The organism is Thermopolyspora flexuosa (assembly GCF_006716785.1).
GTDB classification, from domain to species: Bacteria; Actinomycetota; Actinomycetes; order Streptosporangiales; family Streptosporangiaceae; genus Thermopolyspora; species Thermopolyspora flexuosa.
Window position 1 is genome coordinate 341,533 of the sequence record NZ_VFPQ01000001.1, and the last position, 57,494, is coordinate 399,026.

Consider the following 57,494-nt stretch of genomic DNA (forward strand, 5'->3'; position numbering starts at 1 on the left):
CCGAATCGTCGCGGAAAGCATTCTTCGCGCATACGAAGCGGGGAATTCGCGAAACTGGCGAATTATCGCCTGGGACGCCTGGACGGTCGAGCAGCTACTCGGCTGCGCTCCGTACCCCGAGCACGACCATCCCGCCGCCCAACTCGCCTGGATCCAGGCGATACGCGAGCACGTGCCGCCTCACGCCGAGGTCACCTCGACACGCAGATCCTGACCCCACTCGCGTCATCCACAGGAGTCCCCCATGCAGTCGCACGAGCTCCCCCTCCCCGACCCGTACGGCCCCCTGACCCCACACCCGTCGATACCGGCCACTCCCCGAGCGGGCCACCCCCATCGCGGATGCGCCTCCCCAAGCGGCCCCACCTCCCAAGACCGCTTCCGAAGCTGCATCGCTCTCCCCGCCATGCCCACATCGGTGGCGACCGCCCGCATGCATACCCGCCACCTGCTCCGCCGCTGGCACCTGGCCACCATCGCCGACGACGCCGGCCTCGTGGTCACCGAACTCCTGACCAACGCAATAAAGGCAGCCGGCCCCATCCCACCCCAGCCCCGCTACCGCGACCTCTACGACCACCTCGCGGTCGTCTGCCTCTGCCTTCACAACCTGACCGACGAACTCCTCATCGAGGTCTGGGACCCGAAGAACAACCCCCCAATCCCCCGCGACGCCACCCCCACCGACGAAGGCGGCCGCGGTCTCCTCTTGGTCGACGCCCTAACCCTCGCCTGGGGCACCCACTGGCCCCACCAAGGCGGCAAAATCGTCTGGGCCACCCTCACCCTCAACTAGCCCTGAGAGCTCCCCCCTGAGGCATCGTCCTTGACCGCCCTGAGATTGCTCCTCACCGTCTCAGTGATCGGATGGCCATCCCCCAGCACCCGCTCTGCATCGGCGAGGGTGCGTTCGTAGAGGGGGATGGCGCGGTTGAGGTCCCCGGCCGCTCCGTAGGCGTAGGCGAGGTTGTTACGTGAGGCCAGGGTGTCGGGGTGGTCGGGGCCGAGGATGCGCTCGCGGTCGGCCAGGGTGCGTTCGTACAGGGGGATGGCGCGGTTGAGGTCCCCGGCCGCTCCGTAGGCGTAGGCGAGGTTGTTACGTGAGGCCAGGGTGTCGGGGTGGTCGGGGCCGAGGATGCGCTCGGTATCTGCGAGGGTGCGTTCGTACAGGGGGATGGCGCGGTTGAGGTCCCCGGCCGCTCCGTAGGCGTAGGCGAGGTTGTTGCGTGAGGTGAGGGTGTCGGGGTGGTCGGGGCCGAGGATGCGCTCGCGGTCGGCCAGGGTGCGTTCGTACAGGGGGATGGCGCGGTTGAGGTCCCCGGCCGATTCGTAGGCGTAGGCGAGGTTGTTGCGTGAGGTGAGGGTGTTGGGGTGGTTGGGGCCGAGGATGCGCTCGGTATCTGCGAGGGTGCGTTCGTACAGGGGGATGGCGCGGTTGAGGTCCCCGGCCGATTCGTAGGCGCCGGCGAGGTTGTTGCGTGAGGTGAGGGTGTTGGGGTGGTCGGGGCCGAGGATGCGCTCGGTATCTGCGAGGGTGCGTTCGTACAGGGGGATGGCGCGGTTGAGGTCCCCGGCCGCTCGGTAGGCGCCGGCGAGGTTGTTGCGTGAGATGAGGGTGTCGGGGTGGTCGGGGCCGAGGATGCGCTCGCGGTCGGCCAGGGTGCGTTCGAACAGGGGGATGGCGCGGTTGAGGTCCCCGGCCGATTCGTAGGCGCCGGCGAGGTTGTTGCGTGAGATGAGGGTGTCGGGGTGGTCGGGGCCGAGGATGCGCTCGCGGTCGGCCAGGGTGCGTTCGAACAGGGGGATGGCGCGGTTGAGGTCCCCGGCCGATTCGTAGGCGCCGGCGAGGTTGTTGCGTGAGGTGAGGGTGTCGGGGTGGTCGGGGCCGAGGATGCGCTCGGTATCTGCGAGGGTGCGTTCGTACAGGGGGATGGCGCGGTTGAGGTCCCCGGCCGCTCCGTAGGCGTAGGCGAGGTTGTTGCGTGAGGTGAGGGTGTCGGGGTGGTCGGGGCCGAGGATGCGCTCGCGGTCGGCCAGGGTGCGTTCGAACAGGGGGATGGCGCGGTTGAGGTCCCCGGCCGATTCGTAGGCGTAGGCGAGGTTGTTGCGTGAGGTGAGGGTGTTGGGGTGGTTGGGGCCGAGGATGCGCTCGGTATCTGCGAGGGTGCGTTCGTACAGGGGGATGGCGCGGTTGAGGTCCCCGGCCGATTCGTAGGCGCCGGCGAGGTTGTTGCGTGAGGTGAGGGTGTTGGGGTGGTCGGGGCCGAGGATGCGCTCGGTATCTGCGAGGGTGCGTTCGTACAGGGGGATGGCGCGGTTGAGGTCCCCGGCCGATTCGTAGGCGCCGGCGAGGTTGTTGCGTGAGGTGAGGGTGTCGGGATGGTCATGTCCCCTCACTTTCTCGATGACGTCAAGTGCGCGCTCAAAACAGTCGATGGCACGGCGGGCATCGCCCTGGCCAATCAGGAAGAGGCCGCTTTCGTTGAACAGTCGCGCAAGGTCGACGGTCTCGGTGTCAGCAGGGGCGTGGGCAACCAAAGCGGCGATGTGCGGGACTAGGGTCCGCCATCGAGGCCAGCTGGTCGGGTCGTTGTACGGGGTCGACGGCAGGGCTGCGCTGATGAGGGTGATGGCCTGGTGCAGGGCGTGACGAATGTCCTCAGGACGGCGGTGGGGGTCGGCGGGATCGGGAGTACGGGTGACGGCCTGCACAAGGCGGTGCACGGTGATGCCCGACCTGTCATTGTTGATCATGTTGTACGCGGACAGTGCGCCGAGAGCCTGCTGGAGTTGTGGAGGTTCGGCGAAGCCCTCGAGCAGTACGTGAGGGATCGCTTCGGGCCCATACCAGGCCAGAACCCGTAGCAGGTCGCCGGCGAGGGGTATACCGGTGAGCTGATCGAGTGTGACCCGCCAGACCCGGGCGATGGTGCGCGCGCTGTCGCCGCCCTGCGCGACCTGCTCGAACATCTGGGCGGGATACCTCTGCAGCAGGCCCAGATACGCGCGTGGCGACAGACGGTTTTGATGGATGTAGGCGCCCGCCTGCTCGATGGCCAGCGGCAGACAGCCCAGCTCGCGCACCAGCTCCTTCGCGCCGTCGAGATCGACGTCGGTGCCGTCATGGGTGACGATCCGGGTCAACAGGTCGACCGCCTCTTTCTCGCTCAACACATCCAGCCGCAACACTGAGGCGCCCAAGCGGTGCCATCCCGCGCCGAGTCGGCTGGTCACCAGCAGCTTCCCGGCTGAGATGCGCCCCATCAGATCAGCGACGTGATCGGGCTTGGTCACGTTGTCGAGCAAGAGCAGCCAGTCGGAGTGGCAGGCGAGCCAGGCGATCGCCCGCTTGGTCAGCGCGGCCGACGGCAGTACGTCGGCGAGTTCCGGCTGCAGTGCCGCCGCCAGCTCCGCAAGCCCGGCTTCGATGGAGGCAGGGCTGTCGGCGATGATCCACCACACCGGGTTGTACGTCCCGGATCTGGCTTTTTTCATGGCGTAACGGGCGGCCAGTGTCGATTTCCCGATGCCGCCCAGCCCGTGCACCGCGGCGACGACGACCCGGCTTTGTCCATCGAGCGCCCGCTCGAGGTCGGAGAGATCCTTTTCACGCCCGACGAACAACTCTGCCTGAACGGGCAGGTTGACGAGGTTCCGCGGAGCGGCCACCTCCTCGACCGGGCGCAACGCCTCGGCGGGCAGCATTGTCTGCCAGTTGACGGTGTTATCACCTGTGGAGATGATCCCGCGGTTCCCGTCTCCCAGCCATACCGCTCGGGAGCCGAGTGTCGCCTCCTCATTCGATCCGTCGGCAGATGGCGGGAACGGCTCGGCAGCGGGTGATGCCCCGGGAGAACGGGCTTCCGAGGGTTTGTCCGATTGCGGGCGACGCCGCCAGAGAGGCCAGGGTGTCATCGCTGGATATTGGTCGTGTTGTCGCCGGTCGAGGCGATCCCGTTGTTGTCACCCGAGATCGTGATCGACCGCCCCTGCGCAGGCGGTGTGTGCCGGCCGTTTCGCTCGTCGCGGCGTTGCCGTTCGGTTCGCAGGCCGTACACCGACGCCCAGAGCCCGGCGACCGCCACGAACAGCCCGAGCACGCTGGCGAGTTTGTCCGCGTCGTCGAGTCCTACGTGGACGAAATGGACGGTCAAGGCCGAGAGCGCCGCCAACGTGACGATCGCCCCGCCCCACATGAACACGCGGCCGCGCATGTCCGTCATCATCGGGCGTTTTGCATGATCACGCAAAGTGTTGACGGTTTGGGCGCCAAACTCGGGCGGCTACCTGTCCGGCTATGTGTACGGCGGCTCAGAGGGTGCGAATCGTGACGTTTTCGGGGAACTGGTCGAGAATGGCTGTTCCGAACAGGAAGTCCGATGTGAGGGACTCGTTTTCGAGTGGTGACGGCGCAGGTTCCCTCAGCCGTCTTGTCGCCGGTACGCCGACCGCGAGGGCTCAGCGTCGCGCCGCCTGCCTGGTCGAACGCTCGGAGATCTCATCCTGTCGATGGTCAGGCCATGATCTTCGAATCGCAAACTAGTCATCCTGAGCGCCGCTCTTGTCCGTGCCGAGCCTGTTCCTCACCGTCTCGGTGAGCCGGGCGACATCACCCGGCGATCGCTCTGCATCGGTGGGGTTGCGTTCGCACAGGGACATGGCGCGGTCGGGGTCGCCGGCCTTCCGGTAGGCGTCGGCGACCGCGATAATGCAAAGAGCCGCCCATACTTGAGGAAACAATGTGAACTTCCCTATGGCCTGCGGCGCAATCCCGGCGGACTCGGCTATGGCGGAGCGGGCCTCGCGGCCGTGAGTGACGCGGACGTTTCCCGGCGGACCGTGCTTTTCGGGATGTGACGGTGCCGCGTAGGCTCGCTGAGCGTGGAGCCGGATCTGGAGTTCGTGAGCAAGCGGGCCGGGCGGGCGCCGGAGGAGCTGACCCGGCGGGACGTGGCCCGGGCGCTGCTCGCGACGTCGTCGGGGAGGGCGCTCGTGGCGTTGCCGGCGCTGCGGCGCGAGATGGAGGAGGCAGGCAACCCGCTGTCGCCGGTGTTCTGGGAGTCCGCGAAGCGGACGCTCATGAGCATCGAGTCCGGTAACGCGACCGTGGGCGACGTGCAGCGGTGGCTGGAGTCCACGGGGACCGAGCCGATGCTGCTCACCCGCGGGTACTTCGTGTGGGCCGACGAGGACGAACGCGGGCCGGTGGCCGCCGAGATGCACCAGCGGCTCGTCGCCTACCTGGAGGAGCAGGTGGCCGCCGGGGTGATCGACCCCGACCGGCTCGCCGTTGACGACGCCGAGGCCCGGGCCGTGTACGAGGAGCTGCAGGAGCGGTGGCTGGAGACGCCGCTGCCGGACGGCCGGGTGCCGAGCGAGGCGGTGCTCGACGAGGAGGACGAGACGCTGCTCGCCGAGCGGCACGAGGAGGAGGCGTACGCGCTGGAGGAGCTGCGCCGCATCCTCGCCGAGCTGCCCGAGCCGCCGCGACCGGACGCCGAGCTGCGCGCCGCCGCGGTACGGCTCCGCGCCGTGCTGGCCGAGCCCGGGTACCCGGGCAACGTGCTGCGCGCCTGCGCGGGGTTCGACGAGCTGCCCATGCCGGAGGACGACGAGGAGCTCTGGCTCGCCGTCGCCGCCGGCATCGCGGGCCCGATCTCCGACCTGCCGGATGACGAGCGCACCGAGGAGCTCGCCGAGCTGAACGGCGAGGTCGGCCGCGAGGAGTCGGCGCTCGCCTCGCTGTGCGGGATCGAGTACGCCGACTGGCTCGCGGCCGTGGCCGCGCTCGCCCGGCGCGGTCCCGGGGTGCTCGCCTCGCCGGAGCGGCTGGCCCGGATGGTCGCCGAGTCCGAGGACGTGGAGATCGACCTCGGCGAGTTCGGCGACGCGTACGGCGACTTCGACGCCGCCGACGACATCGAGGCCACCGAGGCGTTGTTCGCCGCGGTCACCCCGCTGTGGCGGGTGCTCGGCATCGTCGACGCCAACGACGTGCTCACCCCGCTCGGCTGGTGGGGGCTGCCGAAGGCGCTCGAGCGCTCCTGGTCCGCGGACTGACCCCTACGTCAGCGCGCGGGCGGCCCGGCGATCGGGGCGCGCTCGCCGTCGTCCTCGGCCCTGCCGTACGGCACGGCGGCCGTGGGCGGCACCCGCAGCAGGCGGGCCGCCCAGGTGGGCAGCCACCAGTTCCACCGGCCCATGACCGAGACGAACGCGGGCACGAGCAGCGCCCGGACCACGGTGGCGTCGAGCAGGATGCCGACCCCGAGCCCGGTGGCGAAGATCTTCACCTCGGGCTCCGGCGCGGCGGCAAGCGAGACGAGCGCGAGGAAGAGGATGAGCGCCGCGCTGGTCACCAGCCGCCCGGTACGGCCCAGCCCGTACGTGATCGCCGCCGTGGTCGACCCGGTCCGGTCGTACTCCTCCCGCATCCTGGCCAGCAGGAACACCTCGTAGTCCATGGACAGGCCGTACAGGAAGGCGAACACCATCACCGGGATGAACTCCGGCAACGCGCCCGTGGCGGCGAGCCCGAAGATCGGGTCGGAGCCGTAGCCGTACTGCCAGACCAGCACCATCGCCCCGATCGCGGCGGCCACCGACAGCAGGTTGAGCAGCACCGCCTTGAGCGGCAGCAGCAGCGACCGGAACGCGCGGACCAGCACCAGGTAGGTGACCACGGCGATCAGCGCGAGCATCGCCGGGAACGAGCCGTACACCGCGTCGACGAAGTCGATGCTCTGCGCGCCCTCCCCGGCGACCTGCGCGCCCGGCGCGACCGTGCGGCGCACCTCGGTGATCGTCCGCCTGCCCGCCTCGGTGCCGCTCTCCGCCTCGGGGAGTACGGCGAGCAGCGCGGTGCCGTTCGCGCGCCAGTCCGCGGGCGCGGCGACCGTGAGCACGCCCGGCACGCGGGCGAGGCGGGCGGCCTCCGCCTCGGGATCGACGCCGGGCGGCAGGATCACGTCCATCGGGGTGAGCACGCCGGTGGGGAACCCGGCGTCCCGCAGGCTCACCAGGCCCTCGTACGCCGGCCCGGCCTTCGGCAGCGACGAGCTCTGCGGCTCGCCCAGCCGCAGCCCGAACGCGGCGCAGCCCAGCGCCACGAGCAGCACGGCGGTGCCCGCCAGCACCGAGCGGCGGAACCGGATCACCAGCCGGCCCCACGCCTGCCACCGCCGCCCGCCCGAGGCCCCCGGGAGCGCGCTCGCCGCGGTACGGCGCGGCCGGTCCATGCGGGCGCCCGCCGTGGCGAGCACCACCGGCAGCAGGGTGAGCACGGCGAGCACGCTCACCAGCGGGATCAGCGCGCCGCCGTACCCCACGCTGCGCAGGTACGGCACGGGCAGCACCATCATCGCGATCAGACCGAGGCCGACCGCGCCGCCGCTGACCACGACCGAGCGCCCGGCGGTGGCCATCGCCCGGATGACCGCGGCGTCGCCCTTGTGGCCGCGGGCGCGTTCCTCGCGCCAGCGGGTGACGAGCAGCAGCGAGTAGTCGATCGCCACGCCGAGGGCGAGCAGGGCGACGACGTATTGCACGATCATGTGCACGTCGGTGACGCCGGTCAGGCCGTACAGGGCGAGGAAGCTCACCAGGACCGAGATGACGGCGATCACCAGCGGGACGACCGCGAGCACCGAGCCGAACACCACGAGCAGCACCACGAGCGCGCCGACGCCGCCGACCACCACCTCGACGAACACGCTCACGCCCTCGCCCGCGGCCTCGGACTCCGACAGCGCCTCCAGGCCGGTGACCTGCACGGTCGCGCCGGGCGGCAGCGCCGGGCGCATGATCTGCGCGACCGGGCCGGTGAGGTCGTCCCCGCCGAACCCGGAGGTCGGCGAGGTGTAGACGATCCCGAACGTGGTGCGGCCGTCGGCGGACACGAACGCGCGGTCGCCGGTGTCGGGGTAGCTCAGGGTGCGGGCCTGCAGCCGTTCGGCCACCGCGGCGAACGGCCGGGCGATCGCCTCGCGCATGCCCGGGTCGTCGACGGTCTTCCCCGGCGGCAGGCCGATCACCGCGACGAGCGGCGGGTCGTCGCCGCCCGTGCCGTACAGGCGCTGCAGGGTCTGGTTGGCCTCGAACCCGGCCAGCCCGGGCTGGGCGAAGTCCGGCGTCAGCCGGTCCTCGATGCGCGTGGCGGCGAAGCCGCCCGCGACCGCCACGGCGAGCCAGGCGAGTACGACGAGCAGCTTGTGCCGTAGGACGAATGTGGCGAAACGGGTCATGGGCCCCAGTGCACCGGCGTGATCTTCAGTGGCCCTGTGACGACGGTCAGAGCGCTCGGTGAACACGGCCACGATTCGGCCACGCCGTACATCGGGGCCTGGCCGCCGGATATGCACCGGTGTGCACGGTCGTGGGGGTACGGCGCGCCCGCCGGTTGTCCACAGGCCTCGGGTTATCCACAACGTGCTCGCGGCCACAGGGCTTTCTAAGAACCGCGGGCGAGACTGAGGGTGTGACCGCACGCATTCTCGTCGTGGACGACGAACCCAACCTCGCCGACCTCGTGGCCATGGCCCTCCGTTACGAGGGCTTCGAGGTGGCCGTCGCCGGCACGGGCGCCGACGCGCTCGCCCAGGTGACGGGCTTCCGGCCCGACCTGGTGATCCTCGACGTCATGCTGCCCGACATCTCCGGCATCGAGGCGTGCCGTCGCATGCGGGCCCGCGGCGAGGAGGTCCCGGTCGTCTTCCTCACCGCCAGGGACGCCACCGAGGACAAGATCACCGGCCTCACCTCGGGCGGCGACGACTACGTGACCAAGCCGTTCAGCCTCGAGGAACTGATCGCCCGCGTGCGCGTCGTGCTCCGCCGTACCCGCCCTGCCGAGCGGCTCCGCTACGCCGACCTGGAGATCGACGACGCCGCCTACGAGGTACGGCGCGGCGGCCGCCTCGTCGAGCTCACCCCGACCGAGTTCCGCCTGCTGCGCTACCTGGTCGCCAACGCGGGCCGCGTGCTCACCAAACGCCAGATCCTCGACCACGTCTGGGCCTACGACTTCAACGGCAACGACGGCGTCGTGCAGACCTACGTCAGCTACCTCCGCCGCAAGATCGACGCCACCGGCCCGCCCCTCATCCACACCGTGCCCCGCGTCGGGTACGTGCTCCGCCTGCCCCGGGCCGAAGCCCTGACCGAGCGATGAACGGGAGACGACCCACCAAGGAATTGCGCGCCCTCACCGGCGCCGAGGGCGACGCCGGACCGGACCGCCGCGTCCGGAGACGCCCGTGGTCGCTGCGGACCCGGCTGACCGTGACGGTCCTGGCCCTGCTCGTCGCCGGGCTGTTCGCGGTGCCGTTCGCCACGTGGGCGGTGGTCCGCGACGCGGGAGCCGAGCGGGCGCGGGAACGATTGACCACGTTCGCCGCCGATCTGACGCCCCTGCTCGCGGACGGCCGCACCCTCGCCCTTGGCGGCGACGGCGAGGCGATGCTGCGCGCGCTCGGCCGCGCCGGCGGGCCCTCCTTCGTCCAGGTGCACACCGCGGACGGGCGGCCGGTGCAGACCGTCGCGCTCGACGGGTCCCCGCCCATCGACGGCCCGGTGACCGCACGCCCCTGGTGGCCGGGACCGCGCACCGCCGGCAGCCCCGACGGCGCACGGTTCGCCCGCGAGGGCCCGGGCCGCGACGGCGGGCCGTTCCCCGGCGCCTCCGACTGGTGGTTGCGCGGATCGTGGCTGCCCGACGGCCGGGTGCTCGTCGTCGGGACGCGCACCGACGAGTACGACGCGTTCAACGGCAGGCTCACCGGCGTGCACTTCGCCATCACGGTCGCCGCCCTCGTCACCCTCGCCGTCATCGCGTACCGGGCGATCCGCCGCGCCCTGCTGCCCCTCGACCGGATCGCCGCCACCGCCAAGGCGATCGGCGACGGCGACCTCACCCGCCGGGTCGAGCCCGCCGACCCGCACAGCGAGGCCGGCCGCCTCGGCCTGGCCCTCAACGCGATGCTCGGCCAGATCGAGGCCGCCTTCCGCGAACGAGAGGCCTCCGAGGAACGACTGCGCCGCTTCATCGCCGACGCCTCCCACGAACTGCGCACCCCGGTCGCCACCGTCCGCGGCTACGCCGAACTCTTCCGCCGGGGCGCGGCCGAACGCCCCGCCGACCTCGCCAAGACCATGGACCGCATCGAGTCCGAGGCCCGGCGCATGGGCGTGCTCGTCGACGAGCTGCTCCTCCTCGCCCGCCTCGACCAGGGCCGCCCCCTCGACCGTGCGCCGCTGGACCTCACCGGCCTCGCCGCCGACGCGGTCGCCGCCGCCCGCGCCGTCGACCCCGAGCGCCCCCTCACCCTGCACGCCGGGACCCCGCTCCCGGTCCAGGGCGACGCGGTCCGCCTCCGCCAGCTCCTCGACAACCTCCTCGCCAACGTCCGCGACCACACCCCGCCCGGCACCCCCGCGACCGTCACCCTGCGCGCCGAGCACGACTCCGCCGTGATCGAGGTCCGCGACGAGGGCCCCGGCATCCCCGCCGACCACGCCCCCCACGTCTTCGACCGCTTCTACCGCGCCGACCCCGCCCGCTCCCGCACCGGCGGCGGCACCGGCCTCGGCCTCGCCATCGTCGCCGCCATCGCCCAGGCCCACGGCGGCACCGCCGCACTCCGCCCCGGCGGCCCGGGTGCCACCTTCGAGATCCGCCTTCCTCTCGACGTCAGGTCCGCCCAACCGATGGCCGGCCGCTCCGGGCCGGCTCCGCCCGGCGAACCCGACGCCCACGCCTAGCCCGCCGATGCGGCATGACGAACCAGCGGCGCCTTGGCAGGTGTGTCATCAACGTGCGCTTGGCAGGCCGAGAAGCCGGATTGCGGGCGGTGGCAGGGCCGCCGGGAAGCGGCGTGTGACGAGGCAGATGATCCAGGCGGCCGGTGTCGCCGTGGGTTATGAAGACGGCAGGAGAATCCGAACCGGTTGCGTGGACGTTAACCCCGCGCGGGCGAGTCTCAGTCGCCGGGGGAGGAACGGGCGACGAGGTCGGCGTACTCGGGGTGGCGGTCGATGTAGCGGGCGATGAAGGGGCAGCGCGGGATGACCTGGAGGCCCGCGTCGCGGGCGGCGTCGAGGGCGGCGCGGGCGAGGTGGCCGCCGAGGCCGCGGCCCTCGAACTCGGGCTGGACCTCGGTGTGGCTGAGGATGATGGTGCCGCCCTTGAGGACGTACTCGGTGAAGCCGACGACCGTGCCGTCGAGCCGCACCTCGAAACGGGCCGCCTGTGGGTTGTCGGCGACCTCGATGGCCTCGGACATGACCCCGGGCTACTTCTTCGCGTCCGGGCCGCCCGGCTTCTTGGCCGCGGCCTGCTTGGCGGCCTTCTCCTCACGCTCGAGGTCGGCCTCGCGCGGGACCTCGATCTTCGAGATCTGCTTGTTCATCGACCTGATCAGCAGGTACAGGGCGAAGCCGATCGCGGCGACCACCAGGAAGCCGAGCAGACCCGGGCTGACCTGGGTGGGATCGAAAGTGGAGGTGTTCACGCCTCCAGTCTGCCACCCACGGCCCGTGGTACCGCCTCCGGTGGTCGCCGTCGTCGTCAGGCGTCGCGGTCACCCCGTCGCCGCAAGGACGTCACGGTCCGGCGGTCAGGAACAGGCCGGGGCGACCTCCTCGGCGCGGATGCCGGCGAACAGGTCGTCCTCCGGCAGCTCGGTGTCGACCAGGGAGCGGGCGAGGTGGTAGTCCTCGGTCGGCCAGACCTCCTGCTGCAGCTCCCGCGGGCAGACGAACCAGAAGCCGTCGGGATCGACCTGGGTGGCGTGGGCGAGCAGCGCCCGGTCCCGCACCTCGAAGTACTCGGCGCAGTGCACCCGGGTGGTGATCTCCCACTTGCGCGGCCGGTCCTCCCAGCGCGCGATCCAGTCCCCGTACGGCGAGCCGAGGCCGCGCTCCGTCATCGCCTTGTGCAGCGCCTCGAACCGCTCCTTGCTGAAGCCCATGTGGTAGTAGAGCTTCAGCGGCTGCCACGGCTCACCCAGCCCCGGGTAGCGGTCCGGGTCCCCGGCGGCCTCGAACGCCTCCACCGAGATCCGGTTGGTCATGATGTGGTCCGGGTGCGGGTAGCCGCCGTCGTCGTCGTACGTCAGGATCACGTGCGGCCGGAACTCGCGCACCGCGGCCACGAGCGGTGCGGCGGCCACCTCCAGCGGCTGCAGGGCGAAGCAACCCTCCGGCAGCGGCTCGGACTCGTCCTCGGGCAGGCCGGAGTCGACGAAGCCGAGAAACCGCTGCTTGACCCCGAGGATCTCACGTGCCCGCTCCATCTCCTGGCGGCGCACCTCGGCGATGTTCGCCGCGATCTCGGGCCGGTCCATTTTCGGGTTGAGGATGGAGCCGCGTTCCCCACCGGTACACGTACACACCAGCACGTCGACCCCTTCGGCCACGTAGCGCGCCATGGTCGCGGCGCCCTTGCTCGACTCGTCGTCGGGGTGCGCGTGAACGGCCATCAGCCTCAGCGGTGCACTCACGCTCGGTGTCTCCTGTCCTGAGCATCGCCCAGAGCGGCTAGGTTTGCTGTGTGAAGGGTGGGTGGGTCGGACTCCCACGCCCGACAATTGTCTCTGACAACACCGACAGACCGCAGGGAGATTCCGCCATGGCCACGGAGGAGCCGGAGGCGCGGCCGAACACGGCCCCGGTCCTCGGCAGACCAGAGGATTCCCCGGAGCGCCCGCGCCGCAAGGGCGGGATTGGGCGTTTCCTCGTATATCTGGTCATTGGGGCGATCGTGGTCGTGTTGACCATCGGGTGGGGCATCGTCCTGATGCTCGGCCGTGGCGCCCCGGACGTGCGCGGACAGGTGATCAGCTTCGATCGCTCCGACCCCTCGGTCATGGTGATCACCTTCCAGGTGTACAAGCCGGCCGACCGCGCGGCCGTGTGCCGGCTGCGCGCGGTGGACGTGGACGGCGTCGAGGTCGGCAACCGGGAGGTCGAGATCCCGGCGGGTGAGCAGTATGTCACCCGCACCGAACGTGTGCTGACCGGCGCACAGTCCTGGAACGGCCAGGTCCAGCACTGCTATCTCGTACAATGAGTCTTTTGAAAAACTCGCCGAGAGGCTAACCTCTCGGCAATCGCACGACCGCAACCCTGAGTGGCAGCAAGGAGAACCCGTGGCCGACTCCCACACTGACAACGTCACCTGGCTGACCCAGGAGGCGTACGACCGCCTTAAGGCGGAGCTGGAGTATCTAACGGGCCCGGGGCGCACCGACATCGCCAAGAAGATCGAGGCCGCCCGCGAGGAGGGCGACCTGCGGGAGAACGGCGGTTACCACGCCGCCAAGGAGGAGCAGGGCAAGATGGAGGCCCGCATCCTCCAGCTGCGCCACATCCTCGAGAACGCCAAGGTCGGTGAGGCGCCCCGTAAGGAGGGCGTGGTCGGCCCCGGCATGACCGTGACGGTCCGGTTCGAGGGCGACGGCGAGGAGCTCACGTTCCTGCTGGCCTCCCGCGAGGAGACCGGCGCCCCGATCGACGTGTACTCCCCGAAGTCTCCGCTCGGGGCCGCGATCAACGGCAAGAAGATCGGCGAGAAGGCGACCTTCAAGCTCCCGAACGGCCGGGAGAACACCGTGGAGATCCTGCTCGCCGTGCCGTACGTCGGTAGGTAAGTGAGCTCGGACGGTCCCCGTCCGGCCGCGCACCCCGTCGGCGCGCCCTGATCGGCAGGCGCCGAAAGCGTGAGCCACCCGTCAGAGTTGTCCATATCGCTCCACGAGACGATCCGCCGGAGAGCCGCTTCGGCGGATCGTCTCGTGTCCGGTCGCGATTCGGCGAGGCCTATGGACGACCGGCGGCGATCTACGGCAGGCTCTGAACGGATCATCGACGGGGCGTGCGGGTGAGGAAGGGGGCGACGTCGTGCTCGAGCCGCGAGCGCGTCACCCCGAACCCTCCTCCCGGCCGCGGACCGGCCAACCGGCCGTGCCGGCGCCCACGCCCCCGTACGCGCACCCCGGCCGGCCGCAGGGGGCGTCCCCGCACCAGGCCGCGGCCTTCGTCCCGCCGTTCGTCCACCTCGTCCCCGGCGCGTTTCCCGCGCCGCCCGGCGCCGTCCCGGGGACGCCCGGCCGCCCGCCCCGGCGGGACGGCCCGGTACGGTGGGCCCTGCGGCGCCTGGCGACCTCGCGCCGTACCGCCCCGGTCGTCGCCGTGCTGCTGACCGGCGTGCTCACCGCGGACCTGGTGGCGCTGGGCGCGCTGGAGGCCGCCGACGAGGCCGCGCCCCCGGCCCGCACCGCGGTCGCCGCACGCGAGCCCGGCGACCCGCACCGCTACGTCGCCGCCACCCGCGACCCGGCCGGTGCGTCCGGTGGCGCGGGCGCGCAGGGCGGCGCCGACGCGGGTACGGCGAGCCAGGTTCAGGTGGCGCCGGTGGAGCGGCTGCGCGAGCCCCACCTCTTCGTGGTGGCGGGCCGTACCCTGCCCGACTCGGCCGTGGCCCGGGTGCGCCGCCTGAAGGGCGTGGCGGCGGTCGAGACGGCCGACGCGGCCGAGGTGACGCTCGACGGCAAGCGGGTGCACACGCTCGGCGTGAACCCCTCCACCTTCCGCGCCTACACCCCGGAGATCACCGCCCGCTCCGACGCGCTGTGGCGGAACATCGCGGCCGGGGACGTGGCCGTCTCCTTCGTGCTCGGCCGGGACGGCGGGGTCGCGCTCGGCGCGGTCGTGGACGGCGGCGGGCGGCGGTTACGGGTCGGGGCCTGGGCGACGGTCGGCATCGGGCCGATCGACGCGGTGGTGTCCCACGACACCGCCCGCCTGCTCGGCATGCCCGAACGCAACGCGCTCGTGGTGAGCGCCCCCGGCACCGACCTGCGCGGGCTGCGCCGCCGCCTGCTCCGCGTGCTGCCCAAGGGCACCCAGGTGGCCGTGATCGACCCCGGGTACGTCGAGCCGCGCCGCCCCGCCCGCGACCACACCACCGGTGACGGCACGGCCGGTGGCGGGGCCGGGGACGCCGGGGGCGGCGGGCACGACCTGCCGGAGGAGACCGCCGACCGGCCCGCGGGCTCGTTCCTGTCCGACGAGCAGCGGAACACGGTGCTCACCGCGGCGGCGAGCAGGATCGGCAGGCCGTACGTGTGGGGCGCCGCGGGGCCGGACGCGTTCGACTGCTCCGGCCTGGTGCAGTGGGCCTACGCCCAGGCGGGGGTGCGCATGCCGCGGGTCACCACCGCCCAGTGGGCCACCGGCCCGCGCATCCCGCTCTCCGAGGCCCGGCCCGGCGACCTGCTGTTCTGGCGCCGGGACCCGACCAACCCCGGCTACATCTCGCACGTGGCGATCCACTGGGGCGACGGGAGGATGCTGCACGCGCCGCGCACCGGCGACGTGGTGAAGATCGCCCCGATCCCGATGGCCGGGTTCGCCGGCGCGGTCCGGGTCGACCCCGAGGTCGCGGCGCGGGTGCGCTGACCGGGGTACGGCTCAGCCGCCGAGGACGCAGGACAGGTTCGCGAGGGCCTCGTCGACCATCTCGTCCAGCGGGCGGCGGCCGTCCTCCGTCACCCAGGCGACCAGGACCGGCACGAGCGCGCCCGCGACCGCGCCGCACAGGGTGCGCATCCGCAGGTCGTCCGGGTCCCGGCCGAACCGCCGGGCGAGTTCCGCGGCCAGCCCGTCCACCGTGCTCAGCAGCTTGTCGAGGGTGCGGGCGCGCAGCGACGGGATCGACATCTGCAGCCGGGCGCGCAGCCGCAGGTCGCTCTGCTCCTCCTGGGACAGCCGGGCGAACGCGGTGCGGAAGGTGTCGCGCAGCACGGTGCCGAGCGGGGCGTCGGCGGGCTGCGCGGCGAGCGCCGCGTGCAGCACGGCGGCGTAGTCGTCCCGCAGGACGAGCGCCTCCTTGGTCGGGAAGTAGCGGAAGAACGTGCTCGGCGAGACCTCCGCCGCCTCGGCGATCTGCTCGACGGTCGTCTCGTCGTAGCCCTGTTCGACGAAGAGGCGCAGCGCCTGTTCCTGAATCGTCTGTCGCGTCTTCGCCTTCTTGCGCTCGCGAAGCCCGTCACGGCGCTCGGCCGACACGGGTGTGGTCATGCCCGCCATTCTTCCGTCCAATTCGCGCAGGTCGCACGCGGGGAAGGGGCCGTGGGGAGCCGGCCGCGTGTCACGGGTGCCCAGCATATCCGAGAAAACGGAAGTACAAGACAAAAGGGACACACTGCCAAATGACATGGAGGGTCAATTCGTGCACCCCGGTGACCGGCGTGGCGTCCGTGCCGTTCGCCGGCCGCCCGCGCGCGCCCGCTCCGGAGGCGGCCCCGGGGCGCGGCCGGGCACACGCGAAGCCGTACGGCGCGTGCCCGCCGAACGCTGGACAGGGTCATGTAGCGCTCAAGTAAGGGCGTAAGTGCGTAATCATGATTACATGGATAATGACGAAGCGATCATTAGCGCGTGGTTCACCGGCCGGCTGCCGCAGGAGTGGTTCGGCGGGCGGCACGAGATCGTGCTCGACCGGGAGGAGATCACCGTCATCGGCACGCTGCCGGAGCCGGAGGCGCGCGAGGACGCCTCCGAGGCCGAGCGGGAGGCGCTGCGCGACGGGGTGGCCCAGCGGTTCCGCGAGGAGACCCGCGACCGCCGCATCGAGATCGCCCGGGAGGCCGAGCACCGGTTCCGCCGCAAGGTGTCGTGGGGCGTCCGGATCGGCGACCGGACTGTGATGTTCACCACGTTGTCGGTACCGGTGATGACCCGGCTGCGGCAGCCCGAGCGGCGGGTGCTCGACACCCTCGTGGCCGCCGGAGTGGCCCGCAGCCGCAGCGACGCGCTCGCCTGGTGCGTGCGCCTCGTCGCCCGGCGGGCCGACACCTGGCTCTCCGACCTGCGGGATGCCCTCCGGCACGTGGACCGGGTGCGCTCCGCGGGACCCGACCTGGTGGACTAAACCAATTCACGAAATGGACTGGACCAATTCCGGTGGCCTATACCAATCGCCACCGGAATCCCCGCCGGGGCGGGCACGGCGAAACTCACGGGGGTATTTTTTAACAATCATTCCGCTGGGTAGGCTCAACCGGTATGTCCGACGGCTCCGGTCCTCCGGCGACGTGCCCATGTGTGGTCGCGCCGCAGGTGGGCAGGGGCATGACGGCAACCGCGCCGCGCGAATTTAACCGGTCTGGAACGTGAATGAAACACCTTTCGATGGCCGGGTCCGGACATCGGAACGGTGACTTTCATCACTGGTCCAAACCAATTGGATTCCGCGCGGATTCTTCGATGAAGATGGTTTTTATCCGGAGAACGCCAAAGGAGCCGCCGTCGTGTCCGTGACCGTACAGGGAACCAGCAAGACGACCCGCGCCGACCTGGCCGCGTGGGTCAACGAGATCGCCGAGCTCACCCAACCCGACCGGATCGAGTGGTGCGACGGGTCCGAGGCTGAGTGGACGCGACTGACCAACCTGCTCTGCGAGAAGGGCACCTTCACGCGGCTGAAGGCCCGCCCCAACAGCTTCTACGCGGCATCCGATCCGTCGGACGTGGCCCGGGTGGAGGACCGGACCTTCATCTGCTCGGAGAAGCCCGAGGACGCCGGCCCGACCAACAACTGGATCCACCCGGACGAGATGCGCGCCACCTTCCAGGAGCTGTTCCGCGGGTGCATGCGCGGCCGGACCATGTACGTGGTCCCGTTCTGCATGGGGCCGCTCGGCGGTGAGATCTCCAAGCTCGGCGTGGAGATCACCGACTCGGCGTACGTCGCGGTCTCGATGCGGATCATGACCCGGATGGGCGAGGACGCGCTGCGCCTCATCGAGGAGGGCCACGACTTCGTCAAGTGCGTGCACTCCGTCGGCGCCCCGCTCGAGCCCGGCCGGCAGGACGTGCCCTGGCCGTGCAACTCGACCAAGTACATCAGCCACTTCCCGGAGACCCGGGAGATCTGGTCGTACGGCTCGGGGTACGGCGGCAACGCCCTGCTCGGCAAGAAGTGCTACGCGCTGCGCATCGCGAGCGTGATGGCCCGCGACGAGGGCTGGCTCGCCGAGCACATGCTCATCCTCAAGCTCACCCCGCCGAACGGCGAGCCCCGGTACATCGCGGCCGCGTTCCCGTCCGCCTGCGGCAAGACCAACCTGGCCATGCTCCAGCCGACCATCCCCGGCTGGAAGGTGGAGACGGTCGGCGACGACATCGCCTGGATGCGCTTCGGCGAGGACGGTCGGCTGTACGCGATCAACCCGGAGGCGGGCTTCTTCGGCGTGGCCCCCGGCACCGGCGAGTCCACCAACGCCAACGCGATCAAGACCCTGTGGGGCAACAGCATCTTCACCAACGTGGCGCTCACCGAGGACGGCGACGTCTGGTGGGAGGGCCTCACCGACGAGCCCCCGGCGAAGCTCACCGACTGGCGGGGCCGCGAGTGGACCCCGGACTCGCCCGAGCCGGCCGCGCACCCCAACGCCCGGTTCACCACCCCGGCCTCCCAGTGCCCGACCATCGCCCCCGAGTGGCAGGACCCGAAGGGCGTGCCGATCTCGGCGATCCTGTTCGGCGGGCGGCGCGCCACCGCGGTGCCGCTGGTCACCGAGTCGTTCAACTGGCAGCACGGCGTGTTCATCGGCGCGAACGTCGCCTCGGAGAAGACCGCGGCGGCCGAGGGCAAGGTCGGCGAGCTGCGCCGCGACCCGTTCGCGATGCTGCCGTTCTGCGGCTACAACATGGGCGACTACTTCGCCCACTGGCTGAAGATCGGCAAGATGACCGACCCGGACAAGCTGCCGCGGATCTACTACGTGAACTGGTTCCGCAAGGACGCCAACGGCCGGTACGTCTGGCCCGGCTACGGCGAGAACAGCCGGGTGCTGAAGTGGATCGTGCAGCGCCTCAACGGCGAGGCCGACGCCGTCGAGACGCCGATCGGCCTGCTGCCCACCAAGGAGTCGCTCGACCTGGAGGGCCTCGACATCTCCGACGAGGACCTGGACCTGCTGCTGTCCGTCGACCGCGACGTGTGGCGGGAGGAGGCGTCGCTCATCCCCGAGCACTTCAAGACCTTCGGTGACCACCTGCCGAAGGAGCTCTGGGACGAGTACCACCGGCTGGTCGAGCGCCTGGGCTGATCGGCCCGGGTCGTGCCCGTCAACGGCGCCGGGCACACGCTGCCGTCGTGCGGCCCCCTTCCGCGTACCGCAACCAATCCTCTGGGAGCCTGCCGAACCGCGGAGGGGGCCGCACGACGGTCCCTCACCCCCGCCCCCGCGTCCGTTTCGGCGATCCTTTCCGGCCTTTTCGCCGCCGAACGACCGAAACCGGCCCCACGCGCGGCCCAACGGTCGTAGGGTCATGATCGACGCTCGTGTCCCGCGACCACGCCCGGCGGGGCGGGCGTCCGAGGCACGGCGGCGCGCGCCGTAAAGTCTCATCACGGAACCGAACGCGCCGGACCGAGAACGCTCCACTTCGGCCGTCTTGGGCCGCCCGAGGCGGCGATAATGGCTCGTCGGACAAGGACCGGGGAGGAAAGGGAAGCCCATGGGCCTGCGTGACTTCGTCTACCGCCTGTACGAGCGCCGGCTGGAGGCGAAACTCGCGAACGGCCCGATCCCCAAGCACGTCGGCGTCATCGTCGACGGCAACCGGCGGTGGGCCCGGGCGATGGGCCTGCAGGACGTCAGCCGCGGGCACCGCAAGGGCGCCGACAAGATCGACGACCTGCTCGTGTGGTGCCGCGAGGCCGGCGTCGAGATCGTCACCGTCTGGCTGCTGTCGAGCGACAACTTCAACCGGCCGAAGGAGGAGCTCGAGCCCCTCTTCGAGATCATCGAGGACACCGTGCGCCGCCTCGTCGCAGGCGGCTGGCACATCAACCCCATGGGCGCCCTCGACCTGCTGCCCGACCACACCGCCCGCGTTCTCAAGGAGGCAAAGGAGGCCACCGCGGATCGTCCGGGCCTGATTGTGAACGTTGCGGTTGGGTATGGAGGAAGGCGTGAGATCGCTGATGCGGTGCGCTCCCTCCTCCAGGAGCACGCCAGCAAGGGCGCGAGCATCGAGGAGCTCGTCGAGGTCCTCGATGTGGAGCACATCGCGGAGCATCTCTACACGCGCGGCCAGCCCGACCCCGACCTGGTCATCCGCACCTCCGGAGAGCAGCGCCTCTCGGGCTTCCTGCTCTGGCAGAGCGCCCACTCGGAGTTCTACTTCTGCGAGGCCTACTGGCCGGACTTCCGCAAGGTGGACTTCCTGCGGGCGCTTCGCTCCTACGCCGCGCGGAACCGTCGGTACGGCTGCTGAACCAGGCGGTAAACACCCCGTTACGGCCACAACCGGACACTGGGCAACTTTTGCTCCAGCACGTACCGTAGGGCGTAGGCAGGTTACATCGCCTACCTCGGGAGAGGGCCCGTCCTTGCCACACGTCCCAGCGAGGAGGGCCGGACCCCGGCGCCACCTCCTGGTGCGGGTGCGCGGCGGGTCCGGTCCGATAAGCACCTCATCTGGCAGGGCGCCCGCGACGGGCGCCCGGGGGAGAACGCGTGGCAGTGTCCTCGATGACCTCGATCCACACCGACCCGACCCACCTGCGCGCGAACGGCTCCGCGACGGGTCCCCGCACCGACCGGCGCACGTACGTCGTCGACACCTCGGTCCTGCTGGCGGACCCGGCCGCGATGACGCGGTTCGCCGAGCATGAGGTGGTCCTGCCGATCGTCGTGATCACCGAGCTGGAGGCGAAGCGCCACCATCCCGAGCTCGGCTACTTCGCGCGGAAGGCGCTCCGGTTCCTCGACGATCTGCGGGCCCGGCACGGGCGGCTGGACGAGCCGATGCCGATCGGCGAGGGGACGATCCGGGTCGAGCTCAATCACAGCGACCCCTCGATCCTGCCCGCCGGGTTCCGGCTGGGCGACAACGACACCCGCATTCTCACCGTCGCCAAGGCCCTCGCCGCCGAGGGCAACGACGTGGTGCTCGTCTCCAAGGACCTGCCGATGCGGGTGAAGGCCGCCTCGATCGGGGTGACCGCCGAGGAGTACCGCGCCGGGCAGGTGATCGAGTCCGGGTGGACCGGCATGGCCGAGCTGCAGGTCGCCACCGAGGACATCGAGCACCTCTTCGAGCACGGCACCGTCGAGCTCGAGGAGGCGCGCGAGCTGCCCTGCCACACCGGCCTGCGGCTGCTGTCCGCGAAGGGCTCGGCGCTCGGCCGGGTCATGCCGGACAAGTCGGTACGGCTGGTGCGCGGCGACCGCGAGGTGTTCGGCCTGCACGGCCGCTCCGCCGAGCAGCGCATCGCCCTCGACCTGCTCATGGACCCCGAGATCGGCATCGTCTCGATGGGCGGCCGGGCCGGCACCGGCAAGTCCGCGCTCGCGCTCTGCGCGGGCCTGGAGGCCGTGCTCGAGCGGCGCCGGCACCGCAAGGTGATCGTGTTCCGGCCGCTGTACGCGGTCGGCGGGCAGGAGCTCGGCTACCTGCCCGGCACCGAGAACGACAAGATGGGGCCGTGGGCGCAGGCGGTCTACGACACCCTCGGCGCGGTCACCTCGCCCGAGGTGATCGAGGAGGTCCTCGACCGGGGCATGCTCGAGGTGCTGCCGCTCACCCACATCCGCGGCCGCTCGCTGCACGACGCGTTCGTCATCGTCGACGAGGCGCAGTCGCTCGAGCGCGGCGTGCTGCTCACCGTGCTCTCCCGGATCGGCGCGAACTCCCGGGTGGTGCTCACCCACGACGTCGCGCAGCGGGACAACCTGCGGGTCGGGCGGCACGACGGCGTGGTCGCCGTGGTGGAGAAGCTCAAGGGCCACCCGCTGTTCGCCCACATCACGCTCACCCGGTCGGAGCGCTCCCCGATCGCCGCCCTCGTCACCGAGATGCTGGAGGACATCACCCCCTGATCATCCCGGCCACCCCGCCCGGACGGGCGTCGTCACGGCGGTAGCTGCACGTCCTTGGCGGCGAGCCTCCAGTATTCCCGGCAGGTGTGCTCGCCGGCCGCGATCGGCCCGTCCGGGGTGGTGTGCGTGAGCTTCACGGCCCAGATCTCCTGGCGGAGCATCGCCGTACAGGTGATCTGGGCCTTCGCCGCCTCGGTGAGCTTCGCCGAGCCGTTCACGATCACGTGCAGGCGCAGGCCGAGCGGGTTCTCCGGGTCGTTGCGCGTCCCGGCCCGCCCGCCGTACCGGGTGACGTAGGTCTGCTCCAGGCGCAGCCCGGTGAGCGCGGTGGTCACCCCGTCATGCGCGCGTTCCCCGGCCTGGAACAGCGCCCGCATCGTGTCCTCCACCGAGGACGAGGCGACCACGATCTTCTTCGGCCACAGCCGGTCGTCGCGCAGCAGGTAGACCGTGGTGAGCGTGGACCTGGCCCGGATCACCGGGGCCGGGCCCTCGTCGATCACGTCGGTGGGCTCGATGCCGCAGCCCGCCACCAGGGTGGTGAGCAGGACGAGCAGGGCCGCGACGGCGACCGGGACGCGTTTCGTGCGGACCATCGCGCTCATCTCAGGGGGCCGGGATCCAGAGGGTGAACAGGGCGCCGGGGTCGGCGTTCTCCACGGTGAGCGTACCGCCGTGCAGCTCGGCGTTCGCCTTGGCGATGGCGAGGCCGAGCCCGCTGCCCTCGCTGCGGCTGCGGCCCGCCTCGGCCTTGTAGAACCGGTCGAACACGTGCGGCAGCGCCTCCTCCGGGATGCCGTCGCCGTGGTCGCGTACGGTCACCCACAGGCCGTCGGAGCGGCGCCGGACGGTGACGACCACCGGCGGCGCGCCGTGCCGCAGCGCGTTGCCGACGAGGTTCGCCATGATCACGTCGAACCGGCGGGGGTCGAGCGAGAAGGTGAGGCCGAGCGGCACGTCGAGGGTGATGCCCTCGCCCCAGCTGCGCACCTTCAGGCACTCGTCGATCGCGTCGCGCACGTCCACGGTGTCCCGGCTGAGCACGGCGGTGCCGGAGTCGAAGCGGCTCGCCTCGATGAGGTCGTCGACGAGCACCCGCAGCCGGTCGATCTCCTGCACCACCAGCCGCACCGCCTGCCCCATGTCCTCGGGCAGCCGCTCGGCCTCCTCCTGCAGCACGTCGGTGACCGCGGTCATCGCGGCGAGCGGGGTGCGCAGCTCGTGCGACACGTCCGCCACGAACCGCCGCGACATCGCCTCCAGCGCGCGCAGCTCGGACACGGTCTGCTCCAGCGCGGCCGCGGTCTCGTTGAACGTCGCGGTGAGGTGGGCGAGCTCGTCCTTGCCGTGCACCGGCAGCCGGGTGTCGAGCTTGCCCGCGCCGAGGTCGCGGGCGGCCGCGCCGAGCCGCCGCACCGGCAGCAGCACGCTGCGCGCCGAGACGAGCGCGACCCCGATCGCGATGACGAGCGTGATCGACCCGGCCTGGAGCAGGGCGGTGCGCAGGTTGGCGAGCGTGCGCTCCTCGTCCCGCAGCGAGACGAACACGTAGACCGAGATGTCGGTGGGCCGCTCCCGGCCCAGCCGCTCCCGCTGCACCTGGGTGCCGATCACCAGGTACGGCTCGCCGTCGATGATGCGCCGCTGCTTCACCAGGCGGGTGAGGGCCTGGCGGCGCATCTCCACCGGGATCTGGGCGACGCGGAACGAGCTGCCCTGCGTCGCCCGCTCCTTGGTGCCGTGCCGTACCACCACCTGCCGGTCGGGGGCGGCGAGGGACTCGACGATCGCGTTGAGGTCGGACTCGGTGACCGAGGCGCCGCTCGGCCACAGCAGGTCGGTGGTGCCGACCGGCAGCGTGATGCGCTCCAGCACGTTGCGCACGTCGGTGACCTCGGCCTGCTCGACCCGGCGCAGCAGCTCCTGCCGGACGAGCTGGTAGGCGATGCCCGCGACGAGGACGGACGCGGTCACCGCGACCACGGTGAACGTGATCACCAGTCGCCCGCGCAGCCCGGTCGGGCGGAGCGTGCGGAGGCTCAGCACGGGATCATCACGGACCCATCACGATCGGCGCCGCCGTCACGGCGGGCTGAAGCGGTAGCCGAAGCCGCGCACCGTGTGGATGTAGACGGGCTCGGCGGGAACGGGCTCGATCTTGGCCCGGATGCGCTGCACGCAGGCGTCGACCAGGCGGGAGTCGGCGACGTGGTCGTGGTCCCACACTGCGCGCAGCAGGTAGCGGCGGTTGAGCACCTGCCCCGGGTGGCGGACCAGCTCCAGCAGCAGCCGCAGCTCGGTCGGGGTGAGGTGGATCTCCCGCCCGGCGCGGCTCACCTTGAGCGCGCCGCGGTCGACCACGAGGTCGCCGAAGATGAGGCGGTCGGGGGAGGCGGACTCCACCCGGCGCAGGATCGCCCGGATGCGGGCGTCGAGCACGCGCGGCTGGACCGGCTTGACCACGTAGTCGTCGGCGCCCGCCTCCAGGCCGACGACGATGTCGAGGTCGTCGCCGAGCGCGGTGAGCAGCACCACCGGCAGCTGGTCGATCTTGCGGATGCGCCGGCACACCTCGACGCCGTCGATGCCGGGGAGCATCACGTCGAGGATGACGATCTCGGGCCGCCGCTCCCGGATGTGGTCGAGCGCCTCCTCACCGCTGGCGTACGAGGTGACGGTGTGGCCCTGCCGGGTGAGCGCGAGCTCGAGGCCGGCGCGCACGGCCGGGTCGTCTTCGACGAGGAGTATGCCTGCCACCTGCACATTATGGGTGATTTCTCAGGTTTCCCGAACGGTCCTCTGGACCGGTCCGGCGGGCGGCGGGCGTGACCGGGGTTTCGGGCGCCCGCTTAATACCGTTTGACCGGACCATTTGGCCTGATATGTGATTAAAATCACAGGTCACGCCCGGGTCGGGGAATGCGCATGTAGCCGGGTGGATAGGTAAAGGGCGGCACCGCCGCGGGCAGCGGGAACACCAGGCAAATCCCCGGTTTCGGTTGCGGACCACCCCCCTGTTCACGGCAAGCTCAAGAGCCGTGAGCATAGGCGAGCAGGTGCTGGAACCTCGGCAGGACGAGGCTCCCGCCTCCCACCGGTCCCGCGGTCGGCGGCGCCCGCCCCGGCGCAGGAAGACCATGCGCATCAGGCCCAAGGTCGTGCTCGCCGCCGTGTGCTCCCTCGCGTTCGTGGGCTGGTGTACCTGGTTCGTCGTCGACACGCACCGCCGCAACAGCGAAGCGGACATCACCCCGCTCACGCTGGACGAGATGATGCGGATGGCGAAGGACCCCTTCGCGCCGGACCCGGAGGAGGACGCGATCAAGGCCCAGGCCGCGCAGCGTTACCGGCTGGAGGCGCTGCGGGCCGAGCGCCAGGGCCGCAAGGGCCTCAGTCCCGTCTACATCGCCAAGACCGCCCCCGGCGGCCGGGGCTTCCCGTCGTTCACGTTCCCGCCCGGCTCCAAGCCCGACCCGGGCAGCAACAAGGCCCTCGGCAAGCAGATGAACGCCGCCCGCGGCTGGGACGCCGAGTGGGGCTGCCTGGAGAGGCTCTGGGACAAGGAGAGCGGCTGGAACGAGCGCGCGGCGAACCGCTACAGCGGCGCGTACGGCATCCCGCAGTCGCTGCCCGGCTCGAAGATGGCGGCCGCGGGCCCGGACTGGCAGACCAACCCGGCCACCCAGATCAAGTGGGGCCTCGACTACATCGCCGGCCGGTACGGCTCGCCGTGCAAGGCCTGGGCGCACTCGCAGGCCAAGGGCTGGTACTGAGGCACCCCGCCTGAGCGGGTGACGGCCCCGCCGGTGGCCTGAGCGCGCCGCCGGGCGATCACCGGCCCCGGTCTCGTCACGGCCGCGTCGCGGGCGGCTCGATCGCGGGGAGATTCCCGCGCGCCGACGTGGTCTGCGGCACAACCGGGCATTACCCGGCGCACGCTCCGGTCACGCCACGGGCTGGCGCGGGCCGAGTCTTGGTCAGGTCTGTTCGACCGTTCGGCAAGTCGCGCCGACATCCCCGGAGCCGGGCCGCACGCTGGGCTCCATGGGTGTGAAGGTCAGCGTTGTGGTGCCGGTGTCCGACCCGGGCGACGGGGACGACGCCTTCGACGCCTGCGTACGGTCGCTGCTCGGGCAGACCCTTCCGTCCGACGAGTACGAGGTGATCTTCGCCGACGACGGCTCGGGCGAGCCCACCCGGACGCGGCTCGACTCGGTGGCCGCCGCCCACCCCAACGTGCGCGTGCTGCACCTGGAGCGCCACGGCTCGCCGGTGCGCGGCCGCAACTCCGGGCTGTCGGTGGCCCGGGGCGAGTACGTCTACCTGCTCGGCCAGCGCGACCGGCTGGAGCCCGACGCGCTGGCGCGCATGCACCGCATGGCCGTGGAGACCGACGCCGACGTGCTCATCGGGCGGCTGGTGTACGAGGGCCACCCGCCGCTGCCCGCGTTCCGGCGCAACCGGGACCGCGCCGACGTGCTCGAGGACCACCTGCTCGGCCTGCTCACCCCGCACAAGCTGTTCCGCCGCACGTTCGTGGAGAGCCAGTGGCTCTCCTTCCCCGACCTTCCCGCCGAGCTGTCCGAGCACGCCTTCGTGCTGCGCGCCTACCTCGCGGCGAAGGTGATCGCGGTGCTCTCCGACCACCTGTGCTGCCACGTCGGCCCGGCCCCGGAGCCGCCGATCGACCCCGCCGGGTACGCCGACGGGCTGCGGGTGATCCTCGACACCATCGACGACTTCACCGAGCCCGGCGAGCGGCGCGACCGCCTCTACGCCCACTGGCTGCGGGTCTGCGTGCTGCGCCGGCTCGGCGGGCGGGCGCTGCTCGACACCCCGCCGGAGGAGCGGGAGGCGCTCTTCGACGAGCTGCGCGAGCTGGTGCGCGAGCGGTTCCCGCTGCGGCTCGACCGCCACCTGTCGGTGCCGATGCGGGCGCGGGCCGCGCTCGTCCGCACCCGCGGCCTCGCCGACCTCGTCACGCTCGCCGAGGCGACCCGTGGCATGCGGCTGCGCGCCGAGCTGCGCGGCATCCGCTGGGAGGACGGCGCGCTCGCGTTCGACTTCGCCGGGGAGATCGTGCACGCCGACGGCTCGCCGGTGCGCTACCGGCGCATGGGCAGGCGGGTGCTGTGGACGCCGCCGCCCGCGCTCGGCGGGCCGGTGCTCTCCCCGAGCCTCGCCGAGGTGCCGCTGGATGCGCCGTCCACCGGGATGCGCGCGCACATCCGGCACACCGAGACCGGCGCGGTGTACCGGCTCCCGGTGACCGGGGAGATCGTGCAGATCCGGGAGGGCGACCAGGTGCGGGTGCAGGCGGTCGCCACCGCCCGGCTCGACGTCGGGAAGGCCGCGATCGGCCGCCCGCTGCCGCCCGGCCTGTGGGAGGTGCACCTGCGCATGAACACCGGCGCGCACCATGCCCGCGCCCGGGTGCGCTGCCCGCGTTCCCCGCGCAACTGCGTCGGCGGCCTCGCCGAGGGCGGCCGCCGGCTCGTGGTGCCCTGCTGGTCGGAGCGGGGCGAGCTCGCCGTGTGCGTCGAGCCCCGGTCGTTCGCCGACTCGATCGCGCTCGTCTCCACCGGGGTGAACATCGCCCGCCGCGACGGGCACCTGTTCGTGTCGCTGCCCGTGCCGTACGTGCCGCCGAGCGGCGGCCCGCCGATGGAGTGCGTGCTCGTCGGCGCCGACGCCCGCGCCCGCACGGTGAGCGCCCCGGCCCTCGTCGAGCCGGGCATGCCGGGGCGGCTCGCCGGGCAGCTCGTCGCCAAGTTCCCGGTGCGCCGCGTGCCCGTGCCCGACTGCCTCGGCCCCGGCGTCTGGCGGCCCTACCTGCGCGTCGACGACCGCGAGGTGGAGCTGGGCTTCGGCCTCGACGTACGGTGGACCGGCCGGGCCCGGCTCATCCTCCCCGACCGGCCCGCGGGCACGTCGTTCGCCCGGCTGCGCCGGTTCGCCGCCCGGGTGCCCGGCGCCCGCCGCGTGGTACGGCTCTGCCGGGCGTTGCGCGACCGGTACGCCCCGCTGTGACGGCGGGCGCTATCGCCGCAGGTCCGGGCGGGCCATGGCGAGCACGTCGAGCGCCGCGTCGAGCTCGGCCTCGGTGAGCCGGCCCGTCGCGACGTGGCCGCGTTCGACCACGATCTCGCGGAGCTCCCGGCCCTCGGCGAGGGCCTGCTTGACGATGCTCGCGGCCTCCTCGTAGCCGAGGTGGCGGGCGAGCGGGGTGACCACCGACGGGGACGACTCGGCGTAGGCGCGCAGCCGGTCGGCGTTCGCGGTGATGCCCGCCACGCACCGGTCGGCGAGCAGCCGGGAGACGTTCGCCAGCAGCCGGATCGACTCCAGCACGTTGCGGGCCATCATCGGCATCATCACGTTGAGCTCGAACGACCCCTGCGCGCCGCCGAACGCCACGGCCGCGTCGTTGCCGATCACCTGGGCGGCGACCATGCAGACCGCCTCGGGGATCACCGGGTTCACCTTGCCCGGCATGATCGAGGAGCCGGGCTGCAGGTCCGGCAGGTTGATCTCGGCGAGCCCGGCGCGCGGCCCCGATCCCATCCACCGCAGGTCGTTGGCGATCTTGTGCAGGGAGACGGCGACCACCCGGAGCTGGCCGGAGAGCTCCACCAGCGCGTCCCGGGCGCCCTGCGCCTCGAAGTGGTTGCGCGCCTCGGTGAACGGCAGGCCGGTGCGCTCGGCGAGCAGCGCGATCACCTCCCCGGCCCACTGCGGGCCCGGCGTGTTCACCCCGGTGCCGACCGCGGTGCCGCCCAGCGGCAGCTCGGCGACCCGGGGGAGGGTGGCCCGCAGCCGCTCCGCGCCGTGCTCGATCTGCGCCGCGTACCCGGCGAACTCCTGGCCGAGGGTGACCGGCGTGGCGTCCATCAGGTGGGTACGGCCGGCCTTGACCACGTCGGCGAACTCGCCGGCCTTGGCGGTGAGCGCGCTGCGCAGGTGGTCGAGCGCGGGCAGCAGCTCGCGGTGGAGGCCGAGCACCGCGGCCACGTGGATCGAGGACGGGAACACGTCGTTCGACGACTGGGCCGCGTTCACGTGGTCGTTCGGGTGCACCGGGCGGCCCAGCCGCTCCTCGGCGAGGGTCGCGATCACCTCGTTGGCGTTCATGTTCGACGAGGTGCCCGAGCCGGTCTGGAACACGTCGACCGGGAACTCGGCGTCCCACCGGCCCTCGGCGACCTCGTCGGCCGCGCTCGCGATCGCCTCGGCGAGCTCCTTGTCGAGCAGGCCGTACCGTGCGTTCACCCGGGCGCACGCGGCCTTGATCATCCCGAGCGCGGCGATGTGCTCGCGCTCCAGCCCGCGCCCCGAGACCGGGAAGTTCTCCACGGCCCGCTGGGTCTGCGCCCGCCACTTCGCGCCGGCCGGGACGCGGACCTCGCCCATGGAGTCACGTTCGATGCGATAGTCGGCCATACCCCAGTGTCACCCGCACGGCCGGGATCGTCCCGGTCGGCGCGCCGGGCCGGGGTCAGGAGCCGGCCGAGCCGCCGCCCGGGACGAAGGAGCGGAACACCGCCTCGCGCTGGGCCGCGTCCTGCTGCCAGGACTCGTCCGGGGCCGTCCAGCGCAGCACGTACGTGGCGCCGCCGGAGACCGTCACCCACCGGGCCAGCACGTGCGTGGTGCGCCCGCCGCGGGTGTAGGTGAACTCCCAGTCGGCGACCTCGGTGCCCGGGTACGGGGCCGGGTCGACGACGTTGAGCCGGAGCATCCGGTAGCCCGGGTACTCGCCCGCGTCGACCGAGCCGCGCTCGGCGTCGAGCGCCGCGTCGAGCACCTCGGGCCGCGGCCGGGCGAGCACGGTCACGGTGAGCACCCGGCCGCCGTCCCCGAACCGCACCGTGCGGCCGGAGCCGGAGGTGATCATCTTCTCCGGCACGTCGATGGTGAACCCGGACGGGTCGGCGTGCCGGCGCAGGCCCGCGGCCGGGGTGGCGGAGGTGTCGACCTTGGCCGCCTTGTCGCTCGTGGTGGTGAGGCCGCCGGCGCCGCCCTCGGACTCGGCCTCGTCGTCGGCGTCCTGCGGCGGCTCCGGCACCCGGTCCTCCGGGTACTCCTTGACCTGGCTGAACCTGGCCGAGGAGCTGGGCCGCTTGTCATCGTCGTCGCCGCTGCCGGACAGCGCGGACCAGACGATGATGACGATCACCGCCAGCCCGGCGAGGGCGACGCCGATGAGGGTGAGCATGCCGGTGCGGCTCTCCACCTTCGCCGAGCGCTTCTGGCTCTCGTCGCCGCCGAGGGCGGAGAGCTCGAAGATCTCCGTGCCGAGCCCGGGCGGGTCGAAGTCCGGCACCGACGAGGACCGGCTGTCGGCGCCGGCCTGCTGCGCGGAGCCCGGGTACGGCGCGGCCGCGTCCTCCTGCCCGGCGCCGTACCGGCCGCCGTCCTGGCCGCCGCCGTACGGGCCGGGGCCCTGCCGCTCGCCGCCCTGCTGGTACGGGCCGGGCTGACCGGCGTCCTGGGGCTCGCCGCCGTACGGCGCGGCGTACCGGCCGTCAGGCTGCGATCCCTGCCGGTTCTGCGGGCCGGACGCGCCGAACGGGCTCTCCAGGTTGAGCATGGTGGCCTGCTCGTCGGGCGTGGGCCGCCCCTGACCGGCCGGGCCGCCCTGGCCGGGCCGCTCGGACGGCGTGGCGGGGCGGTGCGGCTCGGGGCCGTAGGCCGAGGCGGGGGCGGGCCGGCCCGGCTGCGCCCCCTGCGGGCCCTGGTCCCCGGGATGGCCCTGGCCCGGGTGCCCCTGGGCCGGACGGTCCCGTTCCGGCCAGTCCGGCCACTGCTGGGCGCCGGGTGCCTGGCCGGGCCCCGGGCCGCGGTCGGCGCCGCCCGCGGGCGAGGCCGGCGGGCGGTACGGCGGGGCGCTGCCGGGCGGGGCCGTGTAGAGGCCGCCGCTCTTCGGGCGGGCCATGTAGACGGTCTGGTTGCCGTCGGGCTCGGCGGTGGACAGGTACGGCGTCGGCCCGCTCTGCGCCGGGCCGCCACGGTCGTCCCGGCCGCCCGGCGGGCGGTCGAAGCCCACACCGCCCATCGCGGCGGCGCCCACGAGCTTCGGCCCGGTCTCGAACGGGCCCCGCACCCGCGGCGGCTGCCGGTGCGCGTCCGCGCTGTCGCCGTGGTGCACCGGCCGCGCGGTCGCGGACAGGTCGGGCGCCCGGCCGTCGGCGACCGCGCGCAGCATGGCGTCGGCCTGCTCGGCGGACAGGCGCATGGTGTGGTCCTTCTGCAGCAGGCCCTCGATGATCGGCCGCAGCGGGCCCGCCTGGGTGGGCGGCTCCGCGGTCTCGGTCATCAGCGCGGCGAGCGTGGCGGCGACCGAGCCGCGCTCGTACGCGGGCCGCCCCTCGACCGCGAAGTAGAGGGTGGCGCCGAGTGACCACAGGTCGGACTCGGGCCCGGCGTACTCGCCGCGCGCCCGCTCCGGCGCGGTGTAGCCGGGGGAGCCGATCACCATGCCGGTCCTGGTCAGGTCGGTGTCGCCGACCGCCTTGGCGATGCCGAAGTCGGTGAGCACGACGCGGCCGGTGTCGGTGAGCAGCACGTTGCTCGGCTTGACGTCGCGGTGGAGGATGCCCTGGGCGTGCGCGGCGCGCAGCGCGCTGAGCAGGTCGACGCCGATCTGCGCGACGAGCCGGGGCGGCAGCGGGCCCTCCTCGTCGATGACCTGCTCCAGGGAGCGGCCCTCGACCAGCTCCATGATGATCCACGGGAGGCCGTCCACCACGATGGCGTCGTGCACCGTGGCGACGCACGGATGGTTGAAGCGCGCGGCGAAGCGCGCCTCACGGATCATGCGTTCGCGCAGCTCGGCCTGTTGCTCGGGGGTGAGCCCAGGGTCCCGGCGGATCTGCTTGACCGCCACCTCCCGCCCGAGCGAACGGTCCCAGGCACGCCAGACCGTGCCCATGGTTCCCCTGCCGAGGGGGGCCGTCAACTCGTAGCGGTCGGCGAGCAACCGCGTGTGCTCTTCCGGCATGAGTAAGAAGATAGTCCGCGGCGCTTGAGGCGCGCTTTCCGGTTACTTGCGTAGGCGCGGTGGCAGGAACCGGCGGGGGATAATCGACCGTACAAAAGAGGACAATTGCCTCATAAATGGATGAATCGGAGCGAGTGGGGACTGCTCCGACGGCCGCCGGTGGGCACCCTCGAACGGCCGCCGCACCCCGGCCGCGCCGTCCCGCCGCTGCCACGGCGGCGGCTGCGCGCCGGACTCGTGCGGGCGGGAGTCCGGCTGCTGCGACGGCACGCGCAGCGTCCCGGCCCGGTGCTGCCCGCGGTGCTGCGCCTTGTGCGACGACCTGCGGTGCAGCGGCGCGGTCGCCGCCTGCGGCAGCCGGAACGAGCGGTGGGCCGGCCCGCCGAGCGGCTCCTCGGCCGAGCCGCCCGCCGCGACCCGGGCGAGCATGAGCGCGGCGCGGGTGCCGTCGAGCCGTTGCCGCGGATCGATCTGCAGCAGGCCGGTGAGCACCGGGGCGAGCGGTCCGGCCCGCTCCATCGGGATCGGCTCGCCGCTGGTGAGCGCGGCGAGCGCGGCCGCCGCGGACCGCCGGCCGTGCAGGCCGCGTCCCTCGACGGCGGTGTACAGGGTGGCCCCGAGCGACCACAGGTCCCCGGCGGGGGAGGCCTTGTCGCCGAGGATGCGCTCGGGCGCGATGTATCCGGCCGAACCGAGCACGATGCCGGCCTGGGTGAGCGCGACGTCGCCCTCGAGAGCGGCGAGCCCGAAGTCGGTGAGCACCACCCGGTCCTCGGTGACGAGCACGTTGCTCGGCTTGACGTCGCGGTGGAGGATGCCCTTGGCGTGCACCGCGCGCAGTGCCCCGAGCACGTGGCGGCCGATCTCGGCGACCCGGCGCGGCGGCAGCGGGCCCTCCTGCCGGATGACCTCCTCGAGGGACCGGGCGCGCAGCAGCTCCATCACGATCCACGGGCGGTCGTCCTCGGTGACCACGTCGTACACGGTGATCACCGACGGATGGGCGACCATCGCGGTCGCCCGGCCCTCGCGCTCGGTGCGGGCGCACAGCTCCGCGCGCAGCTCCTCGTCGAGGACGTTCGGCAGGCGCACCTCCTTGACCGCGACCTCACGGTCGAGAAGGTCGTCGTATGCCCGCCACACGGTGCCCATGCCGCCGCGCCCGACCGGTTCCAACAGCCGGTAACGCTCGGCGAGCCGGTATCCGGAGGGCGCACGCATGGGTGGCAGCTTACCGATTTGTTCCCGGCTGCCAGAAGGCAGTGGCCCGAATCTTTGTTGGGACCTTCGGTCAATCTTCTGACTGTCGTCAGTCATGGGGTCTGCAGTCCCAATAGTTCAGCCACATACGTCACGACACGTTACCCATCGCCTGAACTTCGGGCCTCGTACCCTGCAATGGCGCCCTGGAAAGCGACACCACCATACCGAGTGCCGCCGGTACGGCCAATGCAGGTCGACCACAAACGGCGTCCGGTGACGGAAGTCACCGCACCTTTCGTCAGGTAAGACGTGGGTAACGCGAAGTTCGTTCACGACCGGGCGTACCGCCGCCGCGCGGGCGGCGGGACCGCGAGCGCGCGTCCGGCCCCGGCCGCCCCGAGCCGTGCCGTACGGCGTGCCGGTCGGGCGGACGGGGCCGGTGACGTCGGTGGCCTCGGGCCGGTCAGGGGCGCCGGCCGATGGTGAGGACCGGGCCCCCGGTGTCCTCGAAGAAGTCGTTGCCCTTGTCGTCGACGACGATGAACGCCGGGAAGTCCTCGACCTCGATCTTCCAGACGGCCTCCATGCCGAGCTCGGGGTACTCGAGCACCTCGACCTTCTTGATGCAGTCCTGGGCGAGCCGGGCCGCCGGGCCGCCGATCGAGCCGAGGTAGAAGCCGCCGTACTTCTTGCACGCCTCGGTCACCTGGCGGGACCGGTTCCCCTTGGCGAGCATGACCAGCGAGCCGCCCGCGGCCTGGAACCGCTCCACGTACGAGTCCATGCGGCCGGCCGTGGTGGGGCCGAACGAGCCGCTGGCGTACCCCTCGGGGGTCTTCGCCGGGCCCGCGTAGTAGACCGGGTGGTCGCGCATGTACTGCGGCATCGGCTCGCCCGCGTCGAGCCGCTCGGCGATCTTGGCGTGGGCGATGTCGCGGGCCACCACGAGCGGGCCGGTGAGCGACAGCCGGGTCTTCACCGGGTACTTGGTGAGCTCGGCGAGGATCTCCTGCATCGGCCGGTTGAGGTCGATCCGCACCACGTCGTCGGAGAGCTGGTCCTCGGTGGTGTCGGGCAGGAACCGCGCCGGGTCGGTCTCCAGCTGTTCCAGGTAGATGCCCTCCGGTGTGATCTTCGCGAGGGCCTGGCGGTCCGCGCTGCACGACACCGCGATCGCCACCGGGCAGGACGCGCCGTGCCGCGGCAGCCGGATCACCCGCACGTCGTGGCAGAAGTACTTGCCGCCGAACTGGGCGCCGATGCCGAGGTCCTGGGTGAGCTTGAGGATCTTCTCCTCCAGCTCCAGGTCACGGAACCCGTGGCCGCTCGGCGACCCGGAGGTGGGCAGCGTGTCGAGGTACCGGGCGGAGGCGTACTTGGCCGCCTTCAGCGCGTACTCGGCGCTCGTGCCGCCGATGACGATGGCGAGGTGGTACGGCGGGCAGGCCGCGGTGCCGAGGCCGCGGATCTTCTCCTCGAGGAAGGCGAGCAGCCGCTTCTCGTTGAGCAGCGCCTTGGTCTCCTGGAAGAGCAGCGACTTGTTCGCCGAGCCGCCGCCCTTCGCCATGAACAGGAACTTGTACGCGTCGGCGTGGCCGTCCGGGTCCTCGGCGTAGATCTCGATCTGGGCGGGGAGGTTGTTGCCGGTGTTCCTCTCCTCCCACATGGTCAGCGGCGCCATCTGCGAGTACCGCAGGTTGAGCCGCGTGTAGGCGTCGAACACGCCGCGGGAGATGTGCTCGGCGTCCCGCCCGTCGGTGAGCACGTGCCGGCCGCGCTTGCCCATCACGATCGCGGTGCCGGTGTCCTGGCACAGCGGCAGCACGCCGCCCGCCGCGATCGAGGCGTTCTTCAGCAGGTCGAGCGCGACGAACCGGTCGTTGCCGCTCGCCTCCGGGTCATCGATGATCTTGCGGAGCTGGGCGAGGTGGCTCGCGCGCAGGTAGTGCGAGATGTCGTGGATCGCGGTCTCGGTGAGCAGCCGCAGCGCCTCGGGCTCGACCTCCAGGAAGGTCCGGCCCGCCGCCTCGACTCTCCGCACCCCCTCCGTGGTGATCAAACGGTATTCCGTCTCATCGGGTCCCAGCGGCAACAGGTCGGTGTAGTCGAACTCGGGCATCGCGCTCCTCCTAGGTTTTCCTAGAGATTACGACCCCGCCTCGCAGGCCCAGCACGATGCCCGCGATGACGAGCCCGGCACCCGCCAGGTCGGCGGTCGTGGGCGTGCCGAGGCCGAGCACGACCGTGGTGACCAGCGAGCCCACCGGGATGAGCCCGGCGAGCAGGCCCGCCCGCTGCGGGCCGAGCCGGGGCAGGCCGGTGTACCAGAGCAGGAACGCGATCACGGTGATCACGACGGCGAGGTAGCCGAGGCCGAGCGCCTCGGCCGCGGTCGGCGGCCGCAGGATGCCGCCGCCGTCGAGCGCGAGCCCGATCGCCACCAGCAGCGGTACGGCGAGCGCGCACGCGTACGCCGACACCCGGACCGCGCCGAGCCTGGGCAGCAGCGGCAGGGCGAGCAGCGAGAAGCACACCTCGCAGCCGAGCGCGACCAGCGACCAGGCCAGCCCGGCCGGGGTGCCGCTGCCGAGCCCGGTGGCGAGCGTGGCCCCGGCGACCACGACGGCCGCGGCGGCGACCACGCGCGGCGACGGCCGCCCGCCGACCAGGGCGAGCACGAGGGGGACCGTGCCGAGCACGGTGCCCGCGAGGGTGGGCCCGGACGCGTTCGCCGACTCGATCACCGCCACGTTGAAGATGACCAGCCCGGTCATCGCCAGCGCGACGAGCAGCGCCACGTCCCGGCGGGTGAGCCGCTCGGTGGCCGGGCCGCGCAGCCGGGCCACGGCGAGCAGGATCGCCGCGGCCGCCGCGTACCGCACCGCCTGCCCGCCGTACACCGGGTAGTCGGCGATCAGCGCGGAGACCGCGGTGAGCGTGCCGACGAGGAACATCGCCGACGCCGCGCAGGCCGCTCCGGCGATCCAGGCGCGCCCGCGGCCGTCGGCGGGCGCCGGGGCGGAATCGGTGGTCCGCCTCGATTGCGTCGATGTGGGTTGTTCGTGCCGCACGTTCACGGCGAGGATGCTAGGAACGCAATGGACCTCGTCCCTGGTCCATTCATGAGCGGAAACCGAGGACCAATTGCCGGATCTGCACCTTATCGTCGACCGGGCCAAGGGCGGCGTCGCCGCCCAGCTCGCCCGTGGGCTGCGCGACGCCATCCGCTCGGGCCGGCTGCGCCCCGGCGAGCGGCTGCCCGCCACCCGCGAGCTCGCCCGCGACCTCGGCCTGTCCCGGGGCGTGGTGGTCGAGGCGTACGAGCAGCTCGTCGCCGAGGGCTTCCTCGTCTCGCGGGTGGGCGCGGGCACCCGCGTGGCCCCGCTCGCCGCCGGCGTACCCGGCGACCGGGCCACGGACGACCCCGCCGGCCAGGACGACGGCGCGGCGGGGAAGCGGGCCGCGGCGGACGGCGCGCGGCCGCGCCGGAGGACCGGCCCCGGCGGGCGGTCGTTCGCGGCCGCGGACCGCTGGCGGTCGTACTACGGGTACCGGCCGACCTCGCCGGATCTGGCGATGTTCCCCCGGCAGCGGTGGCTCGCCGCGGTACGGCACGTGCTCGCCACGGTGCCGCACGACGGGCTCGACTACGGCGACCCGGGCGGGGTGCCGGAGCTGCGCGCCGAGCTCGCCGCCTACCTGCGGCGGGTGCGGGCCGCCGACGCCACGCCGGAGAACGTGGTGGTGGTGAGCGGGGTGGCCCAGGCGCTCACCCTCGTCGTGCGCCACCTCGCCGGCGGGCGCGGCGGGCGGGTCCGGCTCGCCGTGGAGGACCCGACCACGCCCCGCCCGCTGCCGATGCTGCGCTCGGCCGGCGCGGAGCTGGTCCCGGTGCCGGTCGACGAGGAGGGCATGGACGCCGCCGCGCTGCGCCGCAGCGGCGCCGAGGCGGTGCTGCTCACGCCCGCGCACAACTACCCGACCGGCGTGGTGCTCTCCCCGCGGCGCCGCGCCGAGATCGCCGCGTGGGCGGCCGAGACCGGCGCGGTCGTGCTCGAGGACGACTACGACGCCGAGTTCCGCTTCGACCGGGACCCGGTCGGCTGCCTGCAGGGCCTCGCCCCCGGCCACGTCGTGCTCGCGGGCAGCGTGAGCAAGTCGCTCGCCCCCGGCCTGCGGCTCGGCTGGCTCGTCGCCCCCGATCCGATCGCGCGGGCGGTACGGCAGGCCCGCGAGGAGGAGGACCTCGGCTCGCCGGTGATCGACCAGTACGCCCTCGCCCACTTCATCGCGACCGGCGGCTACGACCGGCACCTGCGCCGCATGCGCCGCGAGTACCGGGCGCGGCGGGACGCGATGGTGCGCGCCCTCGCCGAGCACCTGCCGCAGGTGCGCGTGCCCGGCGTGGCGGCCGGGCTGCACCTGTACGCCGAGCTGCCGCCCGGCTGGGACGAGGAGCGCGTGGTCGCCGCGGCGACCGCCGCCGGGCTCACCGCCGACCCGGTCGCCCCGGCGCGCACCGCCCCCGGCCCGCCCGCCGTCGTGATCGGCTTCGCCCGCCTGCCGGTGCACCGGATCGAGGCCGCGGTACGCGAGCTCGCCGCGGCGGTCCGGCCGTACCGGGCCGGTTGACCTGGCGCCCGCACGCCGGTCTGCGTGCCGGTGTGACGCGTTCGAGGTGTACGGCCGGTGCGCGGTGACCTAGTGTCGAAGGCGTGGAGAGCAACCCTCGGCCCCCATCCATCAGCCGCAGCCTCGCGGAGAGCCTGACCGGCCTGTGGCAGGCCTGGGAGGCTCGCCGCCTTCCCGCCGGGGCGCCGCCGGAGCAGCGCGTGCCCGTGGCCCAGCTGCGCGCCTCGGACGCCGATCGGGAGCGCGTCGTGTCGGTGCTGCAGGAGGCGTGCGCCGACGGGCGGCTCACCGTGGCCGAGCACGAGGAACGGGTGGAGCGCGCCTACCTGGCGAAGACCCTCGGCGAGCTGGCCGCGCTCACCGCCGACCTGCTTCCCCCCGACCGGCAGCCGGTCAACCTCGACGACCGGCCGGTCACCGCGCTGTTCCGCAAGGAGCGGCGGGAAGGCCGCTGGGTCGTGCCGCCCCGGTACACCGCGACCGCGATCGGCACCACGGTCACCCTCGACCTGCGCGAGGCGCTGCTGCAGACCCACCACGTGACGCTCGAGGTCACCGTGGTCGGCGGCACCCTCGAGCTCATCGTGCCCGAGGGCGTCCAGGTGGAGATGCCGGCGAAGGCCACGTTCGGCGACAAGAAGAACCGGGTGCGCGCCGTACCGAGCCCGCAGGCCCCGCTCATCGAGATCACCGGGCGGGTGATCCTCGGGTCGATCGTCGCCAAGCCGCCGAAGCCTCCGAAGAAGGGCCGGTTCCGCCGCCACGGCTAGCGGCGGGACGCCCGGCGGACCGTACGGGACGCGTGCCCGCGGGTCCGCCGGGCGGCCGTACGGCCGTGCGGTCCGGGGCTCAGACCGCGGTGTCGAAGTTGATCGCGCTGTACGCGCGCAGCTTCCACAGCCGGTGCTCGCTCTCGATCTTGCGGACGGTGCCGGAGCGGCTGCGCATCACCAGCGAGTTCGTGATCGCACAGCCGCCGCGGTACCGCACGCCGCGCATCAGCTCGCCGTCCGTGATGCCGGTGGCGGCGAAGAACACGTCGTCGGACTTGACCAGGTCGTCGATGGTGAGCACCTTGTCGAGGTCGTGCCCGGCGTCCAGCGCGCGGCGGCGCTCGTCCTCGTCCCGCGGCCACAGCCTGCCCTGGATCACGCCGCCGAGGCACTTGAGGGCGCAGGCCGCGATGATGCCCTCCGGGGTGCCGCCGATGCCGAGCATGAGGTCGATGCCGGTGTCCGGGCGGGCCGCCATGATCGCGCCGGCCACGTCGCCGTCGGTGATGAACTTGATCCGCGCGCCGGTCTCACGGATCTCCTTGACGATCTGCTCGTGCCGGGGCCGGTCGAGGATGACCACGGTGACGTCCTGCGGCGCGCAGCCCTTCGCCCGGGCCACCGCGGCGATGTTCGCCGCCACCGGGGCGTTGATGTCCACCACCGACGCCGCCTCCGGGCCGGTCACCAGCTTCTCCATGTAGAAGACCGCGGACGGGTCGTACATCGAGCCGCGCTCGCTCACCGCGATCACCGAGATCGCGTTCGACATGCCCATCGCGGTGAGCCGGGTGCCGTCGATCGGGTCCACGGCGACGTCGCACTCGGGGGCGTCGGCGTCCGCGGAGCCGACCCGCTCGCCGTTGTACAACATGGGAGCGTTGTCCTTCTCCCCCTCGCCGATCACCACGACACCGTTCATCGACACCGTGTTGATCAACTGGCGCATCGCGTTCACGGCCGCGCCGTCGGCCCCGTTCTTGTCGCCGCGGCCGACCCACCGGGCCGCTGCCATCGCCGCCGCCTCGGTCACACGTACCAGCTCAAGCGCGAGGTTGCGGTCGGGCGCGTGCTCCTTCGTGGCCAAAGGCGGCGGTACCGAATTCTGGTCGGACATGATGGAGCCCTTCTTCGCGAAACTGCCGTAATCAAGAATCTCAGGCGCCTGCCAACTGCTTGCAGGGTGGTACGCCGTGCACCTGAATGACGACATTCCTTCCCTGCTGCGGAACTTTTGATCCCGATCGGCCCCGCGGGCGTCCCCGGGCGGGAAAGCCGGAAGATCGCATCGAAGGCCGACCGGAAGATCAACAACGCGCACCCGCCCATCGAGGGCGGCCGGGAGGGATAATGTCGCCACCATGAGCAGCGACACGGATCGGCCGGTCACCACGCGCACCTCGGAGCGGGGCGCGGCCACCCGCGGCGCCCTCCTCGAGGCCGCCAGACAGGTTTTCGTCTCCAGCGGTTTCGCCGAGGCGGGCGTGACCGAGGTCGTCGCGCGGGCGAAGGCCAGCGTCGGCAGCCTCTACCACCACTTCTCCGGCGGCAAGGCCGAGCTCTACACGGCGCTCTTCGACGAGTTCCAGGACCGGCAGATCCAGCGCAGCAAGCAGGCCACCCAGGCGGCCCGCGCCGCCGGGGTCACCGACCCGATGGAGCTGCTCATCGCCGGGGCCCGCGCCTACCTCGAGGGCTGCTTCGAGGAGCGGGAGCTGTCCGCGCTGTTCCTGCGCGGCGACGGCCCGCCCGGCTTCGAGGTCTACATGCGGGAGAAGCTCGGCCAGTGGGTACGGCGCAACGCCGCGCTGTTCGACGAGGACGAGGGCGCGCTCGCGGTCGTCATCACCGGCGCGCTCGCCGCGGTCGCCCAGCACGTCTCGCTCGCCGAGGACGTGGCCGCCGCCCGCAGGCTCGCCGACGAGGCGCTCGTCATCATCCGCGGCATCCGCAGGCCCTCGGGCGAGCCGCCCGCGGAGGGCCCGGCCGCGGCGTCCGCGTAGCCGTACCGGTGGCGCCCGGCGGCGGTGCGGGCGCGGTCGGGGGCGTCGGGGGAAGGCGGTAGTCTCGCGTGACGTGGGCCGATTCACCCAAGGGTTCGTTGGTTACGCGTTCGCGCTGCTGGTCTGCCTCGGCGCGGTCGGGTTGTTCCTGCTCGTGACGCCGCAGAGCCGTACCGAGCGCATCCCCGAGGTGAACTTCTCCATCGACCTGGCGAACGCGCGCCGCCAGGCCTCGTTCGAGGTGTGGGCGCCGGAGCCGGTGCCCGCGAACTGGGTGCCGAACAGCTCCCGGATCGCCCCGGACCAGGCGTTCTTCACCTGGCGGCTCGGCTTCGCCACCGCCAAGCGCAGGCACGCCATGCTCGCGCAGAGCGACGAGCAGCCCGCCGCGGAGTTCGCCAACCGCATGGCGAACAGCGACAAGCCGGTCGGCACCGTGGAGATCGCCGGGGCGACATGGGAGAAGCGGGAGCGGCCGGACAAGAACCAGCGCACGCTGATCCGGTTCCTCGACGGCGCCACGGTCGTGGTCACCGGGACCGCGGACTGGGACGAGCTCACCACCCTCGCCACCAGCCTCAAGGCGTACCCCAAGGTCGAGGACACCCCCGGGCCCACGCCGTCCGCGTCCCCGTCGGTGTCCGCCTCGGCCGAGGCGGCGGCGACGCCGTCCGGCGGGCAGGACGGCTGAGCGGCTAGAAGGGTGCCTCGGCGGGGCCGTTCCCGGCCCGCCCGTCGCGCTCCTCGCGCTCGGCCATCGCGGCGGCGAGCCGTACCCGGGCGCCCTGCAGCCACTCCTCGCACACCGCGGCGAGCCGCTCGCCGCGCTCCCACAGCCGGATCGACTCCTCCAGGGTGAGCCCGCCGGCCTCGAGCCGCCGCACCACCTCGGTGAGCTCCTCGCGCGCCTGCTCGTAGGAAAGTTTCCGCTCCGGCGCGTCGTGTGCCGCGTCCTGGGCTGCGTTCTCCTCTGCCACGAGGCCACCTTACGGCGTCGCGCCGACGATCCGGCGCGCAAAACCACTTGGCGGGCGCGGCTCGGCCCGTTAGTCATGGGCTGCGTGGAGGACACAGTGAACGGCGGCGCGAGCGTGAAGGTGCGCGCCGCGACCGTGGACGACATCCCCGAGCTGGTACGGCTCCGCGAGATCCTCGACCGGCGCATGCGCGCGGACGAGGGCGGCTACCCCGTATACGACGGCTGGCAGGAGGCGTACGCGCGCAGCCTGCGCGAGCGCATGGGCGCCCCCGACGTGGCCGTCTTCGTCATCGACCGGCCCGACGGCGACGGCCTGGCCGCCTGCGGCATGGGGTTCATCTACGAGCGCTTCCCCGGCCCGGTGCTGCCCGACGGCAGGTTCGGCTACGTGCTCGGCATGACCACCGACCCGGCCTACCGGCGCCGCGGGTACGGCCGGGCGATCCTCGAGGCGCTGCTCGACTGGTACCGGGCGAACGGCGTGCGCCGGGTCGACCTGCACGCCACCTCGGACGGCGAGCCGCTGTACCGCGCGTTCGGCTTCGACGCCCACTACCCGGCGCTCACCTGGGTGGATCCGGCACCGTGATCGCGCGGATCCGGTCGTCGGCGAAGCGCACGCTCAGCTCCTCGCCGGGGGCGACGTCGGCGGCGAGCCGTACCACCTCGCCCGAGGGACGCTGCACGATCGCGTAGCCGCGCTGCAGGGTCGCGGCGGGGGAGAGGGCGACCAGACGGGCGCGCAGGTGCTCCAGCGAGTCGGCGGCCCGGTCGAGGTGGGCGGCGAGGCAGCGGCGGGCGCGCTCGCGCAGCGCGTCCACCTGCTCCAGGCGGCGGTCGATCTCGCGCACCGGGTCGGCGAGCGACGGCCGGCTGCGCACCGCGGCGAGCCAGGCGGACTCCCGGTCGATCAGGCCGGTGAGCACCCGGCGGCCCCGGTCCCGCAGCTGCCGGATCAGCGCGAGCTGCTCGCCCACGTCCGGCACCACCTTCTTCGCCGCGTCCGTCGGCGTGGAGGCCCGCACGTCGGCGACGAGGTCGAGCAGCGGGGTGTCCTGCTCGTGCCCGATCGCGCTCACCACCGGGGTACGGCAGGCGGCGACGGCGCGGACCAGGGACTCGTCGGAGAACGGCAGCAGGTCCTCGAGCGAGCCGCCGCCCCGCGCGATGATGATCACGTCGACCTCGGGGTCGGCGTCGAGCTTGCGCAGCGCCTCGGTGACCTCGCCCACGGCGTACGGTCCCTGCACGGCGACCTGCTCCACGGTGAACCGCACCGCGGGCCACCGCCGCCGCGCGTTCTCCAGCACGTCCCGCTCGGCCGCCGAGTCCCGCCCGCAGATCAGCCCGACCGTCCGGGGCAGGAACGGCAGCCGGCGCTTGCGCTCCGCGTTGAACAGCCCCTCCGCGGCGAGGAGCTGCCGCAGCCGCTCCAGCCGGGCGAGCAGCTCGCCGATGCCGACCGGGCGGATCTCCAGCGCGGTGAACGCGAACGAGCCCCGGGTGACGTAGAAGTCGGGCTTGAGGCGCATCACCACCCGCGCCCCGTCCACCGGGCGTGGCGCGGTCGCCTCGTACACGCCCCGCGGGCACATCACCCGGGCGGACACGTTCGCGACCGGGTCGCGCAGCGTGAGGAACACGGTGCCGCCGCGGGCGCTCAGCTCGGTGATCTGGCCCTCGGCCCAGACCGTCCCCAGCCTGCCGATCCACTGCGCCACCATCTGCAGCACGCTGCGCAGCGGCAGCGGCTGCTCCGGAGAGCTCTTCGCGGCCATGCCGGGCAGCCTATCCAGGCGATCGGGTCCGCCGGGCGGCTACTTTCCGGCCTGCTGCTCGAGCTTGGCGAGGCGGTTCTCGAACATGCGGATCACGGCCTCGCGACCGTGGTGCGCCCGCTCGTACTCGAGCAGCTCGCGGATCTGCTCGGCCGACTTGCCCCGCATGCGGGCGCGCAGCGAGGCGATGGTGAGCGTGGCGTACCCGGGGATCGGCTCGGCCGGCCCGGTCGTGGTCGGCGCCTTGGCGCTCGCCGGTACGGCGGTGACCGGCGTCTCGGTCTCGGCGGCGGGCTCCTCGGCGGTCCGCGCGGCCTTGGCGAGCTCCTCGCCCTCGGCCGCGGCGGGCGCGGGCGCGGCGGGCGCGGGCGCGGCGGGCTCGGCGGCGGGCTGCGCGGGCGCGACGGCCTCCTCGGCCGCCTTCTCGACCCGCTCGACGTCCACCGCCTGCCCGGCCTTCGCCTCCGCCGGGGCCGGGGTCTCCGCCTTCTCGGCCTGCTCGGCCTTCGCCGCCGCGGCGGTCTCGGTCACCGTCTCCGCCGCGGTGACCTCGGGCTTCTCCTCGGCCGTGGCCTTCTTCCCGGTGTCCTCGGCCTTCTCCGCCTCCGCCGGTGCGGTCTCCGGAGCGACGGCCTCGGCGGGCCGCTCACGGACCTCCTCAGCGGCCGCGGCCGGCTCGGCGGCCTTCGCCGCCGCCTGCTCGGCCTGCTCGCGCGCCTGCTCCGCGTCCTCCTCGCGCCGCTCCTCCTCGGCCTTCTCCGCAGGCTTCTCGGTGGCCTTCTCCGCAGGCTTCTCCGCGGGCCGGGTGGGCGCGTAGATGACCGGCTCACGCCGTGCCGTACCGCCGTTCGCCTCCGCGGTCGGCGGCGCCTCGGACGGGCGCGGGGCGAAGATGACGGGCTCCCGCCGGGCGGGCCGTTCCTGCTCCGCGGCCGCGGTGCCCGCGTCCCGCGCGGCGCGCGGCTCGTGCAGCGTTTCCTCGTCCTTTTCCTCCCGGCCCGTCCGCGACAGGGCCTGGCGCAACCGGCCGGCCAGCTCGAGCATGACGCCGACGGCGCTCACCGCCGTCTGCAGCAGTTTTCTGGGCACGTCCTTCGCCTTCTCCTCAGGACCCCCGCGATCGCAGAGCTTCGCGCGGATCGACCTTCCGATATCTTTGATGAAGTCTGGGAGGGACACCTCAGGCTCCTTCAGGCGGGTGTTTGCGGCGATTGCCTGGCGGTTCGCAACTCTAGGCGGTAAAGAGATCGGCGAACGGGTAACTGCGGCGTTCCCCGTAGCATAGAGACATGACTGCTCAGAACCCCACGACACGACGCGTACTTGTGGCCCGCCCTCGCGGATACTGCGCCGGGGTGGACCGCGCGGTCGCGACCGTGGAGAAGGCTCTCGAGCAGTACGGCCCGCCGATCTATGTGCGCAAGCAGATCGTGCACAACACGCACGTGGTGCGCACCCTGGAAAAGCGCGGTGCCGTCTTCGTGGACGAGACCGACGAGGTGCCCGAGGGCGCGATCGTCATCTTCTCCGCCCACGGCGTCTCGCCCGCCGTCCACGAGGAGGCGGCCCGCCGCTCGCTGAAGACCATAGACGCCACCTGCCCCCTGGTCACGAAGGTTCACAACGAGGCGAAGCGGTTCGCCGCCAAGGACTACGACATCCTGCTCATCGGCCACGAGGGGCACGAGGAGGTCGAGGGCACCGCGGGCGAGGCCCCCGACCACATCCGGCTCGTGGACGGCCCCGACGGCGTGGAGAAGGTCCAGGTCCGCGACCCGAACCGGGTGGTGTGGCTCTCCCAGACCACGCTGTCGGTGGACGAGACCAAGCAGACCGTCGCCCGGCTGCGGGAACGTTTCCCGAACCTGATCGACCCGCCGAGCGACGACATCTGCTACGCCACGCAGAACCGGCAGACCGCGGTGAAGGAGATCGCCGCCCGGTCCGACCTCGTCATCGTCGTCGGCTCGAACAACTCGTCCAACTCCAAGCGCCTGGTCGAGGTCGCCAAGGACGCCGGCGCCCCCGCCGCGTACCTCGTCGACGACGCCTCCTACATCGAGGACGCCTGGCTCGAGGGCGTCTCCACCGTGGGCCTCACAAGCGGCGCCTCCGTGCCGGAGGAGCTCGTCGAGGGCGTGCTCGCCAAGCTCGCCACCCACGGCTTCACCGACGTCGAGGAGGTCGAGTCGGTGGCCGAGCACATGCGCTTCGCGCTCCCGCACGAGCTGCGCAAGGACCTGCGCGCCGCCACCACGGCCTGACCTGCGGTACGGCTCCGCGTCGCCTACCGCTGTGATGCTTTCATCGTTCCGTTCCGTCGGGCCTCTTCCCTTCGCCTGACCGTCCCGGCCGACGCACCGGGCCGCGGCGACGGCCGGTGACCGGCCGCGGCGGCGCGGTGGGATCGTCGTGCCCGGGTCCATTACGCCATGATCGCCCGAGTCGGTGGCCGGTTTCCGGGGAACGACCGGGATTCAGTACGGCCGGCCGTGGGCAGACGATGACCATGGATGGACCAAAGGCGATCAACGGGGCACAATACAGATCATTAACGGCCGTTACAGAGCGTAATGGAATGTAACGCTATGACGGCCGACCACGGATCGAGCACGACGGACGACCGCGACGCACCCGCCGGGCACCCGGCCCCGCCGCGGCCGCCGTCGGCGGCCTGGCCGTCCCGCGCGGGCGGTCATGGCCACAAGGAGGGAAAGGACGCACGTGCGGCGTAAATCGATCTCGGTTCCCGGGCTCGATCACGACGATCAGCCGGGTCCCGCCGCGGTGACGGTCACCGGAGCGATCGGCGGACTGCTCGTGACGGGCGGTATCAGCGGGCACGACCCGGAGACCGGCGAGATTCCCAAGAAGGCGGCCGACGAGGTGGCGCAGGCGTTCGCGAACCTGCGGGCGATCCTCGACGCCGCCGACTGCACCCCGGAGAACGTGGCCAAGATCACCATCTTCACCACCGATCGGTCGATCCGCGAGCACGTCACCCGCGAATGGCTCGCCATGTTCCCCGACCCGGAGAGCCGCCCGGTCTGCCACACCCTGGTGCAGCAGCTCACCGGGATGCGGCTGCAGCTCGACTGCCTCGCCGTACTGGCGGCGCAGGCCTGAGCGCGCCGCGCCACGGCCGCGGGGCACGCGGCACGCCCTGCACGGCCCGGCATCGGGTGCCGCCCCGGCCGGACCGGAGGGGCGCCGCGTGCGTCCCGCGCGCCGGACGACGCCATCGGAGAGGGCATCGGCATGCCGTGCCCATCCGCGCCCGCCGCACATCACGCACCGGTACGGCGGGCTCGTTTCGTTCGGGCACCTGGTCGGCCGACGCGACGCCCGCACCGGCCGGACGGCGCGGGCCGGCCGTACGAGATCGTGCGTTCGCACCCTCCGCCGGCGGCAGGTGGCCGCCGCGGCGCGGCACGGCGCACGCCGTGTGCGTCTGTAGTGTCCCCTCCAGAAAATGTTTTCGTGAGGAGTCGCGCCGGCGGTTCTCCGCCCGCCCGCCCGGGATCCGGCGGGGAGCCGGGCGGGCCTCAGGGACCGACCACGACCAGCTTTCCTCGCGGTGCGAAAGACGCAAACCCGGCGTGTTCCACCAGGCGGCACACGGTGTGGGTGACGGCCCCGTGCGTCACAGCGCGCGGTAGTCGGCGGCGATGTTCTCCGCGGTGCGGCGGATCAGCGGGACGTTCGTGGCCGGGTTGAGCCGGGCGCTCGGCAGCGACATCGACACCGCGCCGATCACCTCGCCCTTCACCATGATCGGCGCGGCCACGCAGGAGAGGCCGAGCGCGGCCTCCTCGCGGTCGATCGCCACGCCGTTCGCGCGCACCGCGGCGAGCTCGGCGAGGAACCGGTTCGGGTCGACGATCGTGTACGGCGTGCGCCGGGTGAGCCCTTCCCGCAGCACCCGCTGCACGGTCTCCGGGTCGCTCATCGCGAGGATCGACTTGCCCAGGCCGGTGCAGGCGGCGGGGACCCTGGACCCTACATTGGTGGGGGTGCGCACGGAGCTCTTACCGTGGATCTTCTCCAGGTAGATGATGTCGCTGCCCTCGAGCACGGCGAGGTGCACCGTGTGGTTGGTGCGGGCGTGCAGGTCGCTCATGTGGGGGACGGCGACGTCCCGCAGCCCGCGCGGGCGGCAGTGCTGGACCCGGTTGCCGAGCTCGAACAGCCGCCAGGCCAGCCGGTAGTTGGTGCCGGCCCGTTCCACGAAGCCGCCCTGCTCCAGGTAGGCGAGCAGGCGGAACGCGGTGGACTTGGGCACGCCGGCGCGGCGGGCCAGCTCGGTCACCCCCAGCGTGGGGCCGGCGTTGCGGAAGGAGTCGAGCAGGTGCAAGGCCTTGCCGACCGAGGTGGAGGACAGGTCACGGCCGTTGGAGCCGAGGCCCTTCCGGTTCGGCGTGCCCTTGGTCGCGCGCAGAGCGGGGGAGCTGTTCGTGGTCGTTGCGCTCATCAAGGCTGCCCTCTCGTCCTGGGACGCGGTGAGGCGGCCGCATCCCGCCGTGGACCGCGCGGTGAGATAGCTCACATGCGCGTGACCACACTGTAGTAAGCACTACAGAAATTGTCACGAGGGCAACGGGCGCGTTACCGACATGTTTCGCAGGGACCCATAGACGTGAGCAATGCTCACCATCCGGATAATTCGTGCCGTCTGGTGGAAAACAGCTCTGGATCACCCCTGCCGGGTGGGATGAGATGACGCGGGACAGCACGCCGCCGCAGCGCAACGGAGGAGAGCCGTGACGGAGCAGGCCGTCGACCCGCGACGGTACCGGGAGACCCTGGGGCACTACCCGACCGGGGTCGTGATCGTGACCGGGATCGCGGAGGACGGCGAGCCGGTCGGCATGGTGGTCGGCACCTTCACCGCGGTCTCGCTGTCGCCGCCGCTCGTCGCGTTCCTGCCCCGCCGCGACTCGCGCACGTTCGCCCGGCTGCGCACCGCCGCCACGTTCTGCGTCAACGTGCTCTCCGCCACCCAGGTGTGGCTGTGCCGCCGGTTCACCGACCCGGACGTGACCGACAAGTTCCACGGCGTGCCGTGGACGCCGGCGCCCTCGGGCGCGCCGATCATCGAGGGCGGCATTGCCTGGATCGACTGCGACTACGACGCGATCACCGAGGGCGGGGACCACTACATCGTGCTGGGCCGGGTACGCGACATGCGGGTCACCGGCGACGAACCCCCGTTGCTGTTCCGCAAGGGCGGGTACGGCCGCTTCGCCCCGCTGGCCCCGGCGGAACCGGCGGCCGCGGACGCGGTGGACGGCGTGCCCCCGCACGACCGGACCGCGCCGCCGCCCCCCGCGGACGGGACGGCCGACGGCCGGGCGCATTCCGTGCCCCGGGCCTGACCGGGTCACGCCGCGGCGTCGGGGGACTCGCCGGGGGACGGGTAGAGCGGCGTGGCCGCGTACGCGGGCCGCCACACGTCGCGGTACGCCTCGCGGATCTCGGCGGGCAGGCCGGCGAGGATCGCGGCCACCGTCTCGTCGCTCGCCTCGTCGAGCACCCACGGCAGGTAGCGGCGGGCGTCGTCGCCGATCCGGGCGCGGTGCTCCCGGCCGAACTCCGCCCACTGCTCCGGAGAGAGGGTGGCGTCGATCAGCGCCAGGCCCTCGGCCTCCTCGTGCCGCAGGTGGTGCCGCAGCCTGGTGGCGAGCGCGTCGAGCACGTCGCCGAGCCGCCCGGCCCCGTCCTCGCGGTCGAGCACCGCGGCGTCCACCGCCGCGAGCAGCGGGTCGATCGCGGCGTGCTCCTCCTCCATCGCGTCGAGCAGCGCGAGGTCGTCGGGGCGGCCGGCGAGCACGTGCCGCATCGCGGGCCACAGCACGTCGTCCTCGGTCGTGTGGTGCACCCGCAGGAACTTCTTGAACAGCTCCCAGCCCACGGCGGTGCGCAGCACCCGCCGGGGGTCGTCGCCGGTGCGCGCCGCCACCCGGGCGAGCCGCTCCAGCTCCCGCCGGAGCGCGTCGTGCACCGCGAACATCATCGTCATGTTCAGCGTGTAGGTCATCTCCGCCTCCTGAAATCGTCAATGACGCTAACCGTTCAACCGATAAATCGTCAACTCGTATAACTATCAGCCCGGCGATAGGCTCCCGTCGGGAGGTGGAGACGGTGGAGGAGGCCGCGGAGAAGGCCCTGGAGAAGGCCCCGGAGAAGGCCGTGGCGGAGCCCGCGGAGCGGGGCGGCCTCGCCGCGGCGCTGGCCGCGTCCCTCGGCGCGCTGCTGCGCCGGGTCTACGCCGAGGTCACCGCCGCGGCGCTGCGCGACGACCCGCGCGTCCGCGACTTCGTCGTGCTCGACACGCTCGCCGACCAGGACGCCGACTCGCAGCACGAGCTCGCCGAGCGGCTCGGCATCAACCGCACGATCATGGTCGGGCTGGTCGACCGCCTGGAGCGCGCCGGCCACGTGGTGCGCACCCGCAACCCCGCCGACCGCCGCTCGTACCTGCTGTCCATCACCCCCGCGGGCCGCGCGGCCCGGGACGAGCTGGGCCGGGCGGTCGCCGAGCGCGACGCCCGCCTCACCGCCGCGCTCACCCCCGCCGAGCGGCAACGCCTCACCGAGCTGCTCGGCCGCCTGCTGCCCGAGCCCGAGCCGCTGCCCGCCGTCGCCTACCTCGTCGCCCAGGCCCACTACCGGCTGCGCCGCCGCGGCGACGCGCTGCTCGCCGGAACCGGCCTGCGCACCCGCCACTTCGGCGCCATGGCCGCCCTCGAGACGCTCGCCCCCTGCTCCCAGCAGCAATTCGCCCGGCAGATCAACGTCTCCGAGCCCGCCGCCGTGCCGATCGTCGAGGAGCTGGTACGGCTCGGCCTGGTCACCCGCGGCCGGGACCCGCGCGACCGCCGCCGCTACGCGCTCGAGCTGACCGACCTCGGCCGGGCCCGCCTGGGCTTCCTCCGCGACACGGTGAACCGCATGCAGGCCGAGGTCCTCGGCCTGCTCGGCCCCGACGGGGAACGCGAGCTACGCGCCCTGCTGGCCAAGCTCCTCGCCGGTCCGCGCTGACCGGTCGCCGCGGGGCTTGCCGTACACGCGGGGCTCGAAGTAGCCCTCGGGCTCGGGTGCGTACCCGTCCGGCCCGGTACGGCGGGGTCGCGGCATGCCCGGCCCGCCGTCCCGCCCGGTACGGCCCGGCCGCGGCCGGTCGCCCGGCCGCCGGGGACGCGACGGCCGCTCGCCGCGCGGCGCCTTGGCCGCGCGCAGCTCGTCGCGCAGCGCGCGCACGTTGGCGGGCAGGCCGCGGAACCAGGCGAGGACGAGGACGAGCGCCGTCCCCGCGAACAGCCACGGCGCCCCGCCCGACAGCGAGGTGAACATGCCCAGGCCGAACGCCTGGAGGAACGACGCCGCCCCCAGCGAGCGCAGCAGCTCGTTGACGAGCATCGCGATGAAGTAGATCAGCGGCGGGGTGACGACGAGGGTGAGCAGCTGGCGTGGGTTGATGAAGAGCACCGCCGTCACGCAGGCCGCGATGAACGCGATGCCGATCACCGCCGGGGCCCCGGTGACGCAGGCGACGAGGGTGACGACGAAGATCAGCGCGATCGCCCCGCGTGCCGTCAGCCTGACCCGCGCTCCCACCGCTCCTCACCACCCGCCTCGGCCTACCCGGACAACCTACCGTTCATCCGGTCGGTGGGGGAGTCACTTGCCGCGTTGTGACCCGGCGCCGCGCCGTTGAGCCCGCCGTTGAACTCGCCGTTCGCGTCGCCGCCGATCTCGCCGGGGCGGTCCGGCGGATCGCCGATCGACTCGAGCAGCTCGGGGGTGACCAGGCCGCGGGGCAGGTCCTCGACGAGGGCGGGCTCGCGGAGCGTGCCCTCGACGAGCCCGAGGTCCCGCATCTTGCGGGCGCTCACCAGCACCCGGCTCTCCAGCGAGCCCACCGTGGTGTTGTACGCGGCCACCGCACGGGTGAGCGCCCGGCCCAGCGCGTCGACGTTGCGGCCCAGGCTGCCGAGCCGTTCGTACAGCTCCCGGCCGAGGTCGAAGACGGCCCTGGCGTTGCGGCTGAGCGCCGCCTGCTGCCAGGCGTAGTGCGCGGTGCGCAGCATCGTGATCAGCGTGGTCGGAGTGGCGATGTGCACCCGGCGGCCCAGCGCATGCTCCAGCAGCCCGGGATCGCGCTCCAGCGCGGGCGCGAGGAACGCCTCGCCGGGGATGAACAGCACGACGAACTCGGGCGCGGGCGAGAACGCCTGCCAGTACGCCTTGGCGGCTAGCCGGTCCACGTGCTCGCGCAGGTGGCGGGCGTGCGCGTCGAGCCGCTCGGCGACCACCGCCGGGTCGTCCGCCTCGGCCGCCTCCAGGTACGCGGCGAGCGAGACCTTGGCGTCGACGACGATGTTCTTGCCCCCGGCGAGCCGTACCACCATGTCCGGGCGGACCGTGCCGTCGACGGTGGCCGCGGTCGCCTGCTCGTCGAAGTCGCAGAATCGCGACATCCCGGCGATCTCGGCCACCCGGCGGAGCTGCAGCTCGCCCCACCGGCCGCGCGCCTCGGGGCGGCGCAGCGCGCGCACCAGCGCCGCGGTCTGGTCGCGCAGCTCGTGCGAGCTCTGCCGGACGAACTCCATCTGCTTGACCAGCTCGGCCTGGGCCTCCCGGCGCCGCGCCTCGGCCTCGCGCAGCTGCTCCTCGACCTTGGCGAGCGTCTCCCGCAGCGGGGTGACGAGGTGTTCCACCGCCTGCTTGCGCCGCTCCAGCTCCCCGGCGGCCTCGGCCCGGCCCGCGGCGAGCCGGTTCTCGGCCAGCTCCAGGAAACGGAGGTTGTTGACGTCGAGCGCGCGGGTGGCGAGCGCCTGGAACCGGTCGGCGAGCCGTTCCTCGACGTAGCCGACCATCTCCTCGGCGGCCTTGGCCCGCGCCTCGGCCGCCGCGGCGCGCGCCGCCGCGCCCGCCGACTCGGCGGCGGCCCGGGCCCGGGCCAGCGCGAAACCGATCGCCATGCCCGCGGCGAGGCCGACGACGAGCAGTACGAGTGCGAGGAGGTCCACGCTCGCGATCATCCCAAGGCGACCGCTGCGCGAGCGCGCCGACACGCCCGGTCGTCCGCGGCACGTAAAATCGGGCTACGTGAGCCTCAGCATCGGCATCGTCGGCCTGCCCAACGTCGGCAAGTCCACCCTGTTCAACGCGCTGACCAAGAGCGGAAACGCCTTGGCGGCGAACTACCCGTTCGCGACGATCGAGCCGAACGTGGGCATCGTCGGCGTGCCGGACCCCCGGCTGCAGAAGCTGGCGGAGATCTTCGGCTCGGCCCGGATCGTGCCCGCGAAGGTGGAGTTCGTCGACATCGCCGGCCTGGTCCGGGGCGCCTCGGAGGGCCAGGGCCGGGGCAACAAGTTCCTCGCCAACATCCGCGAGACCGACGCGATCTGCCAGGTCATCCGGGTGTTCTCGGACCCGGACGTGACCCACGTGGACGGCGAGGTGTCGCCGGAGCGCGACATCGAGACGATCAACACCGAGCTCATCCTCGCCGACCTGCAGACCCTGGACAAGGCGCTGCCCCGGCTGCAGAAGGAGGCGCGGTTCAACAAGGAGCGCAAGGTCGTCCTCGACGCCGCCGAGGCCGCGGTCAAGATCCTCGACTCCGGCACCACGCTGTACAGCGCGGGCAAGCAGGGCGCGATCAACCTCGACGACCTGCGGGAGCTGCACCTGCTCACCGCCAAGCCGTTCCTGTACGTGTTCAACCTCGACACCGACGAGCTGGCCGACACCGAGCTGCGCGCCCGGTTGTCCGCGCTCGTCGCCCCGGCCGAGGCGGTGTTCCTCGACGCCAAGCTCGAGTCCGAGCTGGTGGAGCTGCCCGAGGACGAGGCGATGGAGCTGCTGCAGTCGGTCGGCCAGGAGGAGTCCGGCCTCGCCCAGCTCGCCCGGGTCGGCTTCGAGACGCTCGGCCTGCAGACCTTCCTGACCGCGGGGCCCAAGGAGGCCCGCGCCTGGACGATCCGCAAGGGCGCCACCGCCCCCGAGGCGGCCGGCGTCATCCACTCCGACTTCCAGCGCGGGTTCATCAAGGCGGAGGTCATCTCCTTCGACGACCTCGTCGAGGCGGGCTCCGTCGCCGCCGTCCGGGCCGCCGGAAAGGCGCGCATCGAGGGCAAGGACTACGTGATGCAGGACGGCGACGTCGTGGAGTTCCGGTTCAACGTGTGATTTCACCGCCGACCGGGCGTGCCATCAGGCATTTCTTTCCCTGTGGTCAGGAATATGTCGAATATTCCTGACAAGAAGATCCTTTTGATGGATCATGGCGTTGCCGACGCGTACCGCCGCTAACCGCCCATCCGTGGCGCAGGGGAAAGAGAGGTTGGCATGTCCGGTCAGCCTGGTAAGCCTGCGATCGACACGTCCGTGCCGCATTCCGCCCGGGTGTGGAACTACTGGCTGGGCGGCAAGGACAACTTTCCCGTCGACCGGGAGCTCGGCGACCGGGTGAAGGCGGTCTACCCGGAAATCGTGACCCTCGCCCGGGCCGGGCGCTACTTCCTCGCGCGGGTGGTGCGGTTCATGGCCGGGGAGGCCGGCATCCGCCAGTTCCTCGACATCGGCACCGGGCTGCCCACCGCGGACAACACCCACGAGATCGCCCAGCGCGTCGCCCCCGAGTCGCGGGTGGTCTACGTCGACAACGACCCGCTCGTGCTGGTGCACGCCGAGGCCCTGCTCACCAGCACGCCGGAGGGCAGGACCGAGTACATCCACGCCGACCTGCGGGAGCCCGAGGTCATCCTCGCCCGGGCCGCGGAGACGCTCGACTTCACCCGGCCGATCGGGCTCACCCTCATGGGCATCCTGGGGCACATCGCGGACTACGACGAGGCCCGCTCGATCGTCCGCCGCCTGATCGACGGCCTGCCGTCCGGCAGCTACGTCGGCATCTACGACGGGTGCGCCTCCGGGGACGAGATCGTGCGGAGCGCCGAGGTCTACAACGACTCCGACACCCTGCCCTACATCGTCCGCCCGCCGGAGCAGATCAAGGGCTTCTTCGAGGGACTCGAGCTCGTGGAGCCGGGCGTGGTCCACATCCAGGAGTGGCGGCCCGAGGCGCCCCTCGACACGCTGCCCCACGTGGACAGCATGGGCGGGGTCGGCCGCGTTCCCTGACACCGCGCGGCGCCGTGCGGGAGCGGTTTGGAAGGGCCGTCCCTCCGGCGCGGGTCCGCGGCCTCGGGCTCCCCGGTGGGCGGGCCGCGGGCACCCGGACGGGACCTCCCGGTCCCGGTGACGGCGGCGCCGCCCGCGTCGCGTCCGGCACACCGGCGTCGAGAGCCGTGTCCGCCTCGGCGGACCGGCGGCTCTCGGCGCCTTTCGTGTGTTCAGGGCCGCCGCCGCAGGTCACGGGCCCGGGTACGGCCGCGCCGGGCACGAATCCTGACCCGGCCGTGGACAGTGACGACACTCTCCGTGTTCCACCGAGTACGCTTTGCGACTACCGGCATGACGTCAAGGACAGCCGATGCGGGAGTAAAGCGTGGGATTCGCGACCGGCCCGTCCGGCGTGCGCGGATCCCCCGGCTCATCTGGAGGTGCGGCCCGTGCCCTACCGACGATACGGCGACGACGCGACGTGGCCCCCGGAGGACGGGTGGGCGGATGAGGCGGCGGTGCCTTTCTTTCATACCGGTGCGCCGGCGCCGCGTACGCGGTTCACCCCCGGCGTGGCGAGCTCCGCCCGGGTCTACAACTGGCTGCTGGGCGGCAAGGACAACTTCGCGGCGGATCGGGAGGCGGGCGCCCGGCTGCTCGAGGTGATGCCGGAGGCACGGCTGGCGGCGAGGGCCAACCGTGCCTTCCTGCGCCAGGCGGTACGGCGGCTCGCCGCGGCGGGGGTACGGCAGTTCATCGACATCGGATGCGGGCTGCCCGCCGACGAGAACACGCACGAGGTCGCCCAGCGCGCCGCGCCCGGGTCGCGGGTGGTCTACCTCGACATCGATCCGATGGTGGTGGCGCAGGCGCGGGCGCTGCTCGCCACCGACGACCGCACGATCGCGATACGGCGCACGATGTGCGACCCGTGGCGCATCGTCACCGACCCGGTGATCCGCCGCCACCTGAACTTCTCCCGGCCGATCGGCCTGCTGCTGCTCGCGGTGCTGCACTACCTGGTGCGCGACGCGGCGGCGTGCGAGGTGGTGCGGATCCTGCGCAAGATGCTCCCGCCGGGCTCGTTCCTCGTGCTCTCCCACCTGCTCGAGGACGGGCAACCCCAGACGTGGCTGGCGCGGGCGGTGTACGGCGAGGCGGTGGTGCCGGTGACCGCGCGTACCGCCGAGCGGATCGCGGAGCTGCTCGACGGGATGGAGCCGGTCGCCCACGGGGTCGCGCACATCTCCATATGGCTCGAGGGCGACGAGAGCGCCGGCCTCGGCTCCGTCTACGACCAGGCGGCCCTGAGACAGATCCCGCTGGTGTGCGCGATCGCGCGGATGCCCGCATGACCCCGGGACGTACGGCGGGCCGGCCGGGGCACGGGCCACGGCCGTGGACACGGCGCCCGGCACGGCGTACGGCATGGCGTGTCCGACGTGGTGTGTCCGACGGTGGCGTCCGGTGCGGTGGGGAAACGTTCGGCGACGGCGGCCGCCCGTTATCCGGGACGAGCTGGACAAACGTCAGAAACGCGGCGGCATTCGCTAGCAGCGGACATTGCCGCGAGTGTCGCCCGAATTGTCCACTTACTGACACCGTGTCCGAGTGGCGGGTGATGCGAATGTGCAGGTCATCGCGTATTTGGGCGGTTTCTTCCGATGCGTGATGACCTGCCGCCGGCACGGCGGCGGCCCACGTTGTCCGTGTCCCTGATGGTGGGGCGGCGGGGCGGTAAGGGAAAGTATTCGCGGGGCCTCCGCACGCCCGCCGCCCCGGCCCGGACGGCCGGACGGCACGGGTGTGAGGAGCCTCACGCGGCGCGGGTCCGGAGCCGACGTCCACCCGTGGTGCGTCTTACCTGACGTCCCGTATTTCGGGACGACTGTGGCGTGAAGGATAGGGAGGTCTGACCTTCGGGGGAACGCTATGTGGCGCGGCGGATGTCGCGGACCGGGCGTAATGTGCGTTGTTCACATCGGCGTCCCACCGGGATAGCGGTGCGTCGACGGTGATGCATACCCGGTTTGCGTAGTTGCGGCGATGCTTGCAGCATGGGCGTGGCTTTCCTGTAACAATTGGCAAGGCCGCTAGGGTGAACACTTCATCGGGCATAAGCAGGACTGAAAGTACTCGGACTAGAGCGCGCCGGCCCGCAGGACAGGCGCGAGCGGAGGCGTGATGGCTCGCAGGTCGACCGTCCAGCAGGTCGCTGGCGACCACGAGCAGTCGGCGTACCCTTCGCCGGATCTTGACCTGGTGCCCCGGGGGCGTCGCGGGCGCCGGCTGCGCTGGAGCGGCAGCGGCGGCCGGTGGCTCGTCTGGATCGGACGGGCCGTGCTGTGGGCGTTGATCATCGTGATCCTGTTCAACGGGGTGCGGGCGCCGTTCGAAAGGTTCACTCAGGGGGAGCCCGCTCCGGCGGAGCCGACCGCCACGCCGGGCGCCGGGTTCCCCACCGAGCAGGCCGTCTCCTTCGCCAACCAGTTCGCCGCCGCCTACCTCAACTTCGACGCGGCCAACCCCGCCGTGCGCGCCCAGAAGCTCAAGCCGTTCCTGCCCGAAGCGGCCCACGACCAGTTCGGCTGGAACGGCTTCGGCCGCATGCAGGTCGTCGGCATCCAGCTCTCCCACGTCGAGGTGCAGGACGCCAACAACGGCGTGATCACGTTCATGGTGCACTCGGGGGAGCGCCGCTGGCTGTTCTCCGTCCCGGTGTACGCCAGGGACGGCCGGTTCGTGGTCTCCCAGCGTCCCGCCCTGCTTCCCGCCCCGGGGCCCGCGGAGCTGCCCCCGGCGCCGCAGACCGAGCAGGACGAGGCGACGGCGGCCGAGCTCACCCCGCAGCTCAAGGGCTTCTTCGAGGCGTTCGCGTCCGGCGACGCGGAGCAGCTGCGGCGGTACGTCGCCGCCGGCGTCGACATCCAGGGCTTCAACGGGGCGTTCACACTCGCCCAGCTCAAGCAGGTGATCGTGCCCCCGGGCGGCAACACGAGGTCGGTCACCGCGATCGTGGTGTGGGCGATCCCGGCGAGCACGCCGACCGCCGACCCCGCGGCCCAGCCCACGGACGCGCCGGTGGACCCGCCCGGCG

Annotated in this window: 50 protein-coding genes (2 of these 50 only partly in view); 27 read left to right on the forward strand and 23 right to left on the reverse strand. The window is 72.5% G+C overall.

Annotation, left to right across the window (positions count from 1 at the left end; translation table 11 throughout):
- Together FHX40_RS01515 and FHX40_RS01520 are read left to right on the forward strand one after the other, a co-directional pair.
- Nucleotides 1-214: the 3' portion of a hypothetical protein gene (locus tag FHX40_RS01515; protein WP_142257939.1), read on the forward strand. It extends 110 nt beyond the left edge of the window; only the last 214 of its 324 coding nucleotides appear in the window; the start codon falls outside the window, past its left edge; its stop codon occupies nucleotides 212-214.
- Between the two features lie 192 nt (nucleotides 215-406).
- Nucleotides 407-796 carry an ATP-binding protein gene (locus tag FHX40_RS01520; protein WP_142257940.1) on the forward strand — a complete coding sequence of 130 codons (390 nt, stop codon included), beginning with the start codon at nucleotides 407-409 and terminating at the stop codon, nucleotides 794-796.
- Here the strand turns inward: FHX40_RS01520 and fxsT are convergent.
- Together fxsT and FHX40_RS01530 are read right to left on the reverse strand one after the other, a co-directional pair.
- On the reverse strand, nucleotides 793-3,705 hold the full coding sequence (gene fxsT, locus FHX40_RS01525; protein WP_170198675.1) for an FxSxx-COOH system tetratricopeptide repeat protein: 2,913 nt from the start codon (nucleotides 3,703-3,705) through the stop codon (nucleotides 793-795). The genes FHX40_RS01520 and fxsT overlap by 4 nt on opposite strands.
- Before the next feature lie 206 nt (nucleotides 3,706-3,911).
- Entirely contained in the window at nucleotides 3,912-4,214 is a 303-nt protein-coding gene (locus FHX40_RS01530; protein WP_170198650.1) for a hypothetical protein, read from the reverse strand.
- Between the two features lie 667 nt (nucleotides 4,215-4,881).
- Between FHX40_RS01530 and FHX40_RS01535 the strand changes: the two genes are divergently transcribed.
- Nucleotides 4,882-6,060: a hypothetical protein gene (locus FHX40_RS01535; RefSeq protein ID WP_142257943.1), complete on the forward strand. Its 1,179-nt coding sequence runs from the start codon at nucleotides 4,882-4,884 to the stop codon at nucleotides 6,058-6,060.
- 8 nt (nucleotides 6,061-6,068) lie between these two features.
- On the opposite strand, the gene FHX40_RS01540 is transcribed toward FHX40_RS01535, so the two are convergent.
- The gene (locus FHX40_RS01540; RefSeq protein WP_142257944.1) at nucleotides 6,069-8,243 is read right to left on the reverse strand and encodes an MMPL family transporter; all 2,175 of its coding nucleotides are present in this window, start codon (nucleotides 8,241-8,243) and stop codon (nucleotides 6,069-6,071) included.
- A 233-nt stretch (nucleotides 8,244-8,476) separates the two neighbouring features.
- Here FHX40_RS01540 and FHX40_RS01545 point away from each other — a divergent pair, with 233 nt between their 5' ends.
- Both FHX40_RS01545 and FHX40_RS01550 read left to right on the forward strand, forming a co-directional pair.
- Nucleotides 8,477-9,169, forward strand: a complete 693-nt coding sequence (locus FHX40_RS01545; protein ID WP_268241041.1) for a response regulator transcription factor — start codon at nucleotides 8,477-8,479, stop codon at nucleotides 9,167-9,169.
- Complete coding sequence (locus FHX40_RS01550; RefSeq protein WP_211350130.1) at nucleotides 9,166-10,758, forward strand: sensor histidine kinase; 1,593 nt, start codon at nucleotides 9,166-9,168, stop codon at nucleotides 10,756-10,758. Before FHX40_RS01545 ends, FHX40_RS01550 begins: the two co-directional genes overlap by 4 nt.
- A 218-nt stretch (nucleotides 10,759-10,976) precedes the next feature.
- Here FHX40_RS01550 and FHX40_RS01555 read toward each other — a convergent pair whose 3' ends face one another.
- From FHX40_RS01555 to mca, 3 genes are all read right to left on the reverse strand, one after another.
- The gene (locus FHX40_RS01555) at nucleotides 10,977-11,279 is read right to left on the reverse strand and encodes a GNAT family N-acetyltransferase (RefSeq protein ID WP_142257945.1); all 303 of its coding nucleotides are present in this window, start codon (nucleotides 11,277-11,279) and stop codon (nucleotides 10,977-10,979) included.
- 9 nt (nucleotides 11,280-11,288) lie between these two features.
- Nucleotides 11,289-11,507 carry a hypothetical protein gene (locus FHX40_RS01560; protein WP_142257946.1) on the reverse strand — a complete coding sequence of 73 codons (219 nt, stop codon included), beginning with the start codon at nucleotides 11,505-11,507 and terminating at the stop codon, nucleotides 11,289-11,291.
- A 105-nt stretch (nucleotides 11,508-11,612) separates the two neighbouring features.
- Nucleotides 11,613-12,497, reverse strand: a complete 885-nt coding sequence (gene mca / locus FHX40_RS01565; RefSeq protein ID WP_142257947.1) for a mycothiol conjugate amidase Mca — start codon at nucleotides 12,495-12,497, stop codon at nucleotides 11,613-11,615.
- Between the two features lie 128 nt (nucleotides 12,498-12,625).
- Between mca and FHX40_RS01570 the strand changes: the two genes are divergently transcribed.
- From FHX40_RS01570 to FHX40_RS25615, 3 genes are all read left to right on the forward strand, one after another.
- Nucleotides 12,626-13,066, forward strand: coding sequence for a DUF4307 domain-containing protein (locus FHX40_RS01570; RefSeq protein WP_142257948.1), 441 nt, complete (start codon nucleotides 12,626-12,628; stop codon nucleotides 13,064-13,066).
- 79 nt (nucleotides 13,067-13,145) lie between these two features.
- Nucleotides 13,146-13,646, forward strand: coding sequence for a transcription elongation factor GreA (gene greA / locus FHX40_RS01575; RefSeq protein WP_142257949.1), 501 nt, complete (start codon nucleotides 13,146-13,148; stop codon nucleotides 13,644-13,646).
- A 250-nt stretch (nucleotides 13,647-13,896) separates the two neighbouring features.
- The gene (locus FHX40_RS25615) at nucleotides 13,897-15,456 is read left to right on the forward strand and encodes a C40 family peptidase (protein WP_229788848.1); all 1,560 of its coding nucleotides are present in this window, start codon (nucleotides 13,897-13,899) and stop codon (nucleotides 15,454-15,456) included.
- 12 nt (nucleotides 15,457-15,468) lie between these two features.
- Here the strand turns inward: FHX40_RS25615 and FHX40_RS01585 are convergent, their stop codons facing one another.
- Entirely contained in the window at nucleotides 15,469-16,077 is a 609-nt protein-coding gene (locus tag FHX40_RS01585; protein ID WP_142257950.1) for an acyl-CoA-like ligand-binding transcription factor, read from the reverse strand.
- Between the two features lie 331 nt (nucleotides 16,078-16,408).
- Here FHX40_RS01585 and FHX40_RS01590 point away from each other — a divergent pair, with 331 nt between their 5' ends.
- The 4 genes from FHX40_RS01590 (at nucleotide 16,409) to phoH2 (ending at nucleotide 21,893) form a co-directional block, all read left to right on the forward strand.
- On the forward strand, nucleotides 16,409-16,930 hold the full coding sequence (locus FHX40_RS01590) for a hypothetical protein (protein ID WP_142257951.1): 522 nt from the start codon (nucleotides 16,409-16,411) through the stop codon (nucleotides 16,928-16,930).
- A 379-nt stretch (nucleotides 16,931-17,309) separates the two neighbouring features.
- Entirely contained in the window at nucleotides 17,310-19,112 is a 1,803-nt protein-coding gene (locus tag FHX40_RS01595; protein ID WP_142257952.1) for a phosphoenolpyruvate carboxykinase (GTP), read from the forward strand.
- A 412-nt stretch (nucleotides 19,113-19,524) separates the two neighbouring features.
- A complete protein-coding gene (locus FHX40_RS01600) occupies nucleotides 19,525-20,286 on the forward strand; it encodes an isoprenyl transferase (RefSeq protein ID WP_142257953.1) in 762 nt (253 codons plus the stop codon).
- A 242-nt stretch (nucleotides 20,287-20,528) separates the two neighbouring features.
- Nucleotides 20,529-21,893, forward strand: a complete 1,365-nt coding sequence (gene phoH2 / locus FHX40_RS01605) for an RNA 5'-3' helicase PhoH2 (protein ID WP_268241042.1) — start codon at nucleotides 20,529-20,531, stop codon at nucleotides 21,891-21,893.
- Nucleotides 21,894-21,925: 32 nt separating this feature from the next.
- Here the strand turns inward: phoH2 and FHX40_RS01610 are convergent, their stop codons facing one another.
- The 3 genes from FHX40_RS01610 to FHX40_RS01620 are packed head-to-tail and all read right to left on the reverse strand — an operon-like array spanning nucleotide 21,926 to nucleotide 24,650.
- Nucleotides 21,926-22,489 carry a hypothetical protein gene (locus FHX40_RS01610; RefSeq protein WP_142257954.1) on the reverse strand — a complete coding sequence of 188 codons (564 nt, stop codon included), beginning with the start codon at nucleotides 22,487-22,489 and terminating at the stop codon, nucleotides 21,926-21,928.
- Nucleotides 22,490-22,499: 10 nt separating this feature from the next.
- On the reverse strand, nucleotides 22,500-23,939 hold the full coding sequence (locus FHX40_RS01615) for a sensor histidine kinase (protein WP_229788851.1): 1,440 nt from the start codon (nucleotides 23,937-23,939) through the stop codon (nucleotides 22,500-22,502).
- A 36-nt stretch (nucleotides 23,940-23,975) separates the two neighbouring features.
- A complete protein-coding gene (locus tag FHX40_RS01620; RefSeq protein WP_142257955.1) occupies nucleotides 23,976-24,650 on the reverse strand; it encodes a response regulator transcription factor in 675 nt (224 codons plus the stop codon).
- A 380-nt stretch (nucleotides 24,651-25,030) separates the two neighbouring features.
- On the opposite strand from FHX40_RS01620, the gene FHX40_RS01625 reads away from it, so the two are divergent.
- Nucleotides 25,031-25,666, forward strand: a complete 636-nt coding sequence (locus tag FHX40_RS01625) for an aggregation-promoting factor C-terminal-like domain-containing protein (protein ID WP_229788854.1) — start codon at nucleotides 25,031-25,033, stop codon at nucleotides 25,664-25,666.
- A 271-nt stretch (nucleotides 25,667-25,937) separates the two neighbouring features.
- Entirely contained in the window at nucleotides 25,938-27,923 is a 1,986-nt protein-coding gene (locus FHX40_RS01630) for a glycosyltransferase family 2 protein (RefSeq protein WP_142257957.1), read from the forward strand.
- A 9-nt stretch (nucleotides 27,924-27,932) separates the two neighbouring features.
- Here FHX40_RS01630 and FHX40_RS01635 read toward each other — a convergent pair whose 3' ends face one another.
- The 5 genes from FHX40_RS01635 to FHX40_RS01655 all read right to left on the reverse strand — a co-directional run bounded on the left by FHX40_RS01635 (nucleotide 27,933) and on the right by FHX40_RS01655 (nucleotide 36,173).
- The gene (locus FHX40_RS01635) at nucleotides 27,933-29,333 is read right to left on the reverse strand and encodes a class II fumarate hydratase (protein WP_142257958.1); all 1,401 of its coding nucleotides are present in this window, start codon (nucleotides 29,331-29,333) and stop codon (nucleotides 27,933-27,935) included.
- Between the two features lie 55 nt (nucleotides 29,334-29,388).
- Entirely contained in the window at nucleotides 29,389-31,893 is a 2,505-nt protein-coding gene (locus tag FHX40_RS25365; RefSeq protein WP_142257959.1) for a serine/threonine protein kinase, read from the reverse strand.
- Nucleotides 31,894-31,935: 42 nt separating this feature from the next.
- Nucleotides 31,936-33,114, reverse strand: coding sequence for a serine/threonine-protein kinase (locus tag FHX40_RS01645; RefSeq protein ID WP_142257960.1), 1,179 nt, complete (start codon nucleotides 33,112-33,114; stop codon nucleotides 31,936-31,938).
- A 445-nt stretch (nucleotides 33,115-33,559) separates the two neighbouring features.
- On the reverse strand, nucleotides 33,560-35,215 hold the full coding sequence (locus tag FHX40_RS01650; protein WP_142257961.1) for a fumarate hydratase: 1,656 nt from the start codon (nucleotides 35,213-35,215) through the stop codon (nucleotides 33,560-33,562).
- 10 nt (nucleotides 35,216-35,225) lie between these two features.
- On the reverse strand, nucleotides 35,226-36,173 hold the full coding sequence (locus FHX40_RS01655; RefSeq protein ID WP_229788856.1) for a DMT family transporter: 948 nt from the start codon (nucleotides 36,171-36,173) through the stop codon (nucleotides 35,226-35,228).
- A 67-nt stretch (nucleotides 36,174-36,240) separates the two neighbouring features.
- On the opposite strand from FHX40_RS01655, the gene pdxR reads away from it, so the two are divergent.
- Together pdxR and FHX40_RS01665 are read left to right on the forward strand one after the other, a co-directional pair.
- A complete protein-coding gene (gene pdxR, locus FHX40_RS01660) occupies nucleotides 36,241-37,728 on the forward strand; it encodes a MocR-like pyridoxine biosynthesis transcription factor PdxR (protein WP_142257962.1) in 1,488 nt (495 codons plus the stop codon).
- An 83-nt stretch (nucleotides 37,729-37,811) separates the two neighbouring features.
- Nucleotides 37,812-38,498, forward strand: a complete 687-nt coding sequence (locus FHX40_RS01665) for a DUF1707 SHOCT-like domain-containing protein (RefSeq protein ID WP_229788859.1) — start codon at nucleotides 37,812-37,814, stop codon at nucleotides 38,496-38,498.
- Nucleotides 38,499-38,577: 79 nt separating this feature from the next.
- On the opposite strand, the gene glpX is transcribed toward FHX40_RS01665, so the two are convergent.
- Nucleotides 38,578-39,618: a class II fructose-bisphosphatase gene (gene glpX / locus FHX40_RS01670; RefSeq protein WP_142257963.1), complete on the reverse strand. Its 1,041-nt coding sequence runs from the start codon at nucleotides 39,616-39,618 to the stop codon at nucleotides 38,578-38,580.
- 244 nt (nucleotides 39,619-39,862) lie between these two features.
- On the opposite strand from glpX, the gene FHX40_RS01675 reads away from it, so the two are divergent.
- Nucleotides 39,863-40,504 (forward strand): TetR/AcrR family transcriptional regulator, encoded by a 642-nt coding sequence (locus FHX40_RS01675; protein ID WP_142257964.1) that lies wholly within the window; start codon nucleotides 39,863-39,865, stop codon nucleotides 40,502-40,504.
- A gap of 73 nt (nucleotides 40,505-40,577) precedes the next feature.
- The gene (locus FHX40_RS01680) at nucleotides 40,578-41,195 is read left to right on the forward strand and encodes a DUF4245 domain-containing protein (protein ID WP_142257965.1); all 618 of its coding nucleotides are present in this window, start codon (nucleotides 40,578-40,580) and stop codon (nucleotides 41,193-41,195) included.
- A gap of 4 nt (nucleotides 41,196-41,199) precedes the next feature.
- Here the strand turns inward: FHX40_RS01680 and FHX40_RS01685 are convergent, their stop codons facing one another.
- Nucleotides 41,200-41,481, reverse strand: coding sequence for an exodeoxyribonuclease VII small subunit (locus FHX40_RS01685; RefSeq protein ID WP_142257966.1), 282 nt, complete (start codon nucleotides 41,479-41,481; stop codon nucleotides 41,200-41,202).
- Between the two features lie 84 nt (nucleotides 41,482-41,565).
- Here FHX40_RS01685 and FHX40_RS01690 point away from each other — a divergent pair, with 84 nt between their 5' ends.
- Nucleotides 41,566-42,072 carry a GNAT family N-acetyltransferase gene (locus FHX40_RS01690; protein ID WP_211350131.1) on the forward strand — a complete coding sequence of 169 codons (507 nt, stop codon included), beginning with the start codon at nucleotides 41,566-41,568 and terminating at the stop codon, nucleotides 42,070-42,072.
- Here the strand turns inward: FHX40_RS01690 and xseA are convergent.
- Entirely contained in the window at nucleotides 42,047-43,261 is a 1,215-nt protein-coding gene (gene xseA, locus FHX40_RS01695; RefSeq protein ID WP_142257968.1) for an exodeoxyribonuclease VII large subunit, read from the reverse strand. The genes FHX40_RS01690 and xseA overlap by 26 nt on opposite strands.
- A 39-nt stretch (nucleotides 43,262-43,300) precedes the next feature.
- Complete coding sequence (locus FHX40_RS01700) at nucleotides 43,301-44,440, reverse strand: DUF8129 domain-containing protein (RefSeq protein WP_142257969.1); 1,140 nt, start codon at nucleotides 44,438-44,440, stop codon at nucleotides 43,301-43,303.
- Nucleotides 44,441-44,550: 110 nt separating this feature from the next.
- Here FHX40_RS01700 and FHX40_RS01705 point away from each other — a divergent pair, with 110 nt between their 5' ends.
- Both FHX40_RS01705 and FHX40_RS01710 read left to right on the forward strand, forming a co-directional pair.
- On the forward strand, nucleotides 44,551-45,525 hold the full coding sequence (locus tag FHX40_RS01705) for a 4-hydroxy-3-methylbut-2-enyl diphosphate reductase (protein ID WP_142257970.1): 975 nt from the start codon (nucleotides 44,551-44,553) through the stop codon (nucleotides 45,523-45,525).
- A 460-nt stretch (nucleotides 45,526-45,985) separates the two neighbouring features.
- Nucleotides 45,986-46,387 (forward strand): RidA family protein, encoded by a 402-nt coding sequence (locus FHX40_RS01710; RefSeq protein ID WP_211350132.1) that lies wholly within the window; start codon nucleotides 45,986-45,988, stop codon nucleotides 46,385-46,387.
- Nucleotides 46,388-46,904: 517 nt separating this feature from the next.
- Here FHX40_RS01710 and FHX40_RS01715 read toward each other — a convergent pair.
- Nucleotides 46,905-47,732 (reverse strand): IclR family transcriptional regulator, encoded by an 828-nt coding sequence (locus FHX40_RS01715; protein ID WP_142257972.1) that lies wholly within the window; start codon nucleotides 47,730-47,732, stop codon nucleotides 46,905-46,907.
- A 289-nt stretch (nucleotides 47,733-48,021) separates the two neighbouring features.
- Between FHX40_RS01715 and FHX40_RS01720 the strand changes: the two genes are divergently transcribed.
- Nucleotides 48,022-48,636: a flavin reductase family protein gene (locus tag FHX40_RS01720; RefSeq protein WP_142257973.1), complete on the forward strand. Its 615-nt coding sequence runs from the start codon at nucleotides 48,022-48,024 to the stop codon at nucleotides 48,634-48,636.
- 5 nt (nucleotides 48,637-48,641) lie between these two features.
- On the opposite strand, the gene FHX40_RS01725 is transcribed toward FHX40_RS01720, so the two are convergent.
- A complete protein-coding gene (locus FHX40_RS01725) occupies nucleotides 48,642-49,298 on the reverse strand; it encodes a hemerythrin domain-containing protein (RefSeq protein WP_142257974.1) in 657 nt (218 codons plus the stop codon).
- Nucleotides 49,299-49,393: 95 nt separating this feature from the next.
- On the opposite strand from FHX40_RS01725, the gene FHX40_RS01730 reads away from it, so the two are divergent.
- Nucleotides 49,394-50,302, forward strand: a complete 909-nt coding sequence (locus FHX40_RS01730; RefSeq protein ID WP_229788861.1) for a MarR family winged helix-turn-helix transcriptional regulator — start codon at nucleotides 49,394-49,396, stop codon at nucleotides 50,300-50,302.
- On the opposite strand, the gene FHX40_RS01735 is transcribed toward FHX40_RS01730, so the two are convergent.
- A complete protein-coding gene (locus FHX40_RS01735) occupies nucleotides 50,261-50,878 on the reverse strand; it encodes a DUF6542 domain-containing protein (RefSeq protein WP_142257975.1) in 618 nt (205 codons plus the stop codon). The two genes, FHX40_RS01730 and FHX40_RS01735, sit on opposite strands and share 42 nt — an antisense overlap.
- 23 nt (nucleotides 50,879-50,901) lie before the next feature.
- Nucleotides 50,902-52,293 (reverse strand): DNA recombination protein RmuC, encoded by a 1,392-nt coding sequence (locus tag FHX40_RS01740; protein ID WP_229788862.1) that lies wholly within the window; start codon nucleotides 52,291-52,293, stop codon nucleotides 50,902-50,904.
- A gap of 79 nt (nucleotides 52,294-52,372) precedes the next feature.
- Between FHX40_RS01740 and ychF the strand changes: the two genes are divergently transcribed.
- The 4 genes from ychF to FHX40_RS01760 all read left to right on the forward strand — a co-directional run.
- On the forward strand, nucleotides 52,373-53,461 hold the full coding sequence (ychF, locus tag FHX40_RS01745) for a redox-regulated ATPase YchF (protein ID WP_142257977.1): 1,089 nt from the start codon (nucleotides 52,373-52,375) through the stop codon (nucleotides 53,459-53,461).
- Nucleotides 53,462-53,620: 159 nt separating this feature from the next.
- Nucleotides 53,621-54,415 carry an SAM-dependent methyltransferase gene (locus tag FHX40_RS01750; protein WP_142257978.1) on the forward strand — a complete coding sequence of 265 codons (795 nt, stop codon included), beginning with the start codon at nucleotides 53,621-53,623 and terminating at the stop codon, nucleotides 54,413-54,415.
- Between the two features lie 554 nt (nucleotides 54,416-54,969).
- Nucleotides 54,970-55,752, forward strand: coding sequence for an SAM-dependent methyltransferase (locus FHX40_RS01755; RefSeq protein ID WP_170198676.1), 783 nt, complete (start codon nucleotides 54,970-54,972; stop codon nucleotides 55,750-55,752).
- Between the two features lie 829 nt (nucleotides 55,753-56,581).
- On the forward strand, nucleotides 56,582-57,494 hold the 5' portion of the coding sequence (locus FHX40_RS01760; RefSeq protein ID WP_142257980.1) for a conjugal transfer protein. 92 nt of this gene lie beyond the right edge of the window; only the first 913 of its 1,005 coding nucleotides appear in the window; its start codon is at nucleotides 56,582-56,584; its stop codon lies off the right edge, out of view.

Coding starts and splice junctions, on each gene's coding strand:
- FHX40_RS01520 (WP_142257940.1), top strand. CDS start 407: ATGCCCACATCGGTGGCGACCGCCCGCATGCATACCCGCCACCTGCTC.
- fxsT (WP_170198675.1), bottom strand. CDS start 3,705: ATGCTGCCCGCCGAGGCGTTGCGCCCGGTCGAGGAGGTGGCCGCTCCG.
- FHX40_RS01530 (WP_170198650.1), bottom strand. CDS start 4,214: ATGCGCGGCCGCGTGTTCATGTGGGGCGGGGCGATCGTCACGTTGGCG.
- FHX40_RS01540 (WP_142257944.1), bottom strand. CDS start 8,243: ATGACCCGTTTCGCCACATTCGTCCTACGGCACAAGCTGCTCGTCGTA.
- FHX40_RS01550 (WP_211350130.1), top strand. CDS start 9,166: ATGAACGGGAGACGACCCACCAAGGAATTGCGCGCCCTCACCGGCGCC.
- FHX40_RS01555 (WP_142257945.1), bottom strand. CDS start 11,279: ATGTCCGAGGCCATCGAGGTCGCCGACAACCCACAGGCGGCCCGTTTC.
- FHX40_RS01570 (WP_142257948.1), top strand. CDS start 12,626: ATGGCCACGGAGGAGCCGGAGGCGCGGCCGAACACGGCCCCGGTCCTC.
- FHX40_RS01585 (WP_142257950.1), bottom strand. CDS start 16,077: ATGACCACACCCGTGTCGGCCGAGCGCCGTGACGGGCTTCGCGAGCGC.
- FHX40_RS01590 (WP_142257951.1), top strand. CDS start 16,409: ATGGATAATGACGAAGCGATCATTAGCGCGTGGTTCACCGGCCGGCTG.
- FHX40_RS01600 (WP_142257953.1), top strand. CDS start 19,525: ATGGGCCTGCGTGACTTCGTCTACCGCCTGTACGAGCGCCGGCTGGAG.
- FHX40_RS01610 (WP_142257954.1), bottom strand. CDS start 22,489: ATGGTCCGCACGAAACGCGTCCCGGTCGCCGTCGCGGCCCTGCTCGTC.
- FHX40_RS01625 (WP_229788854.1), top strand. CDS start 25,031: ATGCGCATCAGGCCCAAGGTCGTGCTCGCCGCCGTGTGCTCCCTCGCG.
- FHX40_RS01630 (WP_142257957.1), top strand. CDS start 25,938: ATGGGTGTGAAGGTCAGCGTTGTGGTGCCGGTGTCCGACCCGGGCGAC.
- FHX40_RS01635 (WP_142257958.1), bottom strand. CDS start 29,333: ATGGCCGACTATCGCATCGAACGTGACTCCATGGGCGAGGTCCGCGTC.
- FHX40_RS25365 (WP_142257959.1), bottom strand. CDS start 31,893: ATGCCGGAAGAGCACACGCGGTTGCTCGCCGACCGCTACGAGTTGACG.
- FHX40_RS01645 (WP_142257960.1), bottom strand. CDS start 33,114: ATGCGTGCGCCCTCCGGATACCGGCTCGCCGAGCGTTACCGGCTGTTG.
- FHX40_RS01650 (WP_142257961.1), bottom strand. CDS start 35,215: ATGCCCGAGTTCGACTACACCGACCTGTTGCCGCTGGGACCCGATGAG.
- glpX (WP_142257963.1), bottom strand. CDS start 39,618: ATGTCCGACCAGAATTCGGTACCGCCGCCTTTGGCCACGAAGGAGCAC.
- FHX40_RS01675 (WP_142257964.1), top strand. CDS start 39,863: ATGAGCAGCGACACGGATCGGCCGGTCACCACGCGCACCTCGGAGCGG.
- xseA (WP_142257968.1), bottom strand. CDS start 43,261: ATGGCCGCGAAGAGCTCTCCGGAGCAGCCGCTGCCGCTGCGCAGCGTG.
- FHX40_RS01705 (WP_142257970.1), top strand. CDS start 44,551: ATGACTGCTCAGAACCCCACGACACGACGCGTACTTGTGGCCCGCCCT.
- FHX40_RS01715 (WP_142257972.1), bottom strand. CDS start 47,732: ATGAGCGCAACGACCACGAACAGCTCCCCCGCTCTGCGCGCGACCAAG.
- FHX40_RS01725 (WP_142257974.1), bottom strand. CDS start 49,298: ATGACCTACACGCTGAACATGACGATGATGTTCGCGGTGCACGACGCG.
- FHX40_RS01750 (WP_142257978.1), top strand. CDS start 53,621: ATGTCCGGTCAGCCTGGTAAGCCTGCGATCGACACGTCCGTGCCGCAT.